General features: G+C 58.1%; 57 protein-coding genes, 5 tRNA genes, 2 rRNA genes and 1 pseudogene (2 of these 65 running past the window's edge). 62 read left to right on the top strand and 3 right to left on the bottom strand.

Annotated features, from left to right (window positions below; genetic code table 11):
* The 52 genes from MOP87_RS18740 to bfr form a co-directional block, all read left to right on the top strand.
* Positions 1 to 1,666, top strand: a 23S ribosomal RNA gene (locus MOP87_RS18740); it begins 1,227 nt to the left of the window's first position.
* A 134-nt stretch (positions 1,667 to 1,800) separates the two neighbouring features.
* Positions 1,801 to 1,916: ribosomal RNA gene (rrf, locus tag MOP87_RS18735) — 5S ribosomal RNA — on the top strand.
* 224 nt (positions 1,917 to 2,140) lie between these two features.
* Positions 2,141 to 3,100, top strand: a complete 960-nt coding sequence (gene birA, locus MOP87_RS18730; RefSeq protein WP_027915761.1) for a bifunctional biotin--[acetyl-CoA-carboxylase] ligase/biotin operon repressor BirA — start codon at positions 2,141 to 2,143, stop codon at positions 3,098 to 3,100.
* The gene (locus MOP87_RS18725) at positions 3,090 to 3,839 is read left to right on the top strand and encodes a pantothenate kinase (protein WP_027915760.1); all 750 of its coding nucleotides are present in this window, start codon (positions 3,090 to 3,092) and stop codon (positions 3,837 to 3,839) included. Before birA ends, MOP87_RS18725 begins: the two co-directional genes overlap by 11 nt.
* Positions 3,840 to 3,846: 7 nt before the next feature.
* A complete protein-coding gene (locus tag MOP87_RS18720) occupies positions 3,847 to 4,272 on the top strand; it encodes a hypothetical protein (protein ID WP_027915759.1) in 426 nt (141 codons plus the stop codon).
* Between the two features lie 152 nt (positions 4,273 to 4,424).
* Positions 4,425 to 4,508 (top strand) — tRNA-Tyr (locus tag MOP87_RS18715).
* 24 nt (positions 4,509 to 4,532) lie between these two features.
* Positions 4,533 to 4,606 (top strand) — tRNA-Gly (locus MOP87_RS18710).
* Positions 4,607 to 4,635: 29 nt separating this feature from the next.
* A tRNA-Thr gene (locus tag MOP87_RS18705) sits at positions 4,636 to 4,711 on the top strand.
* A gap of 78 nt (positions 4,712 to 4,789) precedes the next feature.
* The gene (tuf, locus tag MOP87_RS18700) at positions 4,790 to 5,983 is read left to right on the top strand and encodes an elongation factor Tu (RefSeq protein WP_038411791.1); all 1,194 of its coding nucleotides are present in this window, start codon (positions 4,790 to 4,792) and stop codon (positions 5,981 to 5,983) included.
* Positions 5,984 to 6,037: 54 nt separating this feature from the next.
* A tRNA-Trp gene (locus tag MOP87_RS18695) sits at positions 6,038 to 6,113 on the top strand.
* 44 nt (positions 6,114 to 6,157) lie between these two features.
* The gene (gene secE, locus MOP87_RS18690; protein WP_145281192.1) at positions 6,158 to 6,526 is read left to right on the top strand and encodes a preprotein translocase subunit SecE; all 369 of its coding nucleotides are present in this window, start codon (positions 6,158 to 6,160) and stop codon (positions 6,524 to 6,526) included.
* Between the two features lie 9 nt (positions 6,527 to 6,535).
* Positions 6,536 to 7,069: a transcription termination/antitermination protein NusG gene (gene nusG, locus MOP87_RS18685; protein ID WP_003255501.1), complete on the top strand. Its 534-nt coding sequence runs from the start codon at positions 6,536 to 6,538 to the stop codon at positions 7,067 to 7,069.
* Between the two features lie 119 nt (positions 7,070 to 7,188).
* Positions 7,189 to 7,620, top strand: a complete 432-nt coding sequence (rplK, locus tag MOP87_RS18680) for a 50S ribosomal protein L11 (RefSeq protein WP_027915748.1) — start codon at positions 7,189 to 7,191, stop codon at positions 7,618 to 7,620.
* Positions 7,620 to 8,315 carry a 50S ribosomal protein L1 gene (gene rplA, locus MOP87_RS18675; protein ID WP_027915749.1) on the top strand — a complete coding sequence of 232 codons (696 nt, stop codon included), beginning with the start codon at positions 7,620 to 7,622 and terminating at the stop codon, positions 8,313 to 8,315. The genes rplK and rplA overlap by 1 nt, the downstream gene beginning before the upstream one ends.
* 197 nt (positions 8,316 to 8,512) lie before the next feature.
* Entirely contained in the window at positions 8,513 to 9,013 is a 501-nt protein-coding gene (gene rplJ, locus MOP87_RS18670) for a 50S ribosomal protein L10 (protein ID WP_016715872.1), read from the top strand.
* 78 nt (positions 9,014 to 9,091) lie between these two features.
* Complete coding sequence (gene rplL / locus MOP87_RS18665) at positions 9,092 to 9,457, top strand: 50S ribosomal protein L7/L12 (RefSeq protein ID WP_003255496.1); 366 nt, start codon at positions 9,092 to 9,094, stop codon at positions 9,455 to 9,457.
* A gap of 219 nt (positions 9,458 to 9,676) precedes the next feature.
* Complete coding sequence (gene rpoB, locus MOP87_RS18660) at positions 9,677 to 13,750, top strand: DNA-directed RNA polymerase subunit beta (RefSeq protein ID WP_023535525.1); 4,074 nt, start codon at positions 9,677 to 9,679, stop codon at positions 13,748 to 13,750.
* Positions 13,751 to 13,814: 64 nt separating this feature from the next.
* The gene (rpoC, locus tag MOP87_RS18655; protein ID WP_023535526.1) at positions 13,815 to 18,014 is read left to right on the top strand and encodes a DNA-directed RNA polymerase subunit beta'; all 4,200 of its coding nucleotides are present in this window, start codon (positions 13,815 to 13,817) and stop codon (positions 18,012 to 18,014) included.
* A gap of 211 nt (positions 18,015 to 18,225) precedes the next feature.
* Positions 18,226 to 18,597 carry a 30S ribosomal protein S12 gene (gene rpsL, locus MOP87_RS18650; RefSeq protein WP_003255492.1) on the top strand — a complete coding sequence of 124 codons (372 nt, stop codon included), beginning with the start codon at positions 18,226 to 18,228 and terminating at the stop codon, positions 18,595 to 18,597.
* 106 nt (positions 18,598 to 18,703) lie between these two features.
* Positions 18,704 to 19,174: a 30S ribosomal protein S7 gene (gene rpsG, locus MOP87_RS18645; RefSeq protein WP_003246741.1), complete on the top strand. Its 471-nt coding sequence runs from the start codon at positions 18,704 to 18,706 to the stop codon at positions 19,172 to 19,174.
* A gap of 30 nt (positions 19,175 to 19,204) precedes the next feature.
* Complete coding sequence (gene fusA / locus MOP87_RS18640; RefSeq protein WP_023535524.1) at positions 19,205 to 21,349, top strand: elongation factor G; 2,145 nt, start codon at positions 19,205 to 19,207, stop codon at positions 21,347 to 21,349.
* A 31-nt stretch (positions 21,350 to 21,380) separates the two neighbouring features.
* Positions 21,381 to 22,574, top strand: coding sequence for an elongation factor Tu (tuf, locus tag MOP87_RS18635; RefSeq protein ID WP_038411791.1), 1,194 nt, complete (start codon positions 21,381 to 21,383; stop codon positions 22,572 to 22,574).
* A gap of 141 nt (positions 22,575 to 22,715) precedes the next feature.
* Positions 22,716 to 23,027: a 30S ribosomal protein S10 gene (gene rpsJ, locus MOP87_RS18630; protein WP_003186070.1), complete on the top strand. Its 312-nt coding sequence runs from the start codon at positions 22,716 to 22,718 to the stop codon at positions 23,025 to 23,027.
* An 80-nt stretch (positions 23,028 to 23,107) separates the two neighbouring features.
* A complete protein-coding gene (gene rplC / locus MOP87_RS18625) occupies positions 23,108 to 23,743 on the top strand; it encodes a 50S ribosomal protein L3 (RefSeq protein WP_003257089.1) in 636 nt (211 codons plus the stop codon).
* A gap of 12 nt (positions 23,744 to 23,755) precedes the next feature.
* The gene (gene rplD / locus MOP87_RS18620; RefSeq protein ID WP_003255485.1) at positions 23,756 to 24,358 is read left to right on the top strand and encodes a 50S ribosomal protein L4; all 603 of its coding nucleotides are present in this window, start codon (positions 23,756 to 23,758) and stop codon (positions 24,356 to 24,358) included.
* A complete protein-coding gene (rplW, locus tag MOP87_RS18615; protein ID WP_003255484.1) occupies positions 24,355 to 24,654 on the top strand; it encodes a 50S ribosomal protein L23 in 300 nt (99 codons plus the stop codon). The genes rplD and rplW overlap by 4 nt, the downstream gene beginning before the upstream one ends.
* Positions 24,655 to 24,668: 14 nt before the next feature.
* Entirely contained in the window at positions 24,669 to 25,493 is an 825-nt protein-coding gene (gene rplB, locus MOP87_RS18610) for a 50S ribosomal protein L2 (protein WP_027915105.1), read from the top strand.
* 16 nt (positions 25,494 to 25,509) lie between these two features.
* A complete protein-coding gene (gene rpsS, locus MOP87_RS18605; protein WP_003255482.1) occupies positions 25,510 to 25,785 on the top strand; it encodes a 30S ribosomal protein S19 in 276 nt (91 codons plus the stop codon).
* 11 nt (positions 25,786 to 25,796) lie between these two features.
* Positions 25,797 to 26,129, top strand: coding sequence for a 50S ribosomal protein L22 (gene rplV / locus MOP87_RS18600; protein WP_003103908.1), 333 nt, complete (start codon positions 25,797 to 25,799; stop codon positions 26,127 to 26,129).
* A gap of 13 nt (positions 26,130 to 26,142) precedes the next feature.
* A complete protein-coding gene (gene rpsC, locus MOP87_RS18595) occupies positions 26,143 to 26,829 on the top strand; it encodes a 30S ribosomal protein S3 (protein ID WP_023535026.1) in 687 nt (228 codons plus the stop codon).
* 12 nt (positions 26,830 to 26,841) lie between these two features.
* Positions 26,842 to 27,255, top strand: a complete 414-nt coding sequence (gene rplP / locus MOP87_RS18590) for a 50S ribosomal protein L16 (RefSeq protein ID WP_003255479.1) — start codon at positions 26,842 to 26,844, stop codon at positions 27,253 to 27,255.
* Entirely contained in the window at positions 27,255 to 27,446 is a 192-nt protein-coding gene (rpmC, locus tag MOP87_RS18585) for a 50S ribosomal protein L29 (protein ID WP_002555481.1), read from the top strand. Before rplP ends, rpmC begins: the two co-directional genes overlap by 1 nt.
* Before the next feature lie 2 nt (positions 27,447 to 27,448).
* A complete protein-coding gene (gene rpsQ / locus MOP87_RS18580; protein WP_023534981.1) occupies positions 27,449 to 27,715 on the top strand; it encodes a 30S ribosomal protein S17 in 267 nt (88 codons plus the stop codon).
* Between the two features lie 23 nt (positions 27,716 to 27,738).
* Positions 27,739 to 28,107, top strand: coding sequence for a 50S ribosomal protein L14 (gene rplN / locus MOP87_RS18575; protein ID WP_002555479.1), 369 nt, complete (start codon positions 27,739 to 27,741; stop codon positions 28,105 to 28,107).
* Positions 28,108 to 28,118: 11 nt separating this feature from the next.
* Complete coding sequence (rplX, locus tag MOP87_RS18570; protein ID WP_003255476.1) at positions 28,119 to 28,433, top strand: 50S ribosomal protein L24; 315 nt, start codon at positions 28,119 to 28,121, stop codon at positions 28,431 to 28,433.
* A gap of 20 nt (positions 28,434 to 28,453) precedes the next feature.
* The gene (gene rplE / locus MOP87_RS18565; protein ID WP_023535025.1) at positions 28,454 to 28,993 is read left to right on the top strand and encodes a 50S ribosomal protein L5; all 540 of its coding nucleotides are present in this window, start codon (positions 28,454 to 28,456) and stop codon (positions 28,991 to 28,993) included.
* Positions 28,994 to 29,006: 13 nt separating this feature from the next.
* Positions 29,007 to 29,312, top strand: a complete 306-nt coding sequence (rpsN, locus tag MOP87_RS18560; protein ID WP_023534988.1) for a 30S ribosomal protein S14 — start codon at positions 29,007 to 29,009, stop codon at positions 29,310 to 29,312.
* 209 nt (positions 29,313 to 29,521) lie between these two features.
* Positions 29,522 to 29,914: a 30S ribosomal protein S8 gene (gene rpsH / locus MOP87_RS18555; RefSeq protein ID WP_008089805.1), complete on the top strand. Its 393-nt coding sequence runs from the start codon at positions 29,522 to 29,524 to the stop codon at positions 29,912 to 29,914.
* 12 nt (positions 29,915 to 29,926) lie between these two features.
* Entirely contained in the window at positions 29,927 to 30,460 is a 534-nt protein-coding gene (rplF, locus tag MOP87_RS18550; protein ID WP_009681972.1) for a 50S ribosomal protein L6, read from the top strand.
* Between the two features lie 10 nt (positions 30,461 to 30,470).
* Positions 30,471 to 30,821 (top strand): 50S ribosomal protein L18, encoded by a 351-nt coding sequence (gene rplR, locus MOP87_RS18545; protein ID WP_008089801.1) that lies wholly within the window; start codon positions 30,471 to 30,473, stop codon positions 30,819 to 30,821.
* Positions 30,822 to 30,824: 3 nt separating this feature from the next.
* On the top strand, positions 30,825 to 31,325 hold the full coding sequence (gene rpsE / locus MOP87_RS18540; protein ID WP_003255465.1) for a 30S ribosomal protein S5: 501 nt from the start codon (positions 30,825 to 30,827) through the stop codon (positions 31,323 to 31,325).
* Between the two features lie 2 nt (positions 31,326 to 31,327).
* Positions 31,328 to 31,504: a 50S ribosomal protein L30 gene (rpmD, locus tag MOP87_RS18535; RefSeq protein ID WP_023535007.1), complete on the top strand. Its 177-nt coding sequence runs from the start codon at positions 31,328 to 31,330 to the stop codon at positions 31,502 to 31,504.
* A 3-nt stretch (positions 31,505 to 31,507) separates the two neighbouring features.
* Positions 31,508 to 31,942, top strand: coding sequence for a 50S ribosomal protein L15 (rplO, locus tag MOP87_RS18530; RefSeq protein WP_023535012.1), 435 nt, complete (start codon positions 31,508 to 31,510; stop codon positions 31,940 to 31,942).
* On the top strand, positions 31,943 to 33,274 hold the full coding sequence (gene secY / locus MOP87_RS18525) for a preprotein translocase subunit SecY (protein ID WP_003257108.1): 1,332 nt from the start codon (positions 31,943 to 31,945) through the stop codon (positions 33,272 to 33,274).
* A gap of 28 nt (positions 33,275 to 33,302) precedes the next feature.
* Entirely contained in the window at positions 33,303 to 33,419 is a 117-nt protein-coding gene (gene rpmJ, locus MOP87_RS18520; protein ID WP_002555468.1) for a 50S ribosomal protein L36, read from the top strand.
* A 131-nt stretch (positions 33,420 to 33,550) separates the two neighbouring features.
* Positions 33,551 to 33,907, top strand: a complete 357-nt coding sequence (gene rpsM, locus MOP87_RS18515) for a 30S ribosomal protein S13 (protein WP_009681976.1) — start codon at positions 33,551 to 33,553, stop codon at positions 33,905 to 33,907.
* Positions 33,908 to 33,925: 18 nt separating this feature from the next.
* A complete protein-coding gene (rpsK, locus tag MOP87_RS18510; protein ID WP_003255454.1) occupies positions 33,926 to 34,315 on the top strand; it encodes a 30S ribosomal protein S11 in 390 nt (129 codons plus the stop codon).
* A 15-nt stretch (positions 34,316 to 34,330) separates the two neighbouring features.
* On the top strand, positions 34,331 to 34,951 hold the full coding sequence (rpsD, locus tag MOP87_RS18505; protein ID WP_003257114.1) for a 30S ribosomal protein S4: 621 nt from the start codon (positions 34,331 to 34,333) through the stop codon (positions 34,949 to 34,951).
* 22 nt (positions 34,952 to 34,973) lie between these two features.
* A complete protein-coding gene (gene rpoA / locus MOP87_RS18500; protein WP_003255452.1) occupies positions 34,974 to 35,975 on the top strand; it encodes a DNA-directed RNA polymerase subunit alpha in 1,002 nt (333 codons plus the stop codon).
* Between the two features lie 42 nt (positions 35,976 to 36,017).
* A complete protein-coding gene (gene rplQ / locus MOP87_RS18495; RefSeq protein ID WP_003255451.1) occupies positions 36,018 to 36,404 on the top strand; it encodes a 50S ribosomal protein L17 in 387 nt (128 codons plus the stop codon).
* A gap of 171 nt (positions 36,405 to 36,575) precedes the next feature.
* On the top strand, positions 36,576 to 38,015 hold the full coding sequence (locus MOP87_RS18490; protein WP_197874202.1) for a catalase: 1,440 nt from the start codon (positions 36,576 to 36,578) through the stop codon (positions 38,013 to 38,015).
* 163 nt (positions 38,016 to 38,178) lie between these two features.
* Positions 38,179 to 38,643, top strand: coding sequence for a bacterioferritin (gene bfr / locus MOP87_RS18485; RefSeq protein WP_023534970.1), 465 nt, complete (start codon positions 38,179 to 38,181; stop codon positions 38,641 to 38,643).
* Between the two features lie 95 nt (positions 38,644 to 38,738).
* Here the strand turns inward: bfr and uvrA are convergent, their stop codons facing one another.
* Positions 38,739 to 41,573, bottom strand: coding sequence for an excinuclease ABC subunit UvrA (uvrA, locus tag MOP87_RS18480; protein ID WP_028687678.1), 2,835 nt, complete (start codon positions 41,571 to 41,573; stop codon positions 38,739 to 38,741).
* 129 nt (positions 41,574 to 41,702) lie between these two features.
* Here uvrA and MOP87_RS18475 point away from each other — a divergent pair, with 129 nt between their 5' ends.
* The 3 genes from MOP87_RS18475 to MOP87_RS18465 all read left to right on the top strand — a co-directional run bounded on the left by MOP87_RS18475 (position 41,703) and on the right by MOP87_RS18465 (position 44,321).
* Positions 41,703 to 43,097 carry an MFS transporter gene (locus MOP87_RS18475; RefSeq protein ID WP_023534992.1) on the top strand — a complete coding sequence of 465 codons (1,395 nt, stop codon included), beginning with the start codon at positions 41,703 to 41,705 and terminating at the stop codon, positions 43,095 to 43,097.
* A 9-nt stretch (positions 43,098 to 43,106) separates the two neighbouring features.
* Positions 43,107 to 43,658, top strand: a complete 552-nt coding sequence (locus MOP87_RS18470; protein ID WP_023534972.1) for a single-stranded DNA-binding protein — start codon at positions 43,107 to 43,109, stop codon at positions 43,656 to 43,658.
* 216 nt (positions 43,659 to 43,874) lie between these two features.
* Positions 43,875 to 44,321: a hypothetical protein gene (locus tag MOP87_RS18465; RefSeq protein ID WP_110607346.1), complete on the top strand. Its 447-nt coding sequence runs from the start codon at positions 43,875 to 43,877 to the stop codon at positions 44,319 to 44,321.
* 4 nt (positions 44,322 to 44,325) lie between these two features.
* Here the strand turns inward: MOP87_RS18465 and MOP87_RS18460 are convergent.
* Positions 44,326 to 44,679 (bottom strand): annotated as a pseudogene (locus tag MOP87_RS18460) (transposase); the annotation flags it as partial.
* 165 nt (positions 44,680 to 44,844) lie between these two features.
* Between MOP87_RS18460 and fdnG the strand changes: the two are divergent.
* From fdnG to MOP87_RS18425, 7 genes are all read left to right on the top strand, one after another.
* Positions 44,845 to 47,913, top strand: coding sequence for a formate dehydrogenase-N subunit alpha (gene fdnG, locus MOP87_RS18455; protein ID WP_140174981.1), 3,069 nt, complete (start codon positions 44,845 to 44,847; stop codon positions 47,911 to 47,913).
* Positions 47,913 to 48,863: a formate dehydrogenase subunit beta gene (gene fdxH, locus MOP87_RS18450; RefSeq protein WP_028687677.1), complete on the top strand. Its 951-nt coding sequence runs from the start codon at positions 47,913 to 47,915 to the stop codon at positions 48,861 to 48,863. Before fdnG ends, fdxH begins: the two co-directional genes overlap by 1 nt.
* Positions 48,860 to 49,516 carry a formate dehydrogenase subunit gamma gene (locus MOP87_RS18445; protein WP_023534961.1) on the top strand — a complete coding sequence of 219 codons (657 nt, stop codon included), beginning with the start codon at positions 48,860 to 48,862 and terminating at the stop codon, positions 49,514 to 49,516. The genes fdxH and MOP87_RS18445 overlap by 4 nt, the downstream gene beginning before the upstream one ends.
* A gap of 4 nt (positions 49,517 to 49,520) precedes the next feature.
* Positions 49,521 to 50,441, top strand: a complete 921-nt coding sequence (gene fdhE, locus MOP87_RS18440; protein WP_027915111.1) for a formate dehydrogenase accessory protein FdhE — start codon at positions 49,521 to 49,523, stop codon at positions 50,439 to 50,441.
* A 155-nt stretch (positions 50,442 to 50,596) separates the two neighbouring features.
* A complete protein-coding gene (gene selA / locus MOP87_RS18435) occupies positions 50,597 to 52,024 on the top strand; it encodes an L-seryl-tRNA(Sec) selenium transferase (protein WP_242809889.1) in 1,428 nt (475 codons plus the stop codon).
* A complete protein-coding gene (gene selB / locus MOP87_RS18430) occupies positions 52,021 to 53,928 on the top strand; it encodes a selenocysteine-specific translation elongation factor (RefSeq protein WP_242810558.1) in 1,908 nt (635 codons plus the stop codon). The genes selA and selB overlap by 4 nt, the downstream gene beginning before the upstream one ends.
* Before the next feature lie 21 nt (positions 53,929 to 53,949).
* Positions 53,950 to 54,045, top strand: a tRNA-Sec gene (locus MOP87_RS18425).
* 3 nt (positions 54,046 to 54,048) lie between these two features.
* On the opposite strand, the gene MOP87_RS18420 is transcribed toward MOP87_RS18425, so the two are convergent.
* Positions 54,049 to 54,074, bottom strand: the final stretch of a protein-coding gene (locus tag MOP87_RS18420) for an asparaginase (protein ID WP_145280807.1). Its footprint extends 961 nt past the window's final position; the window shows 26 of its 987 coding nt (coding positions 962–987); its start codon lies beyond the right edge, outside the window; it ends in the stop codon at positions 54,049 to 54,051.

Here is a 54,074-nt window from a genome sequence, read left to right as displayed (position 1 = left end):
GGTATCAGAAGTGCGAATGCTGACATGAGTAACGACAATGCGAGTGAAAAACTCGCACGCCGAAAGACCAAGGTTTCCTGCGCAACGTTAATCGACGCAGGGTTAGTCGGTCCCTAAGGCGAGGCTGAAAAGCGTAGTCGATGGAAAACAGGTTAATATTCCTGTACTTCCAGTTATTGCGATGGAGGGACGGAGAAGGTTAGGCCAGCCTGGCGTTGGTTGTCCAGGTTTAAGGTGGTAGGCTGAAATCTTAGGCAAATCCGGGATTTCAAGGCCGAGAGCTGATGACGAGTTGCCTTTAGGCGACGAAGTGGTTGATACCATGCTTCCAAGAAAAGCTCCTAAGCTTCAGATAACTGGGAACCGTACCCCAAACCGACACAGGTGGTTAGGTAGAGAATACCAAGGCGCTTGAGAGAACTCGGGTGAAGGAACTAGGCAAAATGGCACCGTAACTTCGGGAGAAGGTGCGCCGGCGAAGGTGAAGGGCTTGCCCCGTAAGCTTTTGCTGGTCGAAGATACCAGGCCGCTGCGACTGTTTATTAAAAACACAGCACTCTGCAAACACGAAAGTGGACGTATAGGGTGTGACGCCTGCCCGGTGCCGGAAGGTTAATTGATGGGGTTAGCGCAAGCGAAGCTCTTGATCGAAGCCCCGGTAAACGGCGGCCGTAACTATAACGGTCCTAAGGTAGCGAAATTCCTTGTCGGGTAAGTTCCGACCTGCACGAATGGCGTAACGATGGCGGCGCTGTCTCCACCCGAGACTCAGTGAAATTGAAATCGCTGTGAAGATGCAGTGTATCCGCGGCTAGACGGAAAGACCCCGTGAACCTTTACTATAGCTTTGCACTGGACTTTGAATTTGCTTGTGTAGGATAGGTGGGAGGCTTTGAAGTGGGGACGCCAGTTCTCATGGAGCCATCCTTGAAATACCACCCTGGCAACTTTGAGGTTCTAACTCAGGTCCGTTATCCGGATCGAGGACAGTGTATGGTGGGTAGTTTGACTGGGGCGGTCTCCTCCCAAAGAGTAACGGAGGAGTACGAAGGTGCGCTCAGACCGGTCGGAAATCGGTCGTAGAGTATAAAGGCAAAAGCGCGCTTGACTGCGAGACACACACGTCGAGCAGGTACGAAAGTAGGTCTTAGTGATCCGGTGGTTCTGTATGGAAGGGCCATCGCTCAACGGATAAAAGGTACTCCGGGGATAACAGGCTGATACCGCCCAAGAGTTCATATCGACGGCGGTGTTTGGCACCTCGATGTCGGCTCATCACATCCTGGGGCTGAAGCCGGTCCCAAGGGTATGGCTGTTCGCCATTTAAAGTGGTACGCGAGCTGGGTTTAGAACGTCGTGAGACAGTTCGGTCCCTATCTGCCGTGGACGTTTGAGATTTGAGAGGGGCTGCTCCTAGTACGAGAGGACCGGAGTGGACGAACCTCTGGTGTTCCGGTTGTCACGCCAGTGGCATTGCCGGGTAGCTATGTTCGGAAGAGATAACCGCTGAAAGCATCTAAGCGGGAAACTTGCCTCAAGATGAGATCTCACTGGGATCTTGAATCCCCTAAAGGGCCGTCGAAGACTACGACGTTGATAGGTTGGGTGTGTAAGCGCTGTGAGGCGTTGAGCTAACCAATACTAATTGCCCGTGAGGCTTGACCATATAACACCCAAGCAATTTGCTTCTGCAGATTGCGGTGGTGAAGATGACATGAACCGAAAGTTCGCAACGCATCACAAACATCACATATCCGGATTTGCTGGGCTGTCCAACAGGACATTCTGGCTACAGAATTTCTTGACGACCATAGAGCATTGGAACCACCTGATCCCATCCCGAACTCAGTAGTGAAACGATGCATCGCCGATGGTAGTGTGGGGTTTCCCCATGTGAGAGTAGGTCATCGTCAAGATTCATTTCGCAAAACCCCTATCTGCGTATGCAGGTAGGGGTTTTGTCTTTGCGTCTCAGACAAACCCGCCGGCATTGCTCCTGTGAAGGGCGCGAGGGCCGGCGGTCTGGTATCTGAGCGGGAGCCGTGCAGCGCACCCGGCTGCCCCCAATCGCAAGCCCTTGTCCTATGCAAGGCAATCCCCCATGGCTATCATGCCAGCCTCATTCGAAGTCGAGACGCGCATGCTGAAGTTGTTGAATCTCCTCAAGGATGGCCGATTCCATTCCGGAGAAGCTCTGGGGGCGGCTCTGGGCGTCAGTCGCAGTGCGGTGTGGAAGCAGCTGCAGCACTTGGAAAGCGAGCTGAACCTCAGTATCCACAAAGTACGTGGCCGTGGCTATCAGCTAGCTTCACCGTTGGTGCTGCTGGACGGTGCGGCGATCGCGGGCCATGCAGAGGCGGCGCCCTGGCCCACATTCATCCATGAGTCCATCGATTCGACCAATGCCGAAGGTATGCGCCTGGCGGCTAACGGGCAACTGGCGCCCTTCGTGGTATTGGCGGAGCAGCAGAGTGCCGGTCGCGGGCGACGCGGTCGGCAATGGATCAGCCCTTTCGCGCAAAACCTATACTTCAGTCTGGTGCTGCGCATTGACGGTGGCATGCGTCAGCTTGAGGGGCTGAGCCTTGTCGTGGGATTGGCGGTCATGCGCACATTGCAGACATTTGGGGTAAAGAATGTAGGCGTGAAGTGGCCTAACGACGTGCTGGTCGATGGTCAGAAGATAACGGGCATTTTGCTTGAGCTGATCGGTGATCCGGCAGACGTATGCCATGTGGTTCTGGGAATTGGCATAAACGTGAATATGCAGGCCAATACGCAGGTGGATCAACGATGGACCTCCATGCGTCGAGAATTAGGAGCGTCTGTAGACCGCAACCATTTAGTGGCGGTGCTGAGCCACCACTTGGAGCATGAGCTGGGGCGTCACCGCCGTTATGGGTTTGCGGCTTTTCAGGAAGAGTGGGAGCAAGCGCACCTCTGGCAGGGGCGCAATGTAACGCTCATTGCCGGAGCCACCCAGGTACAAGGAGTGGTCGCGGGCGTGGACGGGCAGGGCGGTTTGCGCATGCGCGTGGATGGCGTGGAGAAAGTCTTCAGCGGCGGCGAGCTTAGTTTGAGGTTGAGTGATGATTCTTGAGCTCGATTGCGGTAACAGCTTCATCAAATGGCGGGTAATTCATCTTCACGATGCAATGATTGTGGGTGGCGGGATCGTGGATTCCGACCAGACACTCATGGACCAGATCAGAGTGCTGGCAGGCGTTCAGATTACGGCTTGTCGTATCGTCAGCGTGCGCAGTGAGGAAGAAACCGATGCCTTGACGACCCTGATTGCCCAGGTATTTGCCGTCCAGGCTCAAGTCGCACAGTCAGCGCCGGAGATGGCGGGCGTGCGCAACGGCTATGCGGATTATCAGCGCCTCGGGATGGATCGTTGGCTGGCAACACTGGGCGCATTTCACCTGGCCAAGGGCGCTTGCCTCGTCATTGACCTGGGCACTGCGGCCAAAGCAGACTTCGTCGCCGCAAACGGCGAGCATCTAGGCGGCTATATCTGTCCAGGCATGCCGCTGATGCGTAGCCAACTGCGCACGCACACGCGCCGTATTCGCTATGACGATGCATCCGCCGAGCGTGCATTGGTCAGCTTGACCCCGGGTCGCTCGACGGTGGAGGCGGTCGAGCGAGGCTGCGTGCTGATGCTGCAAGGCTTCGTACGCACACAACTTGAGCAGGCGCGTGAAATATGGGGTGAGGATTTTACTGTTTTCCTGACGGGAGGGGACGCCCCGCTAGTCAAGGACTCGTTGCCTGACGCGCGCGTGGTGCCTGACTTGGTCTTTGTAGGCTTGGCCATGGCCTGCCCACTGAATTGAGGTGCCTATGCGCTGGTTGTTCTTGTTGCTGCTGATCCTCAACGGTGTGTACTACGTCTGGAATCAACAGGAGGCGCCGCTCAAGGTCAAGGATGTAACGCCGCTTTCGCTTTATAAAGGCAGTCAGCAGGACATTCGCCTATTGCGGGAAGCAGGCGTGGCGGCACCTGAGCGACGTCGCGAGGAGTGCCTCATAGTCGGAGGCGCAATGACGCCCGATACGCTTGAGTCGCTTCGTCAGCGGCTGACCAGCCTGGACATCGCCACGGCCCAGGTCCGAGGGCAGGTCGCAGGTGCCCAAGGGCGTTGGCTGAAAGTAGAGCCTGCAAGTGAGCGTTTGTTGGACCCAGCGACCCTCGACGCGCTTTCCAATGATTTCAAAGACTTAAAACATCAAATTATTTTCTGCCAGGGTATTGCAACTGGTGAATAGCTTGATAGAATGGCGCCCGCTTCGCAGGGAACACCACTCAGGTGGTTGAGTTGCAAGCAGTGTCACAGTAGCTAAGTTTCAGATTTGATTGAAAAAATTTGAAAAAGCGCTTGACACTAGGACGGCAGATGAATAAAATGCCGGCCACATCTGGAGGGATTCCCGAGCGGCCAAAGGGGACGGACTGTAAATCCGTTGCGAGAGCTTCGAAGGTTCGAATCCTTCTCCCTCCACCAGTTTTAGCGAGAGCCGCAAGCCTCGCGGGTATAGTTTAGTGGTAGAACCTCAGCCTTCCAAGCTGATGATGCGGGTTCGATTCCCGCTACCCGCTCCAAGTTTGCTGGTTATTGCACAATGTGTTTCGCTCTTGTAGCTCAGTTGGTAGAGCACACCCTTGGTAAGGGTGAGGTCAGCGGTTCAAGTCCGCTCAAGAGCTCCATATAAACAAGGCAGATATGAAAATATCTGCCTTTGTTTTATCAGCGCAAGACTATTTCTTCTGCGGAGGATTGTATCGATGGCTAAGGAAAAGTTTGATCGTTCCCTTCCCCACGTTAACGTCGGCACTATCGGCCACGTTGACCACGGTAAGACCACTCTGACCGCAGCTCTGACTCGCGTCTGCTCCGAAGTATTCGGTTCGGCAGTCGTTGAGTTCGACAAGATCGACTCGGCTCCGGAAGAAAAAGCGCGCGGTATCACCATCAACACCGCTCACGTTGAGTACAACTCGACCATTCGTCACTACGCTCACGTTGACTGCCCAGGTCACGCTGACTACGTGAAGAACATGATCACCGGTGCTGCCCAGATGGACGGCGCGATCCTGGTTTGCTCGGCCGCCGATGGTCCGATGCCACAAACCCGTGAGCACATCCTGCTGTCCCGTCAGGTTGGCGTTCCGTACATCGTGGTCTTCCTGAACAAGGCTGACCTGGTAGACGACGCTGAGCTGCTGGAACTGGTCGAGATGGAAGTTCGCGACCTGCTGTCCACCTACGACTTCCCAGGCGACGACACCCCGATCATCATCGGTTCGGCTCGTATGGCGCTGGAAGGCAAAGACGACAACGAAATGGGCACTACCGCTGTTAAGAAGCTGGTAGAAACTCTGGATTCCTACATCCCTGAGCCAGTTCGTGCCATCGACCAGCCTTTCCTGATGCCGATCGAAGACGTATTCTCGATCTCGGGTCGTGGTACCGTTGTGACCGGTCGTATCGAGCGTGGTATCGTCCGCGTTCAGGATCCGCTGGAAATCGTTGGTCTGCGTGACACCACCACCACCACCTGCACCGGTGTTGAGATGTTCCGCAAGCTGCTGGACGAAGGCCGTGCTGGCGAGAACTGCGGCGTTCTGCTGCGTGGTACCAAGCGTGACGACGTTGAGCGTGGCCAGGTTCTGGTCAAGCCAGGTTCGGTCAAGCCGCACACCAAGTTCACCGCAGAAGTCTACGTTCTGTCGAAAGAAGAAGGCGGTCGTCACACTCCGTTCTTCAAAGGCTACCGTCCTCAGTTCTACTTCCGTACCACTGACGTGACCGGTAACTGCGAACTGCCGGAAGGCGTTGAAATGGTAATGCCAGGTGACAACATTCAGATGACTGTTACCCTGATCAAGACCATCGCAATGGAAGACGGTCTGCGCTTCGCTATCCGTGAAGGCGGTCGTACCGTCGGCGCCGGCGTCGTAGCGAAAATTATTGAATAAGTAGTTGATTTACTTGATTGGGCCGGTATAATAGCCGGCCTGATACAGCGTTACAGGTCAGTAGCTCAATTGGCAGAGCGACGGTCTCCAAAACCGTAGGTTGGGGGTTCGATTCCCTCCTGACCTGCCATTTCACCTCGGTGTGATGGCTTTCTTCTTACAGGATCCTCCTCGATGACCCCCAAATCTGAAGCCCAAGAATCGCGTTTTGATCTGTTCAAGTGGCTGGCTGTAGTGGCTTTGGTGGTTGTTGGTGTAGTGGGTAATCAGTATTACTCCGCTGCTCCAATTCTGTACCGCGTACTCGCACTTCTTGCTCTGGCTGCTGTTGCAGGCTTCGTTGCCTTGCAGACCGCGAAGGGTAAGTCGTTCTTTACGCTGGCCAAGGAAGCGCGTACCGAGATTCGTAAAGTCGTATGGCCGACCCGCCAAGAAACCACCCAGACCACGCTGATTGTTGTGGCTGTCGTGCTGGTTATGGCTCTGCTGTTGTGGGGGCTCGATTCCCTGCTCGGCTGGGCGGTCTCCTTGATCGTAGGCTAAAGGTGCCCCGTGGCTAAGCGTTGGTATGTTGTGCATGCTTACTCGGGTTACGAGAAGCATGTGATGCGCTCCCTGATCGAGCGCGTCAAGCTGGCTGGCATGGAAGACGGTTTCGGCGAGATCCTGGTTCCGACCGAAGAAGTCGTTGAAATGCGTAACGGCCAGAAGCGCAAGAGTGAACGCAAGTTCTTCCCGGGCTACGTGTTGGTCCAGATGGAAATGAACGAAGGGACTTGGCACTTGGTCAAGGATACCCCGCGCGTGATGGGCTTTATCGGTGGTACGGCAGACAAGCCCGCACCCATCACTGATAAAGAAGCTGAGGCAATCCTGCGTCGCGTTGCCGACGGCAGTGACAAGCCGAAGCCTAAGACGCTGTTCGAGCCAGGTGAAGTGGTTCGAGTCATTGACGGTCCGTTCGCAGACTTCAATGGTAGTGTCGAAGAGGTTAACTACGAAAAGAGCCGCCTGCAGGTTGCAGTGCTTATTTTCGGTCGCTCTACGCCTGTGGAGCTCGAGTTCAGCCAGGTCGAAAAGGTCTAGGCGGACGAAGCATCCCATACCCCGCAGCCCTGTGTGCTGCGGGGTTTTGTCGTCACTGGGATAAAACGCAAGTCATCCGGGGAGCCAATAGGCGTTCGTACCCGATATTGGAGTAGCTCATGGCTAAGAAGATTCAGGCTTACATCAAGCTGCAAGTTAAGGCCGGCCAGGCCAACCCAAGCCCACCCGTTGGTCCAGCGCTGGGCCAACATGGTGTGAACATCATGGAATTCTGCAAGGCCTTCAACGCCCGTACCCAGGGTCAAGAAGCCGGCCTGCCGACTCCAGTGATCATCACTGTATACAGCGACCGTAGCTTCACCTTCGAGACCAAGAGCACCCCTGCCTCGGTTCTGCTGAAGAAAGCTGCTGGCCTGACCAGTGGTTCGGCTCGCCCGAACACCGTTAAAGTCGGTACCGTTACCCGCGCTCAGCTGGAAGAAATCGCCAAGGCTAAACAAGCCGACCTGACTTCCGCTGACCTGGACGCAGCTGTACGCACCATCGCTGGCTCTGCCCGCAGCATGGGCTTGAACGTGGAGGGTGTGTAATGGCTAAGCTGACCAAGCGCCAAAAGGCAATCGCCGAAAAAATCGAAGCAGGCAAGGCCTACAACTTCGAAGAAGCGGCAACTCTGCTGGCTTCCCTGCCAGCCGCCAAGTTCGTCGAGTCTTACGACATCGCGGTAAACCTCGGTGTAGACCCACGTAAATCCGACCAGGTCGTTCGTAGCGCTACCGTGCTGCCACACGGCACTGGCAAGACTGTACGTGTTGCTGTCTTCACCCAGGGTCCAGCTGCTGAAGCCGCTCTGGCTGCCGGCGCTGACCGCGTAGGTATGGACGATCTGGCTGCTGAAATGAAAGGCGGCGACCTGAACTATGACGTCGTCATCGCATCGCCTGATGCCATGCGTGTCGTAGGTCAGCTGGGTCAGGTTCTGGGCCCACGTGGCCTGATGCCTAACCCGAAGGTTGGTACCGTAACTCCAGACGTAGCCACTGCCGTGAAAAACGCCAAGGCTGGTCAGGTTCGCTACCGTACCGACAAGAACGGTATCATTCACACTTCCGTTGGCAAAATCGGCTTCGAAGCCGGCAAGCTGAAGGAAAACGTTGAAGCACTGATCGCTGACCTCAAGCGTATCAAGCCAGCTTCTTCGAAAGGTATCTACGTCAAGCGCGTTACCCTGAGCACCACTATGGGCCCAGGTCTGGTCATCGATCAGAGCTCGCTGGACGTGTAAGAACATGGTGGTGTGACCTGTCACGCCACCAGCAAAAATTGGGGTCCCTGCCTGGCGGGGGCTATCCAAGACCGTAGGCGGCGCAAGCCTTAAAACACCAGCCCACGCAGATGGTGCTCCCGATTCGTTACCGAATCAGACACCAAAACGACATCCGGCTTCGGCCAGATGAAACGGTAAAAACCAGGAGTAAACCCGTGGCAATTAAACTCGAAGACAAGAAGGCCATCGTCGCTGAAGTCAACGAGGCTGCCAAAGTCGCTCTGTCCGCTGTCGTGGCCGATGCCCGTGGTGTGACTGTAAGCGCAATGACCGGACTCCGTAAAGAGGCCCGCGAAGCTGGCGTATACGTGCGTGTCGTACGTAACACCCTGCTCAAGCGCGCTGTTGAAGGCACCGAATTTTCGATCCTCAACGATGCGTTCAAAGGCCCGACCCTGATTGCTTTCTCCAACGAACACCCGGGCGCTGCTGCTCGTCTGTTCAAAGAGTTCGCCAAGGGTCAGGACAAGTTCGAGATCAAGGCAGCTGCGTTTGACGGCAATTTCATTGCAGCGAACCAGATCGACGTGTTGGCTACCCTGCCGACCCGCGACGAAGCTATTGCAAAACTGATGAGCGTGATCCAAGGCGCTACCAGCAAGCTGGCTCGTACTCTGGCAGCCATTCGCGACCAGAAAGAAGCTACCGCTGCCTAAGGCAAGCGAAACTCTTTCAAAATCATTCGTTTAATTTGATGGCTGCGTAGGCTGTCACCCCAATACAGGATTTAAGTCATGTCCCTGACTAACGAGCAAATCATCGAAGCAATCGGCCAGAAAACCGTTCTGGAAGTTGTTGAGCTGATCAAAGCTATGGAAGAAACCTTCGGCGTTACCGCTGCTGTTGCCGCTGCTGGCCCAGCTGCTGCTGCTGCCGTTGTTGAAGAGCAGACCGAGTTCAACGTTGTTCTGGTTGAAGCTGGCGACAAGAAAGTGAACGTGATCAAGGCCGTTCGCGAACTGACCGGTCTGGGCCTGAAAGAAGCCAAAGAGAAAGTCGATGGCGCTCCTCAGGTTGTAGCTGAAGGCGTTTCGAAAGAAGCCGCTGAAGACGCTAAGAAGAAGCTGGAAGAAGCAGGCGCTAAAGTCGAGCTGAAGTAATCTCGACCTTGCGACGCCAGTCCGAGCGTTGAGCAAAGGGCTGATGGCTGGTGGCTTATGCCACCGGCCTTTTTCCGTTATTGGCGGTCGGTCAGGCCGGCCCCGATAACAAGCTGCAAGACACCCATGTGGGTGGCGCAAACCAAGGGTTTGCACGATTTTCTGGCTGCTCCCGCCGGGAGAAGCCAAACAAGCAGGTGACCAAGCTGGGGAACGCTGATGGCTTACTCATACACTGAGAAAAAACGTATCCGCAAGGACTTTAGCAAGTTGCCGGACGTGATGGATGTGCCTTACCTCCTGGCCATCCAGCTGGATTCGTATCGCGAATTCCTGCAAGCGGGAGCATCCAAGGATCAGTTCCGCGACGTCGGTCTGCATGCGGCCTTCAAATCGGTATTCCCGATCATCAGCTACTCCGGCAATGCTGCCTTGGAGTACGTAGGCTATCGCCTGGGCGAACCCGCCTTCGATGTGAAGGAATGTGTCCTGCGTGGCGTGACCTTCGCGGTCCCACTGCGGGTCAAGGTGCGCCTGATCATCTTCGACAAGGAATCGTCGAACAAAGCGATCAAGGACATCAAAGAGCAAGAAGTCTACATGGGTGAAATTCCCCTGATGACTGAGAACGGTACCTTCGTAATCAACGGTACCGAGCGTGTGATCGTTTCCCAGCTGCACCGCTCGCCGGGTGTGTTCTTCGACCACGACCGTGGCAAGACTCACAGCTCGGGCAAGCTGCTGTACTCCGCTCGCATCATTCCTTACCGCGGTTCCTGGTTGGACTTCGAGTTCGACCCGAAGGACTGCGTATTCGTGCGTATCGACCGTCGCCGCAAACTGCCGGCTTCCGTCCTGCTGCGCGCGCTGGGCTACAGCACTGAAGAAGTGCTGAACACCTTCTACACCACCAACGTGTTCCATGTTTCCGGCGAGAACCTCAGCCTGGAACTGGTGCCACAGCGTCTGCGTGGTGAAGTCGCGGTCATGGACATCCATGACGAAAACGGCAAGGTCATCGTCGAGCAAGGCCGCCGCATCACCGCGCGCCATATCAATCAGCTCGAAAAAGCCGGTGTCAAACAGCTCGACGTGCCGATGGAATACGTCCTGGGCCGTACGACTGCCAAGGCCATCGTGCACCCTGCAACCGGCGAGATCATTGCCGAGTGCAACACCGAGCTGACGACCGAACTGCTGGTCAAAGTCGCCAAGGCACAGGTAGTCCGTATCGAGACCCTGTACACCAACGACATCGATTGCGGTCCGTTCATCTCCGATACCTTGAAGATCGACACCACCAGCAACCAACTGGAAGCGCTGGTCGAAATCTACCGCATGATGCGTCCAGGTGAGCCGCCGACCAAGGATGCTGCCGAGACCCTGTTCAACAACCTGTTCTTCAGTGCCGAGCGTTACGACCTGTCCGCCGTCGGCCGTATGAAGTTCAACCGTCGTATCGGTCGCACCGAAATCGAAGGTTCGGGCGTGCTGAGCAAGGAAGATATCGTCGAGGTTCTGAAGACCCTGGTCGATATCCGTAACGGCAAAGGCATCGTCGACGACATCGACCACCTGGGTAACCGTCGCGTACGTTGCGTCGGCGAAATGGCCGAGAACCAGTTCCGTGTAGGCCTGGTGCGTGTAGAGCGTGCGGTCAAGGAACGTCTGTCGATGGCTGAAAGCGAAGGCCTGATGCCTCAGGACCTGATCAACGCCAAGCCGGTTGCGGCGGCGGTGAAAGAGTTCTTCGGTTCTAGCCAGCTTTCGCAGTTCATGGACCAGAACAACCCGCTCTCCGAGATCACCCACAAGCGCCGTGTTTCCGCACTCGGCCCTGGCGGTCTGACCCGTGAGCGTGCTGGCTTCGAGGTTCGTGACGTACACCCGACCCACTACGGCCGCGTGTGCCCGATCGAAACCCCTGAAGGTCCGAACATCGGTCTGATCAACTCCCTGGCTGCGTATGCTCGCACCAACCAGTACGGCTTCCTGGAAAGCCCGTACCGTGTGGTGAAGGAAGGCGTTGTCAGCGACGACATCGTATTCCTGTCCGCCATCGAAGAGGCCGATCACGTGATCGCCCAGGCTTCGGCCGCGATGAACGACAAGAAGCAGCTGATCGATGAGCTGGTCGCTGTGCGTCACCTGAACGAATTCACCGTCAAGGCGCCGGAAGACGTCACCCTGATGGACGTTTCGCCCAAGCAGGTAGTCTCGGTCGCCGCGTCGCTGATTCCATTCCTCGAGCACGACGACGCCAACCGTGCATTGATGGGCTCGAACATGCAGCGTCAGGCTGTACCGACCCTGCGTGCCGACAAGCCGCTGGTAGGTACCGGCATGGAGCGCAACGTTGCCCGTGACTCCGGTGTCTGCGTAGTTGCCCGCCGCGGTGGCGTGATCGACTCGGTCGACGCCAGCCGTATCGTGGTCCGTGTAGCGGATGACGAAGTGGAAACCGGCGAGGCAGGTGTAGATATCTACAACCTGACCAAGTACACCCGTTCGAACCAGAACACCTGCATCAACCAGCGTCCGCTGGTGAGCAAAGGTGACAAGGTGCAGCGCGGCGATATCATGGCCGATGGCCCGTCCACCGACATGGGTGAGCTGGCGCTGGGTCAGAACATGCGCATCGCGTTCATGGCGTGGAACGGCTTCAACTTCGAAGACTCCATCTGCCTTTCCGAGCGTGTGGTTCAGGAAGATCGCTTCACCACGATCCACATCCAGGAACTGACCTGTGTGGCCCGTGACACCAAGCTTGGCCCAGAAGAGATCACTGCAGACATCCCGAACGTGGGTGAGGCTGCACTGAACAAGCTGGACGAAGCCGGTATCGTTTATGTAGGTGCCGAAGTTGGCGCTGGTGACATCCTGGTCGGCAAGGTAACGCCAAAAGGCGAAACCCAGCTCACCCCTGAAGAAAAACTGCTGCGCGCGATCTTCGGCGAAAAAGCCAGCGACGTTAAAGACACTTCCCTGCGCGTGCCTACCGGCACCAAGGGTACTGTCATCGACGTTCAGGTCTTCACCCGTGATGGCGTCGAGCGTGACAGCCGTGCGCTGGCCATCGAGAAGATGCAGCTCGACGAGATCCGCAAGGACCTCAACGAGGAATTCCGCATCGTCGAAGGCGCGACCTTCGAGCGTCTGCGCTCTGCGCTGGATGGTCAGGTGGTCGACGGTGGTGCAGGCCTCAAAAAAGGCACTGTCATCACTGATGAAGTCCTCGCCGGTCTGGAGCACGGTCAGTGGTTCAAACTGCGCATGGCCGAGGATGCACTGAACGAGCAGCTGGAAAAAGCTCAGCAGTACATCGTCGACCGTCGCCGACTGCTGGACGACAAGTTCGAAGACAAGAAGCGCAAGCTGCAACAGGGCGATGACCTGGCACCAGGCGTTCTGAAAATCGTCAAGGTTTACCTGGCAATCCGCCGTCGCATCCAGCCGGGTGACAAGATGGCCGGTCGTCACGGTAACAAAGGTGTCGTCTCGGTGATCATGCCGGTCGAAGACATGCCGCATGACGCCAATGGCACACCGGTCGATGTCGTACTGAACCCGCTGGGTGTACCTTCGCGTATGAACGTGGGTCAGATTCTGGAAACCCACCTGGGCCTCGCGGCCAAGGGTCTGGGTGAAAAGATCGATCGCATGATCGAAGAACAGCGCAAGGCCGCAGAGCTGCGCGTGTTCCTGACCGAGGTCTACAACGAGATCGGTGGTCGTCAGGAAAGCCTCGACGAGTTCAGCGATGAAGAAATTCTCGCCCTGGCTCACAACCTGAAGAAAGGCGTGCCAATGGCAACGCCAGTATTCGACGGTGCGAAAGAGAGCGAGATCAAGGCCATGCTGAAGCTGGCTGATCTGCCTGAGAGCGGCCAGATGGTGCTGTTCGATGGCCGTACCGGCAACAAGTTCGAGCGTCCTGTGACCGTTGGTTACATGTACATGCTGAAGCTGAACCACTTGGTGGACGACAAGATGCACGCGCGTTCCACTGGTTCTTACAGCCTGGTTACCCAGCAGCCGCTGGGTGGTAAGGCGCAGTTCGGTGGTCAGCGTTTCGGGGAGATGGAAGTGTGGGCGCTGGAAGCATACGGCGCGGCATACACCCTGCAAGAAATGCTCACAGTGAAGTCGGACGACGTGAACGGCCGTACCAAGATGTACAAGAACATCGTGGATGGCGATCACCGTATGGAGCCGGGCATGCCCGAGTCCTTCAACGTGTTGATCAAAGAGATCCGTTCGCTCGGTATCGATATCGATCTGGAAACCGAATAACACGTGACGTGAAGGGGAGTGGGGCAGGCAGTGCCCGCTCCCTGCTCCGCCAGGAGGAAAGGCCTTGAAAGACCTACTGAATTTGCTGAAAAACCAGGGTCAAGTCGAAGAGTTCGACGCCATCCGCATCGGTCTGGCGTCACCAGAGATGATCCGTTCGTGGTCGTTCGGTGAAGTTAAGAAGCCGGAAACCATCAACTACCGTACGTTCAAACCAGAACGTGACGGCCTGTTCTGCGCCAAGATCTTTGGCCCAGTCAAGGACTACGAGTGCCTGTGCGGTAAGTACAAGCGCCTGAAGCATCGTGGCGTTATCTGCGAGAAGTGCGGCGTTGAAGTTGCCCTCGCCAAGGTCCGTCGTGAGCGCATGGCTCACATCGAGCTGGCTTCGCCTGTCGCACACATCTGGTTCCTGAAGTCGCTGCCGTCCCGTATCGGCTTGCTGATGGACATGACCCTGCGTGATATCGAGCGCGTGCTCTACTTCGAGAGCTACGTCGTTATCGATCCAGGCATGACTACGCTTGAAAAAGGCCAGCTGCTCAACGACGAGCAGTACTTCGAAGCGCTGGAAGAGTTCGGTGACGACTTCGACGCCCGCATGGGTGCCGAGGCTGTCCGCGAGCTGCTGCACGCTATCGACCTGGAGCACGAGATCGGTCGCCTGCGTGAAGAGATTCCGCAGACCAACTCGGAAACCAAGATCAAGAAGCTGTCCAAGCGCCTGAAGCTCATGGAAGCCTTCCAGGGCTCCGGCAACCTGCCTGAGTGGATGGTCCTGACCGTCCTGCCAGTGCTGCCGCCGGACCTGCGTCCGCTGGTACCGTTGGATGGCGGCCGCTTCGCGACCTCCGACCTGAACGACCTGTACCGTCGGGTGATCAACCGTAACAACCGTCTCAAGCGCCTGCTGGATCTATCGGCGCCGGACATCATCGTGCGCAACGAAAAGCGCATGCTGCAGGAAGCGGTCGACGCCCTGCTGGACAACGGCCGTCGCGGTCGCGCCATCACTGGCTCGAACAAGCGTCCGCTGAAGTCCCTGGCCGACATGATCAAAGGTAAGCAAGGTCGCTTCCGTCAGAACCTGCTCGGTAAGCGTGTGGACTACTCCGGTCGTTCGGTCATTACCGTAGGCCCGACCCTGCGTCTGCACCAGTGCGGTCTGCCGAAGAAAATGGCCCTGGAGCTGTTCAAGCCGTTCATTTTCGGCAAGCTGGAAATGCGTGGTCTGGCGACCACCATCAAGGCTGCCAAGAAGATGGTCGAGCGCGAGCTGCCAGAGGTGTGGGACGTTCTCGCCGAAGTGATTCGCGAGCACCCCGTATTGCTGAACCGTGCACCGACCCTGCACCGTCTGGGTATCCAGGCATTCGAGCCGGTCCTGATCGAAGGCAAGGCCATCCAGCTCCACCCGCTGGTCTGCGCTGCGTACAACGCCGACTTCGACGGTGACCAGATGGCCGTTCACGTGCCGCTGACGCTGGAAGCTCAGCTCGAAGCGCGTGCGCTGATGATGTCGACCAACAACATCCTGTCGCCAGCCAACGGTGAGCCAATCATCGTTCCGTCGCAGGACGTCGTACTGGGTCTGTACTACATGACCCGTGAGGCCATCAACGCCAAGGGCGAGGGTCGTGTCTTTGCCGACCTGCAGGAAGTCGACCGCGTATTCCGCGCTGGCGAAGCTGCCCTGCACGCGAAAATCAAGGTTCGTATCAACGAGACCGTGAAAGACCGTGATGGCAGCGTCACCAAGAACACCCGCATCGTCGACACCACCGTTGGCCGTGCGCTGCTGTTCCAGGTTGTACCTGCTGGCCTGCCTTACGATGTCGTCAACCAGCCAATGAAGAAAAAGGCGATCTCCAAGCTGATCAACCAGTGCTACCGCGTGGTTGGTCTGAAAGAGACCGTCATCTTCGCTGACCAGCTGATGTACACCGGTTTCGCCTACTCGACCATCTCCGGTGTTTCCATCGGTGTGAACGACTTCGTCATTCCGGATGAGAAGGCGCGCATCATCGGTACGGCTACCGATGAAGTGAAGGAAATCGAAAGTCAGTACGCCTCCGGCCTGGTCACCCAGGGCGAGAAGTACAACAAGGTCATCGACTTGTGGTCCAAGGCGAACGACGAAGTGTCCAAGGCGATGATGGCCAACCTCTCGAAAGAGAAGGTCATCGACCGCGAGGGCAATGAAGTCGACCAGGAATCGTTCAACTCGATGTACATGATGGCTGACTCGGGTGCGCGTGGTTCTGCTGCCCAGATCCGTCAGCTGGCGGGTATGCGTGGTCTGATGGCCAAGCCGGACGGCTCCATCATCGAGACGCCGATCACCGCGAACTTCCGTGAAGGTCTGAGCGTACTCCAGTACTTCATCTCGACTCACGGTGCTCGTAAGGGTCTGGCGGATACCGCGCTGAAGACCGCGAACTCCGGTTACCTGACCCGTCGTCTGGTAGACGTGGCGCAGGATCTGGTGGTGACCGAGATCGATTGCGGCACCGACCAAGGTCTGGTCATGACCCCGCACATCGAAGGCGGCGACGTTGTCGAGCCGCTGGGTGAGCGTGTTCTGGGTCGTGTCATCGCCCGTGACGTGTTCAAGCCGGGCACCGAGGACGTCATCGTTCCTGCCGGTACGCTGGTAGACGAGAAATGGGTCGAGTTCATCGAGCTGAACAGCATCGACGAAGTGGTCGTGCGCTCGCCGATCAGCTGCGAAACCCGCTTCGGTATTTGCGCCAAGTGCTACGGTCGTGACCTGGCGCGCGGTCACCAGGTGAACATCGGTGAAGCGGTCGGCGTCATCGCCGCCCAGTCCATCGGTGAGCCTGGTACCCAGCTGACCATGCGTACGTTCCACATCGGTGGTGCTGCAAGCCGGACCTCGGCTGCTGACAGCGTTCAGGTGAAGAATGGCGGTATGGTACGTCTGCATAACCTGAAGCAGGTTGAGCGCGCAGACGGTAACCTGGTTGCCGTATCGCGTTCGGGCGAGTTGGCCATTGCCGACGAATTTGGTCGTGAGCGTGAGCGTTACAAGCTGCCGTACGGCGCTGTGATTTCGGTCAAGGAAGGTGACAAGGTCGAAGCTGGCGCCATCGTCGCCAAGTGGGACCCGCACACCCACCCGATCGTGACCGAACTCAAAGGTACCGTGACCTTCGTGGGCATGGAAGAAAACATCACCATCAAGCGTCAGACCGATGAACTCACCGGCCTGACCAACATTGAAGTGTTGGACGTCAAGGATCGCCCTGCCGCAGGCAAGGAAATCCGTCCGGCCATCAAGATGGTGGATGCGTCTGGTAAGGACCTGTACCTGCCGGGTACCGATGTACCTGCCCAGTACTTCCTGCCGGCTAACGCCTTGGTTGGCGTGGCCGACGGTGCACAGATCGGTGTCGGTGACGTTATTGCGCGTATTCCGCAAGAAACGTCCAAGACCCGTGACATCACCGGTGGTCTGCCACGTGTTGCCGACTTGTTCGAAGCGCGTCGTCCGAAGGAAGCGTCGATTCTGGCTGAAGTCAGCGGTACCATCGCCTTCGGTAAAGAAACCAAGGGCAAGCGTCGCCTGGTGATCACTCCGACCGACGGTAGCGATCCTTACGAAGAGCTGATTCCGAAGTGGCGTCACCTGAACGTCTTCGAAGGTGAGCAGGTAAACCGCGGCGAAGTTATCTCCGACGGCCCAAGCGATCCGCACGACATCCTGCGTCTGCTGGGTGTCAGCGCACTCGCCAAGTACATCGTCAACGAGATTCAGGACGTTTATCGTCTGCAAGGCGTTAAGATCAACGACAAGCACATCGAGACCATCCTGCGCCAGATGCTGCGCAAGGTCGAGATTTCCGAGTCGGGCGATTCCAGCTTCATCAAGGGCGACCAGATGGAACTGACTCAGGTACTGGTAGAGAACGAGCGTCTCGCCGGCGAGGACAAGTTCATCTCCAAGTTCACCCGTGTGCTGCTGGGTATCACCAAGGCGTCGCTGTCGACCGAGTCGTTCATTTCCGCGGCTTCCTTCCAGGAAACCACCCGCGTACTGACCGAAGCGGCCGTGACTGGCAAGCGCGACTACCTGCGTGGTCTGAAAGAGAACGTGGTCGTGGGTCGCCTGATCCCGGCTGGTACGGGTCTGGCTTACCACAGCGAGCGCAAGCGTCGCCGTGATGCAGACAAGCCGCTGCGTGTGAGCGCCAGTGAGGTGGAAGCCGCACTGACCGAAGCACTGAACTCCAGCGGTAACTGAGTACAGGGCAGGGCCCCGGTTTACCCCGGACCGTCGTCGGCGACATGAAATGTTGCCGATGATCGGGCGGGGAGGGCCGGGGCCTTGTCTTGACTGGGTGCAAGATCCTCTTTAGACTTTTGTACCCTTAAATTTGGTGAGGCTCCGTCTCGCCAATTTTTGGCTTTCTTGCAAGACAATAGAGTCGCAAGACAATCAGTGGAGCTAGTAGATGGCAACTATCAACCAGCTGGTACGTCAGCCGCGTAAGCGTTCGGTCGAGAAGTCCGACGTTCCTGCGCTGCAGAACTGCCCGCAACGTCGTGGCGTGTGCACCCGTGTGTACACCACCACGCCGAAAAAACCTAACTCGGCACTGCGTAAAGTATGCCGTGTGCGCCTGACCAACGGTTTCGAGGTTTCCTCGTACATCGGCGGTGAAGGCCACAACCTGCAAGAGCACAGCGTCGTCCTGATCCGTGGCGGCCGTGTAAAAGACTTGCCAGGTGTTCGTTACCACACCGTTCGCGGCTCTCTGGATACCTCGGGCGTTAAAGGCCGTAACCAGGGTCGTTCGAAGTACGGTACCAAGCGTCCGAAGTAATCGGCCGTTTGCAGACATCCATTTTTTTGAGTCGATAAGAGTAAGGTCGGGCGGGGGTCGTAGACCCAGGTCCCGGGCTAACCTGAAGACCGTTTGAGGGCTTATCATGCCAAGACGTCGTGTAGCAGCAAAACGTGAGATCCTTGACGATCCTAAGTACGGATCGCAGATTCTCGCCAAGTTCATGAACCACGTGATGGAAAGCGGCAAGAAGGCCGTAGCCGAGCGCATCGTTTATGGTGCCCTGGATACCGTCAAAGCACGCAAGAACAGCGACCCCCTGGAAATCTTCGAGAAAGCTCTCGACGCCATCGCTCCGCTGGTCGAAGTTAAGTCCCGTCGTGTCGGCGGTGCCACTTACCAGGTTCCGGTTGAAGTTCGTCCATCCCGTCGTAACGCTCTGGCAATGCGCTGGCTCGTAGACTACGCCCGTAAGCGCGGCGAGAAGTCGATGGCCCTGCGCCTGGCCGGTGAACTGCTGGATGCTGCCGAAGGCAAGGGTGCTGCAGTGAAGAAGCGTGAAGACGTTCACCGTATGGCTGAAGCCAACAAAGCGTTCTCGCACTACCGCTTCTAATTCAAGCATCAATCACTTTGCGAGGGCTTTATGGCTCGTACTACAGCAATTAACCGCTACCGTAACATTGGTATCTGTGCCCACGTTGACGCGGGCAAGACCACCACTACCGAGCGGATCCTGTTCTACACAGGTCTGAGCCACAAGATGGGCGAGGTGCACGACGGCGCCGCGACCACCGACTGGATGGTGCAGGAGCAGGAGCGCGGTATCACCATTACCTCCGCTGCCGTGACCACCTTCTGGAAAGGTTCCGTTGGTCAGTACGACAACTACCGCGTAAACGTCATCGATACCCCCGGCCACGTTGACTTCACCATTGAAGTAGAACGTTCGCTGCGCGTACTCGACGGTGCGGTCGTTGTGTTCTGCGGCACCTCCGGTGTCGAGCCTCAGTCCGAAACCGTATGGCGTCAGGCCAACAAGTACGGTGTTCCACGTGTTGTTTACGTGAACAAGATGGACCGTGCCGGTGCCAACTTCCTGCGCGTCGTAGGTCAGATCAAGAACCGTCTGGGTCACACCCCGGTTCCGGTTCAGCTGGCCATCGGTTCGGAAGATAACTTCCAGGGTCAGGTCGACCTGATCAAGATGAAGGCTATCTACTGGAACGACGACGACAAGGGCACCACCTACCGCGAGGAAGAAATTCCTGCGGACATGCTTGAGCTGGCTGAAGAGTGGCGCAACAACATGGTTGAAGCTGCCGCTGAAGCCAACGAAGAGCTGATGAACAAGTACCTGGAAGGCGGTGAGCTCACCGTTGACGAGATCAAGGCAGGCCTGCGCGCGCGCACCCTGGCCAGCGAAATCGTTCCAGCTGTTTGCGGTTCGTCGTTCAAGAACAAGGGTGTTCCCCTGGTTCTCGACGCCGTCATCGACTACCTGCCTGCTCCTACCGAGATTCCTGCCATCCAGGGTATCAACCCGGACGACAAGGATCTGGATAAGGAAGACCCGGCTGTTCGTAAAGACGAGCGTCACGCCGACGACAACGAGCCGTTCTCGGCCCTGGCGTTCAAGATCGCGACCGACCCGTTCGTAGGTACTCTGACCTTCGTTCGCGTCTACTCGGGTGTTCTGAGCTCCGGCGACTCCGTGATCAACTCGGTCAAAGGCAAGAAAGAGCGCGTTGGTCGTATGGTGCAGATGCACGCCAACCAGCGTGAAGAGATCAAGGAAGTGCGCGCTGGCGACATCGCCGCTCTGATCGGCATGAAAGACGTGACCACCGGTGAAACCCTGTGCAACGCCGATCATCCAATCATCCTTGAGCGTATGGACTTCCCGGAGCCGGTAATCTCCCTGTCCGTCGAGCCGAAAACCAAGGCCGACCAGGAGAAGATGGGTATCGCACTGGGCAAGCTGGCCCAGGAAGACCCGTCGTTCCGCGTCAAGACCGACGAAGAAACCGGCCAGACCATCATCTCCGGTATGGGTGAGCTGCACCTGGACATCCTCGTTGACCGCATGAAGCGCGAATTCAACGTCGAAGCCAACATCGGTAAGCCTCAGGTTTCGTACCGCGAGAAGATCACCAAGTCCAACGTCGAGATCGAAGGCAAATTCGTTCGTCAGTCGGGTGGTCGTGGTCAGTTCGGTCACTGCTGGATCCGTTTCTCGGAACCGGAAGTGGACGAGAAAGGCAACATCACCGAAGGTCTGGTGTTTACCAACGAAGTCGTTGGTGGTGTGATTCCGAAGGAATTCATCGCCCCGATCCAGAAGGGTATCGAAGAGCAGATGAAGAACGGCGTCGTTGCCGGCTATCCTCTGATCGGCCTGAAGGCCACGGTATTCGACGGTTCGTACCACGACGTCGACTCCAACGAAATGGCGTTCAAGATTGCTGCATCGATGGCAACCAAGCAGCTGGCCCAGAAGGGCGGCGGCGTGGTTCTCGAGCCGATCATGAAGGTCGAAGTTGTAACCCCGGAAGACTACCTGGGTGACGTGATGGGTGACCTGAACCGTCGTCGTGGTCTGGTACAGGGTATGGATGAGTCGGTCTCTGGCCGCGTCGTCCGCGCTGAAGTTCCGCTCGGGGAAATGTTCGGTTACGCGACCGACGTTCGTTCCATGTCTCAGGGTCGCGCAAGCTACTCCATGGAATTCTCCAAGTACGCTGAAGCTCCGTCGAACATCGTCGAAGCTCTCATTAAAAAACAAGGCTGATTCAGCCCCTTTAGGCTAGGAGTTCACTGTCGTGGCTAAAGAAAAATTTGATCGTTCCCTTCCCCACGTTAACGTCGGCACTATCGGCCACGTTGACCACGGTAAGACCACTCTGACCGCAGCTCTGACTCGCGTCTGCTCCGAAGTATTCGGTTCGGCAGTCGTTGAGTTCGACAAGATCGACTCGGCTCCGGAAGAAAAAGCGCGCGGTATCACCATCAACACCGCTCACGTTGAGTACAACTCGACCATTCGTCACTACGCTCACGTTGACTGCCCAGGTCACGCTGACTACGTGAAGAACATGATCACCGGTGCTGCCCAGATGGACGGCGCGATCCTGGTTTGCTCGGCCGCCGATGGTCCGATGCCACAAACCCGTGAGCACATCCTGCTGTCCCGTCAGGTTGGCGTTCCGTACATCGTGGTCTTCCTGAACAAGGCTGACCTGGTAGACGACGCTGAGCTGCTGGAACTGGTCGAGATGGAAGTTCGCGACCTGCTGTCCACCTACGACTTCCCAGGCGACGACACCCCGATCATCATCGGTTCGGCTCGTATGGCGCTGGAAGGCAAAGACGACAACGAAATGGGCACTACCGCTGTTAAGAAGCTGGTAGAAACTCTGGATTCCTACATCCCTGAGCCAGTTCGTGCCATCGACCAGCCTTTCCTGATGCCGATCGAAGACGTATTCTCGATCTCGGGTCGTGGTACCGTTGTGACCGGTCGTATCGAGCGTGGTATCGTCCGCGTTCAGGATCCGCTGGAAATCGTTGGCCTGCGTGACACCACCACCACCACCTGCACCGGTGTTGAGATGTTCCGCAAGCTGCTGGACGAAGGCCGTGCTGGCGAGAACTGCGGCGTTCTGCTGCGTGGTACCAAGCGTGACGACGTTGAGCGTGGCCAGGTTCTGGTCAAGCCAGGTTCGGTCAAGCCGCACACCAAGTTCACCGCAGAAGTCTACGTTCTGTCGAAAGAAGAAGGCGGTCGTCACACTCCGTTCTTCAAAGGCTACCGTCCTCAGTTCTACTTCCGTACCACTGACGTGACCGGTAACTGCGAACTGCCGGAAGGCGTTGAAATGGTAATGCCAGGTGACAACATTCAGATGACTGTTACCCTGATCAAGACCATCGCAATGGAAGACGGTCTGCGCTTCGCTATCCGTGAAGGCGGTCGTACCGTCGGCGCCGGCGTCGTAGCCAAAATCATCGAGTAATCACTCGACCGATTGAAAAAGCCCCCGCTCAGCGGGGGCTTTTTTTATTGGGTTGACACCAAATGGGGGCATCTATAGAATCACGCCTCCTTTTAGCGGGCGTAGTGCGTCCGTTGGGAACAGCCTGGAGTCTGAAATCCAATGCAAAATCAGCAAATCCGTATCAGGTTGAAGGCTTTCGACCATCGCCTGATCGACCAATCCACCCAGGAAATCGTGGAAACCGCGAAACGTACTGGTGCACAAGTGCGTGGTCCAATTCCACTGCCTACCCGCAAAGAGCGTTTCACCGTTCTGGTCTCCCCGCACGTCAACAAAGACGCGCGTGATCAGTACGAGATTCGCACTCATAAGCGTGTTCTGGACATCGTCCAGCCAACGGATAAAACCGTTGACGCGCTGATGAAGCTTGATCTGGCGGCAGGTGTGGAAGTACAGATCAGCCTCGGCTAAGACTTCGGTCTGGTCGTGTAACGCTCTGAAATGGGCGGCCATAGCGGGTGAAAGCCCCGTACACTCATGAGGTTTACAACATGACTATTGGTGTAATCGGTCGCAAGTGCGGTATGACCCGCATTTTCACCGAAGAAGGTGTCTCCATTCCGGTCACGGTCATTGAGATCGAGCCGAATCGCGTCACCCAGTTCAAAACTGAAGAAACCGATGGCTACCGTGCAGTGCAAGTCACTGTCGGCGAGCGTCGTGCTTCGCGCGTGACTGCCGCTCAGGCAGGCCACTTTGCCAAGGCCAACGTTGCTGCTGGTCGCGGTGTTTGGGAGTTCCGTCTTGAAGAAGGCGATTTCCAGGCTGGCGATCTGATCAAAGCTGAACTCTTCACTGCAGGCCAGCTGGTAGACGTTACTGGTCAGTCCAAGGGTAAAGGCTTCGCCGGTACCATCAAGCGCTGGAACTTCCGTGGCCAGGACAACACCCACGGTAACTCCGTGTCGCACCGTGTCCCAGGTTCCATCGGCCAGTGCCAGACTCCTGGTCGTGTGTTCAAGGGCAAGAAGATGTCCGGTCACATGGGCGCCGAGCGCGTGACTGTTCAGTCCCTGGAAGTTGTTCGCGTAGACGCTGAGCGCAACCTGTTGCTGGTCAAGGGTGCCGTTCCAGGCGCTACTGGCGGCGACGTGGTTGTACGTCCAGCTGTCAAGGCTCGCGGTTAAGGGGAAACTGACATGCAACTTAATGTAAATGACGCTCAGGCGATCGAAGTTTCCGAACTGACTTTCGGTGGCGAATTCAACGAGACGCTGGTACACCAAGCAGTCGTGGCCTACATGGCCGGCGGCCGTCAGGGCACCAAGCAGCAAAAGACCCGTTCCGACGTGGCTGGTGGCGGTAAGCGCCCATGGCGTCAGAAGGGTACTGGCCGTGCTCGTGCTGGTACCACTCGTGGTCCGATCTGGCGTGGCGGTGGTGTAACCTTCGCAGCTCGCCCTCAAGATCACTCGCAGAAGCTCAACAAGAAGATGTATCGCGCAGCTCTGCGCTCCATCCTCGCTGAGCTGGTGCGTAGCGACCGTCTGGTCGTGGTTCAGGACTTCGCTGTTGAAGCACCGAAAACCAAAGATCTGCTGAACAAGCTGAACGGCATGGGTCTGAGCGATGTGTTGATCGTTTCCGACGCTGTTGATCAGAACCTGTACCTGGCTGCTCGTAACCTGCCGCACGTCGACGTTCGTGACGTACAAGGTTCCGACCCGGTCAGTCTGATCGCATACGAGAAAGTGTTGATCACTGTCTCGGCCGTGAAGAAATTCGAGGAGCTGCTGGGATGAACCAGGAACGCGTATTCAAAGTCCTCCTTGGCCCGCACGTTTCCGAGAAGGCTACCGTTCTGGCTGAGAAGAAAGGCCAGTTCGTATTCAAGGTTGCTACTGACGCAACCAAGCTGGAAATCAAGAAAGCTGTCGAAGGCCTGTTCAACGTAAAAGTTGAAAACGTGTCGACCGTTAACGTTCTGGGTAAAACCAAGCGTACCGCACGTGGTCTGGGCAAGCGTAATGACTGGAAGAAGGCGATCGTCTCCCTTCAGCCAGGCCAAGATCTCGATTTCAGCAGCAGTGCTGAGTAAGGAAGGGGTGCATCATGGCAATCGTTAAATGCAAACCGACTTCCCCTGGCCGCCGTTTCGTGGTCAAGGTGGTCAACAAGGAGCTGCATAAAGGCGCTCCTCACGCACCGCTGCTCGAGAAAAAATCGAAGTCTGGTGGTCGTAACAACAATGGCCGCATCACTACGCGTCACGTAGGTGGTGGTCATAAGCAGCATTACCGTCTGGTCGACTTCCGTCGCAACGACAAAGATGGCATCCCAGCCACTGTCGAGCGTATCGAATACGATCCAAACCGTACTGCTCACATCGCCCTACTGTGCTACGCAGACGGTGAGCGTCGCTACATCATCGCCCCTAAAGGCGTGAGCGCTGGCGACCAGCTGATCGCAGGTGCCCTGGCCCCAATCAAGGCCGGTAACTCCCTGCAGCTGCGCAACATTCCAGTAGGTAGCACCATTCACGGCATCGAACTGAAGCCGGGTAAAGGTGCACAGATCGCTCGTTCCGCTGGTGCTTCGGCTCAGCTGATCGCTCGTGAAGGTGTCTACGTGACCCTGCGTCTGCGCTCTGGTGAAATGCGTAAAGTCCTGGCTGAGTGCCGTGCGACCCTGGGCGAAGTCTCGAACTCCGAGCACAGCCTGCGTTCGCTGGGTAAAGCTGGTGCCAAACGCTGGCGCGGCGTTCGCCCAACCGTTCGTGGTGTTGCCATGAACCCGGTTGACCACCCACATGGTGGTGGTGAAGGTCGTACCTCCGGTGGTCGTCATCCGGTATCGCCATGGGGCTTCCCAACCAAGGGTGCTAAAACCCGTGGTAATAAGCGTACCGACAACATGATCGTCCGTCGTCGCAAGTAACTAGAGGGATACGACAGTGCCACGTTCTCTGAAAAAAGGTCCTTTTATCGATCTTCACCTCTTGAAGAAGGTCGAAGTGGCGGTGGAGAAGAACGATCGCAAACCAGTTAAAACCTGGTCGCGTCGCTCGATGATCCTGCCACAAATGGTCGGTCTGACCATCGCGGTTCACAACGGTCGCCAGCATGTTCCAGTTCTCGTGAACGAAGACATGGTCGGCCACAAACTGGGCGAGTTCGCCGGTACCCGCACCTATCGCGGGCACGTGGCTGACAAGAAAGCCAAGCGTTAAGGGGTAAGGAAATGGAAGTAGCCGCTAAGTTGTCGGGCGCTCGAATCTCCGCCCAGAAAGCCCGCTTGGTCGCCGACCAGATCCGCGGGAAGAAGGTGGGCGAAGCGCTCAACCTGTTGGCCTTCAGCAGCAAAAAAGCCGCTGAAATCATGAAGAAAGTCCTCGAGTCGGCCGTAGCCAACGCCGAACACAACGAAGGCGCAGACGTTGATGACCTGAAGGTCTCCACCGTCTTCGTCAACGAAGGGCGTTCGCTGAAGCGCATCATGCCACGTGCCAAAGGCCGTGCTGATCGCATCGTCAAGCGGTCTTGCCATATCACTGTCAAGGTTGCGGACAAGTAACGGAGTCGATCAGATGGGTCAGAAAGTACATCCCACTGGCATTCGCCTGGGAATCGTCAAGGAGCACACCTCCGTCTGGTACGCAGACGGTGCTACTTACGCAGATTACCTGTTGAAGGATCTGAAAACGCGTGAGTACCTCCACGACAAACTAAAAAGCGCGTCCGTAAGCCGTATCGATATTCATCGTCCGGCTCAAACTGCACGCATCACCATCCACACCGCTCGTCCAGGTATCGTTATCGGGAAGAAAGGTGAGGATGTCGAGAAGCTGCGCCAGGACCTGACCAAGCAGATGGGTGTGCCTGTGCACATCAACATCGAAGAGATCCGCAAGCCGGAACTCGACGCCATGCTGGTTGCGCAAAGCGTAGCTCAGCAGCTGGAACGCCGCGTTATGTTCCGTCGCGCCATGAAGCGCGCCGTACAGAACGCCATGCGTATTGGTGCCAAGGGCATCAAGATCCAGGTGAGCGGTCGTCTCGGCGGCGCTGAGATTGCTCGTACCGAGTGGTATCGCGAAGGTCGTGTGCCTCTGCACACCCTGCGTGCCGATATCGACTACAACACCTACGAAGCTCACACCACTTACGGTGTGATCGGTGTGAAGGTTTGGATTTTCAAAGGCGAAGTTATTGGTGGTCGCCAAGAAGAACTGAAACCACAAGCACCAGCGCCTCGTAAAAAAGCTGCTAAGTAAGGGGTACGCCAAATGTTGCAACCTAAGCGTACAAAATTCCGCAAGCAGATGACTGGCCACAACCGTGGTCTGGCACTGCGCGGTAGCAAAGTCAGCTTCGGCGAATTCGCCCTGAAAGCTGTTGCTCGCGGTCGCCTCACCGCCCGCCAGATCGAGTCCGCACGTCGTGCGCTGACCCGTCACGTAAAACGTGGCGGCAAGATCTGGATCCGTGTATTCCCGGACAAGCCGATCTCCAAGAAACCTCTCGAGGTTCGTATGGGTAAAGGTAAGGGTTCCGTTGAGTACTGGGTTGCCCAGATCCAGCCAGGCAAAGTCCTGTACGAGATCGAGGGTGTTTCTGAAGAGCTGGCGCGCGAAGCTTTCGCTCTGGCCGCTGCGAAGCTGCCTCTCGCCACCTCCTTTGTTAAGCGGACGGTGATGTGATGAAAGCGAATGAACTTCGTGAAAAATCCGCACAGCAACTGAACGAGCAACTGCTCGGCTTGCTGCGCGACCAGTTCAATCTGCGTATGCAGAAAGCAACTGGCCAGTTGGGGCAGTCGCACCTGCTCTCGCAAGTCAAGCGTGACATCGCTCGCGTGAAGACTGTGCTCAACCAGCAGGCAGGTAAGTGATCATGGCTGAAGCTGAAAAAACCGTCCGTACGCTGACTGGCCGTGTCGTCAGCGACAAAATGGACAAGACCATCACCGTTCTGATCGAGCGTCGCGTTAAGCACCCGATCTACGGTAAATACGTTAAGCGTTCGACTAAGCTGCACGCGCACGACGAAACCAATCAGTGCAAGATCGGCGACAAGGTTTCCATTACCGAAACCCGTCCGCTGGCCAAGACCAAGTCCTGGGCACTGGTTGAAGTCCTCGAACGCGCTGTTGAAGTCTAAGGGCTAGGGGTCGGAGAAATTTTATGATTCAGACTCAATCCATGCTCGATGTGGCCGATAACAGCGGCGCTCGTCGCGTCATGTGCATCAAGGTGCTCGGCGGTTCTCACCGCCGTTACGCCGGCATCGGTGACATCATCAAAGTTACCGTCAAGGAAGCAATTCCGCGCGGTAAGGTCAAAAAAGGCCAAGTGATGACTGCTGTTGTCGTGCGCACCCGTCACGGTGTTCGTCGCGCTGACGGTTCCATCATTCGTTTCGACGGCAACGCTGCTGTTCTGCTGAACAACAAGCAAGAGCCGATCGGCACTCGCATCTTCGGGCCAGTGACCCGTGAACTTCGTACTGAGAAGTTCATGAAGATCGTCTCGCTCGCCCCTGAAGTGCTGTAAGGAGATCCGACATGCAAAAGATTCGTCGTGACGACGAGATCATCGTGATCGCCGGCAAAGACAAAGGTAAGCGCGGTAAGGTGCTGAAGGTTCTCGCTGACGACCGTCTGGTCATCGGTGGTGTGAACCTGGTCAAGCGTCATACCAAGCCTAACCCGATGGCGGGCGTTCAGGGCGGTATCGTCGAAAAAGAAGCGCCTCTGCACGCTTCCAACGTTGCCATCTTCAACGGTGAAACCAACAAGGCTGACCGCGTTGGTTTCAAAGTAGAAGACGGTAAGAAAATTCGTGTCTTCAAGTCGACCCAAAAAGCGGTTGATGCTTGAACACTGCTAGGTAGAAGACCATGGCACGACTGAAAGAGATTTACCGGAACGAGATCGCTCCTAAGCTTAAGGATGAACTTAAGCTGTCGAACGTGATGGAAGTTCCGCGCGTTACCAAAATCACCCTGAACATGGGTCTGGGCGAAGCGATCGGTGACAAGAAGGTCATCGAGCACGCTGTTGCCGACCTGGAAAAGATCACCGGTCAAAAGCCGGTCGTGACTTTCGCTCGCAAATCCATCGCTGGCTTCAAAGTCCGCGAAGGCTGGCCGATCGGCGTCAAGGTGACCCTGCGTAGCGACAAGATGTACGAATTCCTGGACCGCCTGCTGGCGATCTCCCTGCCTCGGGTTCGCGACTTCCGCGGCCTGAATGCCAAGTCCTTCGACGGTCGTGGCAACTACAGCATGGGCGTGAAAGAGCAGATCATCTTCCCGGAAATCGACTACGACAAGATCGATGCTCTGCGCGGTTTGGACATCACCCTGACCACCACTGCTCGTTCGGACGACGAAGGCCGCGCTCTGCTGCGTGCTTTCAAGTTCCCGTTCCGCAACTGATTGGAGTAGGAAAATGGCCAAGAAGAGCATGAAAAACCGTGAGCTGAAGCGTCAGCAAACGGTAGCCAAGTACGCTAAAAAGCGCGCTGAGCTGAAAGCGACCATCGTCAATCTGAACGCCTCTCCTGAAGAGCGTTTCGCTGCCGTTGTCGCTCTGCAGAAGCAGCCTCGCGATGCTAGCGCTGCACGCCTGCGCAACCGTTGCCGCCTGACCGGTCGTCCTCACGGTGTATACCGTAAGTTCGGCCTGGGCCGTAACATGCTGCGTCAAGCGGCAATGCGTGGCGACGTACCAGGTTTGGTCAAGGCCTCCTGGTAATCGCTGCAGGTTGAGTCGTCGGCGTAGGAGGTTAATCTTCCGACCGCCGGTGACGCTTCCCACGAACAAGCCCCTACATGGGGCTTGTTTCGTTTCTGGCTTGTGTCTAGAATGACCGGCTCACCTGAGCCTGGGCTTCGTGCCCTGCCTGTTCAGGTGGTTGTGATAGCCGCAAGGCTAATAATTCTTGTATCAGGAGCATCTAGCCCATGAGTATGCAGGACCCGTTAGCGGACATGCTAACTCGCATCCGTAATGCCCAGATGGCTGAAAAGTCCGTCGTAAGCATGCCTTCCTCCACCCTGAAGGTCGCGGTTGCCAAAGTTCTGAAAGATGAAGGTTACATCGCTGGTTACCAGGTAACTGGTGAAGCCAAGCCTTCCCTGTCGATCGAACTCAAGTACTTCGAAGGCCGTCCGGTCATCGAGGAACTGAAGCGCTCCAGCCGTCCAGGCCTGCGCCAGTACAAGTCCGTCACAGATCTGCCGAAAGTACGTGGCGGCCTGGGCGTGTCTATCGTCTCCACCAACAAAGGTGTGATGACTGACCGCGCTGCGCGCGCTGCCGGTGTCGGCGGCGAAGTTCTGTGCACAGTGTTCTAAGGGGAGATAGGCATGTCTCGCGTCGCTAAGAACCCCGTTAAGCTGCCAGCAGGCGTCGAAGTAAAATTCGCCGGCCAGCAGCTTTCGGTGAAGGGTGCCAAGGGCACTCTCGAACTGAACGTTCACTCGTCTGTTGAAGTTACCGAAGAGTCCGGCGAACTGCGCTTCGTCGCTCGCAACGGTGATCAGCAAGCTCGCGCCATGGCCGGTACTACCCGCGCTCTGGTGAACAACATGGTCCAAGGCGTAAGCCAAGGCTTCGAGCGCAAGCTCCAGCTGGTCGGTGTTGGTTACAAGGCACAGGCAAAAGGCACCGTCCTGAACCTGGCTCTGGGCTTCTCGCATCCAGTGGACTACGAACTGCCAGCCGGTATCACCGCAGAAACCCCAAGCCAAACCGACATCCTGATCAAGGGTATCGATAAGCAGCTGGTGGGTCAGGTGGCCGCTGAAATCCGCGATTTCCGTCCGCCAGAGCCTTACAAAGGCAAGGGTGTGCGTTACGCGGACGAAGTAGTCCGTCGTAAAGAAGCCAAGAAGAAGTAGGGCCTAGCAAATGACCGACAAAAAAGTTACTCGACTGCGTCGCGCTCGCAAAGCACGTCTCAAGATGCACGAACTCGAAGTCGTGCGCCTGTGCGTGTTCCGCTCCTCGCAGCATATCTACGCCCAGGTCATTTCGGCCGACGGCAGCAAGGTTCTGGCAAGCGCCTCGACCTTGGACAAAGACCTGCGTGATGGCGCCACTGGCAACATCGACGCGGCCACTAAGGTTGGCAAGCTGGTAGCTGAGCGCGCGAAAGCCGCCGGTGTATCTCAAGTTGCCTTTGACCGTTCCGGCTTCAAGTACCATGGCCGCGTCAAAGCGCTGGCTGATGCTGCTCGTGAAGGCGGGCTGGAGTTCTAAGTTATGGCAAATAACGATCAAAAGCGCGACGAAGGCTACATCGAGAAGCTGGTTCAAGTTAACCGCGTTGCCAAAACCGTAAAAGGCGGCCGTATCTTCACCTTCACCGCGCTGACCGTGGTGGGTGATGGCAAGGGTCGTGTTGGCTTCGGCCGTGGCAAGTCGCGCGAAGTACCTGCCGCGATCCAGAAAGCCATGGAAGCTGCTCGTCGCAACATGATTCAGGTAGACCTGAAGGGCACCACTCTGCAGTACGCCACCAAGGCCGCCCACGGCGCCTCGAAGGTTTACATGCAGCCTGCCTCGGAAGGTACCGGTATCATCGCCGGTGGCGCAATGCGTGCTGTCCTGGAAGTTGCTGGTGTTCAGAACGTTCTGGCCAAGTGCTACGGTTCGACCAACCCAGTGAACGTGGTTTACGCCACCTTCAAGGGTCTGAAAGCCATGCAATCTCCTGAATCCATTGCTGCCAAGCGCGGCAAGAGCGTCGAGGAGATCTTCTGATCATGGCAACCGTTAAAGTAACGCTGATCAAAAGCACCGCCGGCCGTCTGCCTAACCACATTCTGTGCGTTAAAGGCCTGGGTCTGCGTCGCATCGGTCACACTGTAGAAGTCCAAGATACTCCCGAGAACCGCGGGATGATCAACAAGGCTTACTACATGCTGAAGGTCGAGGGTTAATCAATGAAACTCAATGATCTGAGTCCAGCGCCGGGTTCCCGTCGCGAGAAGCATCGTCCGGGCCGTGGTATCGGTAGCGGTTTGGGTAAGACTGGTGGCCGTGGTCACAAAGGTCAGACCTCCCGTTCCGGTGGCACCATCGCTCCGGGCTTCGAAGGCGGTCAACAGCCGCTGCACCGTCGTCTGCCGAAGTTCGGCTTCGTTTCCCTGAAAGCCATGGACCGCGCAGAAGTGCGTCTGTCCGAGTTGGCCAAAGTGGACGGCGACGTGATCTCCGTGCAATCCCTGAAGGATGCCAACGTGATCGGCCAGAACGTACAGCGTGTGAAAATCATGCTGTCTGGCGAAGTCACTCGCGCAGTCACCATCAAGGGTATCGCAGCCACCAAGGGTGCGCGTGCGGCTATCGAAGCAGCTGGCGGCAAGTTCGAGGAATAAATGGCTAAGCAAGGTGCTCTCTCTTCGCTCGGTAAGGGCGGGATGTCGGAACTCTGGGCTCGTCTGCGCTTTCTGTTCATGGCGATCATCGTCTATCGGATAGGTGCGCATATCCCGGTTCCCGGCATCAATCCGGACCGTCTGGCGGATCTGTTTCGGCAGAATGAGGGGACCATTCTTAGCTTGTTCAACATGTTTTCCGGTGGCGCGCTTGAGCGCATGAGCATCTTTGCATTGGGGATCATGCCGTACATTTCGGCATCGATCATCATGCAGCTGATGACCGCGGTCAGTCCGCAACTGGAGCAGTTGAAGAAGGAAGGTGAAGCTGGCCGTCGCAAGATCAGCCAGTACACCCGCTACGGCACCGTTATCCTGGCGCTGGTCCAAGCCATTGGCATGTCCATTGGCCTGGCCAACCAGGGCGTGGCGTTTTCTGTAGGCCTCGGCTTCCATGTCGTTGCCGTCTCCACCTTTGTGGCAGGCGCAATGTTCATGATGTGGCTGGGCGAGCAGATCACCGAGCGCGGTGTGGGCAACGGTATCTCGATGTTGATTTTCGCAGGTATCGTTGCCGGTCTTCCGAGAGCAATCGGGCAGTCTTTCGAGTCTGCACGCACGGGTGATATCAACATTTTCGCCCTGGTCGCTATCGGTTTGCTGGCAGTAGCGATCATCGGTTTCGTGGTGTTCATCGAGCGTGGTCAGCGGCGTATTGCCGTTCATTACGCCAAGCGCCAGCAGGGCCGCAAGGTCTTCGCTGCGCAGACCAGCCACTTGCCGCTGAAGGTGAACATGGCGGGGGTTATCCCGGCCATCTTCGCGAGCAGCATCTTGCTGTTCCCGGCTTCGCTGGGTGCCTGGTTCGGTCAGTCCGAAGGTATGGGCTGGCTGCAGGACATCTCGCAGTCGATCGCTCCTGGTCAGCCGTTGAACATTCTGCTGTTTAGTGCAGGGATCATTTTCTTCTGCTTCTTCTACACAGCATTGATGTTCAATCCGAAAGACGTAGCGGAAAACCTGAAGAAGTCCGGTGCCTTTATTCCGGGTATCCGTCCTGGTGAGCAGTCGGCGCGCTACATTGATGGCGTTCTGACTCGTCTGACCATGTTCGGTGCTCTTTACATGATGGCCGTCTGCCTTCTGCCCCAGTTCCTGGTGGTGGCAGCAAATGTGCCGTTCTACCTTGGCGGGACCTCGTTGCTGATTGTGGTAGTGGTTGTGATGGACTTCATGTCCCAAGTACAATCGCACCTCGTTTCGCACCAGTACGAATCCCTGATGAAGAAAGCCAACCTGAAAGGCTACGGTGGCAGCGGTTTGCTGCGCTGATAAGCCCCTAAGGTTCGAGGAGTCGGTAATGAAAGTTCGTGCATCGGTGAAAAAGCTGTGCCGCAACTGCAAGATCATCCGTCGCGAAGGCGTCGTACGAGTGATCTGCAGCGCGGAACCGCGTCACAAACAGCGCCAAGGCTGAGTGTGATTCGCGCTTCAAACCCAGCAGCTAGTGTGCTGCTGGGTTGATTATTTGTTTCTACAGCGATATTATCTCGCGCCCTATTTCTTGGCTTCCGGGGCGTAGGTAGCTGTCAATTGGAGTCCCACTGAATGGCCCGTATTGCAGGCGTTAACATTCCAGATAACAAGCATACTGTTATCTCGCTGACCTACATCTATGGTGTCGGTCGCACTACTGCACAGAAAATCTGTGTAGATGCTGGTGTAAATCCAGCCGCTAAGATCAAGGATCTGAGCGACGAGCAAATCGAAACCCTGCGTGGCGAAGTCGCGAAGTTCACCACCGAAGGTGACCTGCGCCGTGACGTAAACATGAAGATCAAGCGCTTGATGGACCTGGGTTGCTACCGCGGCCTGCGTCATCGTAAAGGTCTGCCGGTTCGCGGTCAGCGCACCAAGACCAACGCACGCACCCGTAAGGGCCCGCGTAAGCCGATCCGCAAGTAATCGCCCAGGAATATAGACATGGCAAAACCTGCTGCTCGTCCTCGTAAAAAAGTCAAAAAGACAGTGGTTGATGGCATCGCCCACATCCACGCTTCTTTTAACAACACCATCGTGACCATCACCGACCGTCAGGGCAATGCTTTGTCCTGGGCGACCTCCGGTGGTTCGGGTTTCCGTGGTTCGCGCAAATCCACCCCGTTCGCAGCTCAGATCGCTGCTGAGCGTGCTGGTCAAGCTGCGCTGGAATACGGTCTGAAGAACCTCGACGTAAACGTCAAGGGTCCAGGTCCAGGTCGTGAGTCCGCCGTTCGTGCATTGAACAGCTGCGGCTACAAGATCGCCAGCATCACCGACGTGACGCCAATCCCGCATAACGGGTGCCGTCCGCCGAAGAAGCGTCGCGTGTAATCAGGAGACAGATAAATGGCACGTTACATTGGTCCAAAATGCAAACTGTCTCGTCGTGAAGGCACCGATCTGTTCCTGAAGAGCGGCGTTCGCGCTCTGGAATCGAAGTGCAACATCGAAGCAGCCCCAGGTATCCACGGCCAGCGCCGTGGCCGTCAGTCCGACTACGGTACCCAGCTGCGCGAGAAACAAAAAGTCCGTCGTATCTACGGTGTTCTGGAGCGTCAGTTCCGCGGTTACTACCAGGCCGCTGCCTCGAAAAAAGGCGCAACCGGTGAGAACCTGCTGCAACTGCTCGAGTGCCGTCTGGATAACGTCGTTTACCGTATGGGCTTCGGCTCGACTCGTTCCGAGTCCCGTCAGCTGGTTTCGCACAAAGCGATCAGCGTCAACGGTAAGACTGTAAACATTCCATCCTACCAAGTTCGTCCGGGTGACGTGGTCGCGGTTCGTGAGAAGTCGCTGAACCAGCTGCGCATTGTTCAAGCCCTTGAACTGTGTGCCCAGCGTGGCCGCGTTGAGTGGGTTGACGTGGATGCTGCCAAAAAGTCGGGCGTTTTCAAGAACGTTCCTGCTCGCAGCGACCTGTCTGCCGACATCAACGAAAACCTGATTGTCGAGCTCTACTCCAAGTAAGGGCTAGAAAATAGGTGCATCCATGCAGATTTCGGTAAATGAGTTCCTGACTCCCCGCCACATTGATGTGCAGGTAGTCAGTCCGACCCGCGCCAAGATCACGCTCGAGCCTCTCGAGCGTGGCTTCGGCCATACCCTGGGCAACGCGCTGCGCCGCATCCTGTTGTCCTCCATGCCTGGCTGTGCAGTAGTCGAGGCCGAGATCGATGGCGTACTCCACGAGTACTCCGCGATCGAAGGTGTACAGGAAGATGTCATTGAAATCCTGTTGAACCTGAAAGGCCTGGCTATCAAACTGCACGGTCGTGACGAAGTTACGCTGACCTTGTCGAAAAAGGGTTCGGGGGTGGTTACCGCTGCCGATATTCAGCTGGATCACGATGTCGAGATCGTCAACCCCGATCACGTAATCGCGAACCTGGCGTCGAATGGCGCCCTGAACATGAAGCTCACTGTAGCTCGTGGTCGCGGTTACGAGCCGGCCGACTCCCGTCAGACCGACGAAGACGAAAGCCGTAGCATTGGCCGTCTGCAGTTGGACGCTTCGTTCAGCCCTGTGCGTCGTATCGCCTATGTGGTCGAGAACGCACGTGTTGAACAGCGTACCAACTTGGACAAGCTGGTCATTGATCTGGAAACCAACGGCACCCTGGATCCTGAAGAGGCTATCCGCCGCGCTGCGACCATCCTGCAACAGCAGTTGGCCGCGTTCGTCGACCTCAAAGGTGACAGTGAGCCTGTCGTAGTCGAGCAGGAAGACGAGATCGATCCGATCCTGCTACGTCCGGTTGACGACCTGGAACTGACTGTACGTTCGGCCAACTGCCTGAAGGCGGAGAACATCTACTACATCGGCGACCTGATTCAGCGTACCGAAGTAGAGCTGTTGAAGACTCCTAACCTTGGCAAGAAGTCCCTGACTGAAATCAAGGACGTCCTGGCCTCTCGTGGTCTGTCTCTCGGCATGCGCCTCGACAACTGGCCGCCTGCAAGTCTTAAGAAGGACGACAAGGCGACCGCCTGATCGTCGTAATCACCGAACGTAGTGTTTGGTAAGGAATGAATCATGCGTCATCGTAAAAGTGGACGTCACCTGAGCCGCACCAGCTCTCACCGCAAGGCTATGTTCCAGAACATGGCAGTGTCGTTGATCGAGCACGAGCTGATCAAAACCACCCTGCCGAAAGCCAAGGAACTGCGTCGCGTTGCCGAGCCGCTGATCACCCTGGCCAAGGAAGACAGCGTTGCCAACCGTCGTCTGGCCTTCGACCGTACCCGTTCGAAGTCCGCTGTTGGTAAACTGTTCAACGATCTGGGCAAGCGCTACGCCACCCGTCAGGGCGGTTACCTGCGCATCCTGAAGTGCGGTTTCCGCGCTGGCGACAACGCGCCAATGGCGTACGTCGAGCTGGTTGATCGTCCAGTCGGTGGTGCTGTAGAAGCTGCCGAGTAAGACGTTTTGTCTGCTACAAAGAACCGGGCCTAGTGCCCGGTTTTTTGTATTTCAGGTTATTAAAACTATCTATCACAGTCAGTAATTCAATAAATTTCCAGGTAGGGCTAATTCTGCTGATAATCCTCTCAAGCCGATAAACAGGCATTTGAGACTGATCGAGGAGAGCCCATGAGCAAAACGCTTACTACCGCCAGCGGTGCCCCTGTAGCGGATAACCAGAACTCCCGTACCGCAGGTCAACGCGGTCCATTGCTGCTCGATGACTTCCACCTGATCGAGAAGCTGGCGCATTTCAACCGCGAAAACATTCCTGAGCGACGTGTGCATGCCAAAGGCTCTGGTGCCTACGGTACGTTCACGGTGACGCGCGACATTACTCACCTCACCAGTGCGAAACTGTTTGAGCAAATTGGCAAGCAGACCGAAACGTTTTTGCGATTTTCCACGGTAGGTGGGGAGCGTGGCTCGGCCGACACAGAGCGTGACCCACGAGGGTTTGCGGTCAAGTTCTATACGGAAGAAGGCAACTGGGACATCGTCGGCAATAACACGCCGGTGTTCTTCATCCGTGATCCACTGAAGTTTCCAGACTTCATTCACACGCAAAAACGCCATCCTCAGACCAATCTGAAGAATGCCCAAATGATGTGGGACTTCTGGTCTCATTCGCCGGAAGCGCTGCACCAGGTCACGATCTTGTTTTCGGACCGCGGTATCCCCGACGGTTATCGGCATATGCACGGCTTCGGCAGTCATACCTACAGCTTGATCAGCGCCGACGGTCAGCGTACGTGGGTCAAATGGCACTTCAAGACCCAGCAGGGCATCAAGAACCTGGCGCCTGCTGAAGCTGCGCGTCTGGCCGGCACCGATCCGGATTACGCCCAGCGCGACCTGTACCAGGCCATCGAGCGTGGCGACCACCCGCGCTGGACGGTGTGCATTCAGGTCATGGCTGAAGCAGAGGCCGCGAACCGTTCCGAAAATCCGTTCGACGTGACCAAGACCTGGTCGCAGAAAGATTACCCGCTGATCGAAGTGGGTGTACTGGAGCTCAACCGCAACCCACTGAACTACTTCGCCGAAGTCGAGCAGGCTGCATTCGGTCCGAGCAACATGGTGCCTGGGGTGGGGCTGTCACCTGATCGCATGCTGCAAGGCCGCGTGTTCGCCTATGCCGATGCGCACCGCTATCGGGTAGGCACCAACCATCAGCAATTGCCGGTGAATGCCCCCCGGTGTGCTGTCAACAGCTACCAGCGTGATGGCTCGATGGCGCTGGGTACCTACGGTGGGGCACCCAATTATGAGCCCAACAGCTACGCGGATGCTCCCAAGCAATCGCCGCGTCATGGTGAGCCTGGGCTTGCGCTGAATGGTTTGGCCGACCGGTATGATCATCGCGAGGACACCGATTACTTCAGCCACGCGGGCGCCCTGTTCCGGCTGATGAGCCAGGCGCAGCAGGAGCTACTGGTCAACAACATTGCGGGGGCCATGTCCGGAGTTACCGACGATGTCATCCAGCGTCAATTGCAATACTTCTTCAAAGCCGATCCCGCTTACGGGGCAGGTGTCGCAAAGGCGCTTGGGATGAATATCGCCTAAGTCGAAGTGATAAGAATAACCGCCCTCATTTGGGCGGTTTTTCAATGAATATCACTACCGTTTGCCCGATTTTTTCCAGTGAGTCGCGCGGTTTTCAGTGACCAAGCGCACAAGGTGGTTCACACTATGCGGCATACACGCTTTCACATGGAGAACCCCGGCGATGCAAGGCCACCCAGACGTCATCAATTACCTCGTCATGCTGCTGAAGGGCGAACTGGCTGCACGTGACCAGTACTTCATTCATTCGCGCATGTACGAAGACTGGGGCCTGACCAAGCTCTACGAGCGCATCAACCATGAGATGGAAGAAGAGGCGCAGCACGCTGACGCTTTGATGCGCCGCATTCTCATGCTCGAGGGCACCCCGGACATGCGTGCGGACGATCTCGAAGTGGGAACCACTGTCCCTGAAATGATCGAAGCGGATTTGAAGCTCGAATACAAAGTGCGAGCGGCGCTTTGCAAGGGGATCGAGTTGTGCGAACTGCACAAGGATTATGTGAGCCGTGACATTCTGCGCGCGCAATTGGCCGATACCGAGGAAGATCACACCTATTGGCTCGAGAAGCAGCAAGGCTTGATCAAGGCGATCGGTCTGCAGAATTACCTGCAATCACAGATGTAATGCTTCGATTGCATTGTGCTTGGGCCTTGTAGTGGCTCTAGCATGAAAGCGATGAGCCGATAAGAAAGGGGCGCCTAGGCGCCCCTTCACGTTCATCACGCTCGGTCTCGCTCTAGCAGAGGCTTGAGGTAGTGCCCGGTGTAGGATTGTTTCATCTTGCTCAGTTCCTCGGGCGTACCGCATGCGATGATCTGCCCACCCTTTGAGCCGCCCTCTGGCCCGAGGTCCACCAGCCAATCGGCTGTCTTGATGACGTCCAGGTTGTGCTCGATGACCACCACGGTGTTGCCATGGTCACGAAGCCGGTGCAGAACGTCCAGCAGCTGCTGGATATCGGCGAAGTGCAGGCCCGTAGTAGGCTCGTCCAGGATATACAAGGTCTTACCGGTATCGCGCTTGGACAGCTCCCGTGACAGCTTCACGCGCTGGGCTTCGCCCCCCGAAAGCGTCGTCGCCGATTGACCTAGCTTGATGTAGGAAAGCCCTACGTCCATCAGGGTTTGGAGCTTGCGCGCCAATGCAGGCACCGCATCGAAGAACTCACGCGCATCCTCGATGGTCATTTCCAGCACCTCGTGGATGTTCTTGCCCTTGTACTTGATCTCCAGGGTTTCGCGGTTGTAGCGCTTGCTCTTGCACACATCGCAAGGCACGTAGATGTCCGGGAGGAAATGCATTTCCACCTTGATCAGGCCGTCGCCCTGGCACGCTTCGCAGCGCCCGCCTTTCACGTTGAACGAGAACCGGCCTGGGCCATACCCGCGCGAGCGTGATTCAGGCACCCCAGAGAACAGCTCGCGGATCGGCGTGAAGATCCCTGTGTAGGTGGCAGGGTTGGACCGGGGGGTGCGGCCAATGGGGCTCTGGTCGATATCCACCACCTTGTCCAGGTGCTGCAACCCGTCCATGCTGGCATGGGGCGCCGCTTCCAGGCTGCTCGCGCCGTTCAGGGCGGTGGCTGCGAGCGGGAACAGGGTGTTGTTGATGAGCGTGGACTTGCCGGAGCCTGAGACGCCGGTCACGCAGGTCAGCAGCCCGATGGGGATTTCCAGATCGACGTTCTGAAGGTTGTTGCCACGTGCGCCCTTGAGCTTGAGCTGCAGCTTTTTGTCGCGCGGTGTGCGCTTGGCAGGGACCACGATCTTTCTACGGCCGGACAGGTACTGGCCGGTTACGGAGTCCGGGTGGTCCATGACTTCCTGAGGTGTACCCTCAGCGACGATCTTGCCGCCATGCACGCCGGCCCCTGGCCCAATGTCCACCACGTAGTCGGCCAGGCGGATCGCATCCTCGTCATGCTCGACGACGATTACCGTGTTGCCCAGATCACGCAGGTGATTGAGGGTGGCGAGCAAGCGATCGTTGTCGCGCTGATGAAGGCCAATGGACGGCTCGTCCAGGATATACATCACCCCCACCAAGCCTGCCCCGATCTGGCTGGCGAGGCGGATGCGCTGAGCCTCACCACCGGACAGGGTTTCTGCGCTACGGTCAAGGGTGAGGTAATCCAGGCCCACGTTCACCAGGAACTGCAACCGTTCGCAGATTTCCTTGAGAATCTTGGCCGCGATTTCGCCACGGCGACCGGTCAGGGTCAGCGTGCTGAAGTAGCCACTGGCGTCACCGATCGGCATATTGGCGACCGCCGGCAGCGTCTTCTCACCGACCCACACATGACGCGCCTCGCGCCGCAGCCGCGTGCCACGGCAGTCCGGGCACGGCTGGGTGCCCAGGTACTTGGCCAGTTCCTCGCGTACGGTATTGGACTCGGTTTCGCGGTAGCGGCGTTCCAGGTTGGGGATGATCCCTTCGAACGGGTGCGAGCGCTTGACGATGTCACCCCGGTCGTTGAGGTACTTGAAGTCCACGCTGTGCTTGCCGCTGCCTTGCAGGATCACCTTCTGATGCTCCGGCGCAAGCTCGCCGAATGCTTCGTCCAGGCTGAAGTCATAATGCGCAGCCAGCGACCCCAGCATCTGGAAGTAGTAGACGTTACGGCGATCCCACCCGCGAATGGCGCCTTCGGCCAAGGTCAGTTCCGCATTGACCAGGCGCTTGGTATCGAAATACTGCTTAACGCCCAGGCCATCACAGGTCGGGCAGGCACCGGCCGGGTTGTTGAACGAGAACAGCTTGGGTTCCAGTTCGCTGATCGCATGACCGCAAATGGGGCAGGCAAAGCGCGCCGAAAAAATGGTCTCTTCGCCTTTCTCGTCGTCCATGGGAGCGATCAGCGCGATACCATCCGCCAGCTTCAACGCGGTCTCGAACGACTCGGCCAATCGCTGCTGAAGATCGGCACGCACTTTGAAACGATCGACCACCACATCGATACTGTGCTTTTTCTGCTTGTCCAGCTTGGGCAACTCGTCCAGTTCGTAGAGTTTGCCGTTGACGCGGGCGCGGACGAAGCCTTGGGCGCGCAGCTCGTCGAACACCGCCAGGTGCTCACCCTTGCGCTCACGGATGACCGGGGCCAGGAGCATCAACTTGCTGCCTTCCGGGCGCTCCAGTACCAGGTCGACCATCTGGCTGACCGTTTGCGCTTCCAGTGGTATGTCATGGTCTGGGCAGCGGGGTGTCCCGACCCTGGCGTACAGCAGGCGCAAGTAGTCGTAGATCTCGGTGATGGTGCCGACGGTGGAGCGGGGGTTGTGTGAGGTGGATTTCTGTTCGATGGAAATGGCCGGTGACAGCCCTTCGATGGTATCGACGTCAGGCTTTTCCATCATCGAGAGGAACTGGCGGGCATACGCCGACAGCGATTCCACATAACGACGCTGGCCCTCGGCGTACAGCGTATCGAAGGCCAGGGATGACTTGCCCGAGCCCGACAGGCCGGTAATGACGATGAGCTTGTCCCGGGGCAGGGTCAGGTCGATGTTCTTCAGGTTGTGGGTACGTGCCCCACGAATCAGGATCTTGTCCACTGCGGCCTCGCTCGGCGGGCATAAACGAAGAATTATACGGCGCCCTGCCAGTACGCGGCAAAGCGTCGCGTAGATGCCGTCAAGCTGTCGGACTGATAGAATCGCCGCCGGTTCACACGAGATTAATCCATGCACGACACCCACAACGAGCGCATGAGCGGCAATGAAACCCGCGCCGCCGGCGGTCTGGCTCTGGTCTTCGCTTTTCGTATGCTGGGCATGTTCATGGTCTTGCCGGTCCTGGCCACCTATGGCATGGACCTGGCCGGCGCCACGCCCGCGCTGATTGGCCTGGCCATTGGCGCCTATGGCCTCACCCAGGCCGTGTTGCAGATTCCCTTCGGGATGATTTCAGACCGCATCGGCCGTCGACCCGTCATCTACCTGGGCTTGATCGTGTTTGCCCTGGGCAGCGTCCTGGCAGCCCAGGCCGATTCCATCTGGGGCATCATCGCAGGGCGCATCCTGCAAGGGGCCGGCGCCATTTCGGCGGCGGTGATGGCGCTGCTGTCGGACCTCACCCGGGAACAGCACCGCACCAAGGCCATGGCCATGATCGGGATGAGCATTGGTCTTTCCTTTGCAGTGGCAATGGTCGTCGGGCCTTTGCTGACAAGTGCCTTTGGCTTGTCAGGATTGTTCCTTGCAACGGCCGGCTTGGCCTTGGTTGGCATCGCGTTGATTGCCTTCGTGGTACCTGCCACGCACAACATTCTGCAGCATCGCGAATCGGGCGTTGCGCGTCAGGCCATCGGCCCGACCCTGCGTCACCCGGACCTTCTACGGCTGGATGTGAGCATCTTCATCCTGCATGCCATTCTCATGGCCAGCTTCGTCGCGCTGCCTCTGGCCTTCGTCGAGCGCGGCGGACTGCCCAAGGAACAACACTGGTGGGTCTACCTGACCGCGCTGTTCGTCTCATTTTTTGCAATGGTACCGTTCATCATCTACGGCGAAAAAAAGCGCAAGATGAAACGTGTGCTGGCAGGGGCCGTCAGCGTATTGCTGTTGGTCGAGCTATTCTTCTGGCAGTGGGCTGACGGTTTGCGCGGACTGGTGATCGGCACCGTGGTATTCTTCACCGCATTCAACCTGCTGGAGGCTTCGTTGCCTTCGCTGGTCAGCAAGGTGTCGCCAGCAGGTGGCAAGGGAACGGCGATGGGGGTGTACTCCACCAGCCAGTTTCTCGGTGCTGCGCTAGGGGGCATCCTGGGTGGCTGGCTGTTCCAGCATGGTGGGCTGAACACCGTGTTCCTTGGCTGCGCGATACTGTGTGCCATCTGGTTGGCCGTTGCCTTGAGCATGAACGAGCCACCGTATGTGACCAGCTTGCGCATGCCTTTGTCGCCGGAGGCCGCCAAGGATGCTGGCCTGGCTGCACGGTTGATGGCCGTGCCCGGCGTGACCGACGCCGTTGTGGTCTCGGAAGAATCAGCCGTCTATATCAAACTGGATACGAAAATTTTGGACCGTACGACCCTGGAGCGCCTGATCAATCCGGCCTCAGCGGCGTGCGAAGCCTAGGAGAACGTTATGGCCCGTGGGGTTAACAAAGTCATTCTGGTCGGTACCTGTGGCCAGGATCCCGAAGTCCGCTACCTGCCCAACGGTAATGCCGTGACCAACCTGAGCCTGGCAACCAGCGAGCAATGGACCGACAAGCAGTCGGGCCAGAAGGTCGAGCGTACCGAATGGCACCGTGTGTCGCTGTTCGGCAAGGTTGCTGAGATTGCCGGCGAGTACCTGCGCAAAGGTTCGCAGTGCTACATCGAAGGCAAGCTGCAGACCCGTGAGTGGGAAAAAGACGGCATCAAGCGCTACACCACTGAAATCATCGTTGACATCAACGGCACCATGCAGCTGCTGGGCGGCCGTCCGCAGAACCAGCAAGGCGGCGGCGACCCGTACAACCAGGGTGGCGGTAACAACTACAACCAAGGTGGCGGTCAGCAGCAACAGTACAACCAGCAACCTGCGCGCCAGCAGGCCCCGCGCCCGCAACAGCAACAGCGCCCGGCGCCGCAGCAGCCAGCGCCGCAACCGGCGGCTGACTTCGACAGCTTTGATGATGATATTCCGTTCTGATTTGAACGGTAGGGCATCGCGCTACAGTAAAAACCCGGGGCAATTGCTCCGGGTTTTTTATACTTGGGGCATGGTCAACTATTAAGTTTGTTGGCGAGTAAGAACAGTGCTCAATGAACTTTCTCCTTCTGCCGTAGGGTCTTTCCCAAGTTTGCATGACACCGACTATGCAGTGCCAATATTGCTTAGTATCTCAGCTTTGACAAGGAGAGGCTCATGCAATCAGGAACTGAACAGCGGGAGATAAAACTGACAGCGTCGACTGGGGACTATCACGTTTCGGGGTTCAGCGAAGACTACGCGGCATATCTCAAGAGTCGCGATAGAGGTGCTGAATATTCTGGCTGGTTCGTGATGGCGGTAGGTATCATCATCGCCTTGGTGGGCTTCGGTACGCTCGTTCTAGGCCCTGAAACGATTACGTACAACAGAGTGGCAGGCCCTACCTTGCTGCAGTACATACAGATGTACCCTGGGCCAATATTCAGTGTGGGTGGCGTCCTGTTTGCAATTGGTACCCGACTTCACGCCAGCAGCGAGGTCAGCCAGGAAGCGTTTCTACTGTCACGTTACAAGTTCATTGCTCCGGACGGCACATACGTCAATGACGACGTTAAACTTAGTTACTTGGGAGATGACAATTTTTCTATAACTACCCAATGATCTTTCAACTGACCACGCGGCCACTGCGGGGGCTACTGTCCGTCTCAATATCTGAGCGCCAGGTAGGGTACGGAGAAAGGCAACGTAAACACCGCATGGAGCAAGTCAGTGAGACCATCACGGCATGACTTCTGCGAGCTTGTCGAGACCCGTTCCAAGGGGGCGATCTTTTTTCAGCCAGCCGAACATGCGCTCGATGGACATGGTGTTGTCGGTATTTGCGCCGGTCGAACAACCTGGGCAAACCCGGCTTAGGCTTGCGCTTCATCGAGCGCTTCGGAATGACGGGCTGTATGCGGCACCGGTCGAAGTACTGACGCAACGCTTGTGCGTCATAGCCTTTGTCGGCGAGCAGCCACGTGCTGAGATGTATGATCTATCTTCAGCCTACCTGACCCACGTCATCGCACCTTTTCGATTCCTTGCTAGTCTTACCTGTTGGCGGTCATCAAACCGCCGTCACCGTGACTACCAAGAGGCGCCGGCCATGTTCCGTGCGTCCAAATCTGATCAGGAGTGCACGATGGATCTCAACCGTCGGCAATTCTTCAAGGTCGCCGCCGTCGGCCTTGGAGGCTCGAGCCTTGCGGCGCTGGGCATGGCCCCAACGCCTGCGTTCGCCGAGCAAGTGCGCCACTTCAAGCTGGCGCATACCAAAGAAACCCGTAACACCTGCCCCTACTGCTCGGTCGGCTGCGGCTTGATCCTGTACAGCCAGGGTGATGCAGGCAAGAACGTCAAGCAGAACATCATCCACATCGAAGGTGACGCCGACCATCCGGTGAACCGCGGCACCCTTTGCCCCAAAGGCGCAGGTTTGCTCGACTTCATCCACAGTCCAAGCCGTCTCAAGTACCCCGAGGTGCGCAAGCCGGGTAGCAACGAGTGGGTACGCGTCAGCTGGGACGAAGCGCTCGATCGCGTGGCCGCCTTGATGAAGGAAGATCGCGACGCGAACTTCATCGAGAAAAATGCCCAGGGGCAGACGGTCAACCGCTGGCTCACCACCGGTTTTCTTGCCGCTTCCGCCGCCTCCAGCGAGGCCGGCTACCTGACTCACAAGGTTGTTCGCGCAACAGGCATGCTGGGGTTCGATAACCAAGCACGTGTCTGACATGGCCCGACGGTGGCAAGTCTTGCCCCGACGTACGGCCGTGGCGCCATGACCAACCACTGGTCCGATATCGCCAACGCGAATCTGGTCCTTGTGATGGGTGGCAACGCAGCAGAAGCGCATCCGTGCGGCTTCAAATGGGTGACCGAGGCCAAGGCGCACAACAAGGCGCGGCTGATCGTGGTCGACCCAAGGTTTACCCGTACCGCTTCGGTGGCCGATTACTACGCGCCCATCCGCACCGGTACCGACATCGCGTTCATGGGCGGGTTGATCAATTACCTGCTGAGCAATGACAAGATCCAGCACGAATATGTGCGCAATTACACCGACGTATCCTTCATCGTCAAGGACACCTATGGCTTCGAGGATGGCCTGTTCAGCGGCTATGACGAGAGCAAGCGCATTTATGCCGACAAGTCGGGCTGGGGTTACGAGCTGGGCGAGGACGGTTTTGCCAAGGTAGACCCGACACTTCAGCACCCACGCTGTGTGTTCCAGCTGATGAAGCAGCACTACAGCCGCTACACCCCAGAATTGGCGAGCATGACCTGTGGCATGCCGCAGGACGCCATGATGAAGGTTTGGGAAGAGATCGCCACCTGCTCGGCGCCGGGCAAGACCATGACGATCCTGTATGCGCTGGGGTGGACGCAACATTCGATCGGCGCGCAGATCATCCGCAGCGCGGCGATGGTGCAGCTGTTGTTGGGCAACGTGGGCATGCCAGGTGGGGGCGTGAATGCCTTGCGGGGTCACTCCAACATTCAGGGCCTGACCGACCTGGGGTTGCTGTCCAACTCGCTGCCGGGTTACCTGACACTTGCCGGCGACGCCGAGCAGGACTACGCCGCGTTCATCGACAAGCGTGCGTCCAAGCCGCTGCGCCCGGGGCAGCTGTCCTACTGGCAGAACTACGGCAAGTTCCACGTCAGCCTCATGAAAGCCTGGTACGGCCCCAACGCCACTGCCGACAACAACTGGGGCTACGATTGGCTGCCCAAGCTCGACGTGCCTGCCTACGACGTGCTGCGCATGTTCGAGATGATGAGCCAAGGCAAGGTCAACGGCTACATGTGCCAAGGTTTCAACCCGATTGCCGCCCTCCCTGATAAGAACCGCGTGACCGCGGCACTGGCCAAGCTCAAGTGGTTGGTAGTCATGGACCCGCTGGCCACTGAGACGTCCGAGTTCTGGCGCAACGTGGGGCCGTTCAACGATGTGGACACGGCCGGTATCCAGACCGAGGTGATCCGCCTGCCCACCACCTGCTTCGCTGAAGAGGACGGCTCGCTGGTCAACAGCAGCCGCTGGCTGCAATGGCACTGGAAGGGCGCCGACGGCCCGGGTGAAACCCGCACTGACGTGCAGATCATGAGCGAGCTGTTCCTGCGCTTGCGTCAGCGTTACCAGAAGGAAGGGGGAACCTACCCCGATCCTCTGCTGAACATCCACTGGCCCTACAAGATCGCCGAAGAGCCGTCACCTGAGGAGCTGGCGAAGGAGATGAACGGCTGGGCCGTGACGGACTTCACCGACCCGACCGGTGCGACCGTCAAGTCCGGTCAGCAACTGTCGGGCTTCGGCCAGCTCAAGGATGACGGCAGCACGGCTTCGGGCTGCTGGATCTTCGCCGGTTGCTGGACCGAGCAGGGCAACCAGATGGCGCGCCGCGACAACAGCGACCCCTACGGCATGCACCAGGTCCAGAACTGGGCGTGGGCGTGGCCGGCCAACCGACGCATTCTCTATAACCGTGCTTCCAGCGACCCGCAGGGCAAGCCTTGGGATCCGGAGAAGAAGCGTCTGGTCTGGTGGAACGGCAAGGCGTGGGGCGGGACCGACGTGCCTGATTTCAAGGTCGATTCGCCGCCGGAAGCGGGCATGAACCCATTCATCATGAACCCCGAGGGTGTGGCGCGTTTCTTCGCCATCGACAAGATGGCCGAAGGGCCGTTCCCCGAGCATTACGAGCCTTTCGAAACACCGATTGGCATCAACCCCCTGCACCCGAACAACAAGAAGGTCGTCAGCAACCCGGCAGGCCGCATCTTCGATTCGGTGTGGGAAACCTTGGGCACACATGATGAATTCCCCTACGCGGCCACCACCTATCGCCTGACCGAGCATTTCCACTTCTGGAGCAAGCATTGCCGGCTCAACGCCATTGCCCAGCCTGAGCAGTTCGTCGAGATTGGTGAAGTCCTGGCCAATGAAAAAGGCATCAAGGCAGGCGACAGGGTGCGTGTATCGAGCAAGCGCGGGCATATCGATGCGGTTGCGGTAGTGACCAAGCGGATACGTCCGCTGCAGGTCAACAACCAGACGGTGCATCAGATCGGCATCCCGCTGCACTGGGGCTTTACCGGGTCCACGCGGCACGGGTACCTGACCAACACCCTGGTTCCGTTCCTGGGTGATGGTAATACCCAGACACCGGAGTCCAAGTCGTTCCTCGTCAAAGTGGAGAAACTCTGATGGCCAGCCAAGACATCATCGCCCGGTCGGCCACCACCACAGTGCCGCCTTCGGTACGCGAGCAGGAGCAGGTGGCCAAGCTGATCGACACCACCAAGTGCATCGGCTGCAAGGCCTGCCAGGTGGCGTGTTCGGAATGGAACGAGTTGCGTGACGAGGTTGGGCACAACCACGGGACCTACGACAACCCTCAGGACCTGAGCGCCGAAACCTGGACATTGATGCGCTTCACCGAGCACGAGCGCGACGACGGCAACCTGGAGTGGCTCATCCGCAAGGATGGCTGCATGCACTGCGCAGATCCCGGTTGCCTGAAGGCGTGCCCAAGCCCAGGTGCGATCATCAAGCACGCCAACGGCATCGTCGACTTCAACCAGGACCATTGCATAGGCTGCGGCTACTGCATCACCGGCTGCCCGTTCAATATCCCGCGCATTTCCCAGAAGGATCACAAGGCCTACAAGTGCACGCTGTGTTCCGACCGTGTCAGCGTAGGGCTGGAGCCAGCTTGCGTTAAAACCTGCCCGACCGGCGCCATCGTTTTCGGCAGCAAGGACGAGATGAAGGTGCATGCCGATGAACGCATCGTCGACCTCAAGTCCCGAGGCTACGAGAACGCTGGGCTGTATGACCCCGACGGGGTAGGGGGCACCCATGTGATGTATGTATTGCACCATGCCGACACACCTAAGCTGTATGCCGGGCTCCCGGACCAGCCGGTGATCAGCCCGCTGGTGGGGCTGTGGAAGGGCTTCACCAAGCCGCTGGCCTTGCTGGCCATGGGGGCGGCGGTGCTGGCCGGCTTCTTCCACTACGTACGGGTCGGGCCGCAACGTGTCGAGGAGGACGAGCAGCCTGTAGCGTCCGACACCAGCGTGCACCAAGTCGACCCGGCAGTGCATGTGTTCGATCCGAACAAGCCTGATGGGCAAGGGGAGCAGCGGCCATGAACGACAACAAGCCTATCCTGCGTTACAACGCCAACGAGCGCAGCAACCACTGGATAGTGGCGATCCTGTTCTTTCTGGCGGGCCTGTCGGGGCTGGCGCTGTTTCATCCCGCCTTGTTCTGGCTAAGCAATCTGTTCGGCGGCGGTCCATGGACACGCATCCTGCACCCGTTCCTAGGTGTGGCGATGTTCGTTTTCTTCCTGGGCCTGGTGGTGCGTTTCTGGCGTGCCAACTTCATTACAGCCAACGACCGCCTGTGGTTGCGCAGAATCGATCGGGTCATGCGCAATCAGGAGGACGGTGTGCCTGCCATCGGCAAGTACAATGCCGGCCAGAAACTGCTGTTCTGGACGCTGCTAGTGTGCATGCTGATCCTGATGGTCAGTGGCGTGGTGATCTGGCGTGCTTACTTCAGTCACTACTTCGACATCGGCGCCATACGCCTGGCCACCTTGCTACACGCCTTCGCGGCGTTCGTGCTGGTGCTCAGCATCATCGTGCACATCTACGCCGGCATCTGGATCAAGGGGTCGGTAGGCGCCATGCTGCATGGCTGGGTCAGCCGGGCCTGGGCGCGCAAGCACCATGAACTGTGGTATCGCGACGTGACCGGTGACAAAACGCCGACCGAGCACCGACGAAAAGAAGGATGAACGCTTGAGTACCGTACTTGAACCTGGGCAGATCGAAGCGTCGGCCGTCATGCCGCCGTTTCTGCACCTGCCACCAGGCAACCTCTTCGACGTGCGAGCGGCTCGCCTGGAGCGCTTGGCCCAGGGCCACGCCATGGGCGACTACCTGCTGTTGATCGCGCGGCTTTGCCGCATCCAACAGCAGCTTGTGGATAACCCGCCGAGTGCGCTGCCTGTTGCCGAGGACCGTCAGCGTCTGTGCATAAGTCACGGGCTGCCGCCCCTGGCTGCTGACAGCCTTGTGCGCGAAGGCGCATGGCTGGCGTGGTTGCAGGCGCTGCTCGATCATTTCGATGAGTCGGGCCAAGGGCCCCTGCAAGATGCACTGCACAGGCTGCGCATCAGTGACGATACCCAGCGCAAAGGTTGGGCAATTGCCCTGCTCAGCGGCCAGTACGATGCCGTGCCCCCTGCACTGGTGCCGTTCGTGGGCGCAGCCTTGCAGGCGGCCTGGTCAAGCTGGTTGCTGGCGCTGCCAAGCACCGAACTCAAGCCCGCTGCCAGCCTTGCCCAATGCCCGGCATGCGGCTCGCCGGCCATGGCGGGCGTGGTACGCAACCGTGGCAAGCACAACGGCTTGCGTTACCTTGCCTGTTCGTTGTGCGCCTGTGAGTGGCACGTGGTGCGGGTCAAGTGCGTGTACTGCGACTCCAGCAAAGACCTGCGCTACAGCGCGCTCGACGATGACCGTCACGGACCCGGCAAGGCACCGCTGCGTGCCGAGTGTTGCCCAGGGTGCAACAGCTACCTCAAGCAGCACTACCTGGAAAACGACGCAGCAGCCGAAGCGTTGGCCGACGACTTGGCCAGCCTGGCCCTGGACATGCGCCTGGACGAGGAGGGGTACCATCGTCTGGCACCCAACCTGATGGTCTCGCCCGGCTAGCGGTTGATTGTCTACACTGTGAGACCGAGTTGCCTTGCCCAGGCAAGCGTCCTTGACACGGGTTTCGAAGGTTCCCGGACCTGCGGATGCCTGCGTTACCGTCGCTTGCCTGCCACAAGGCCAGCAGACAATGGACCCGTCCAAGGTAGTACCGCATGCCCTCCAGCTTAGCCAGCGTCACGCCTCGCCTGCCTTCCATCGATACACTCCTGCGCCACACCGCCTGTCTTGCGTTCATCGAGCGTTACGGCCGTGAAGCTGTTCTGTCGACCTTGCGCCACTTGCTGAATGATCTGCGCGACCTTGTCCGCAATGGCCAGCTGAATGCTGCCGAGGTGGCGCCGGAGGTACTGCTGGGCCGCGCCGGCGAGCGCCTCGACGTCCAGCAACGCAGCCAGGTTCGCCGCGTGTTCAACCTCACCGGCACGGTGTTGCACACCAATCTGGGCCGCGCCTTGCTGCCCGAAGAAGCCATCGAGGCCATGGAGTGCGCAGCGCGCTACCCGCTGAACCTCGAGTTCGACTTGAGCACGGGCAAGCGCGGTGATCGCGATGACCTGATCGAAGGGTTGATTCGCGAACTGACAGGCGCCGAGGCCGTCACCGTGGTGAACAACAATGCAGCCGCTGTGTTGCTGGCGCTCAACAGCTTGGGCGCCCGCAAGGAAGGCATCATCTCCCGTGGCGAGCTGATCGAGATCGGGGGCGCCTTCCGGATACCCGACATCATGGCCCGGGCCGGCGTCAGGCTGCACGAGATCGGCACCACCAACCGCACCCACGCCCGCGACTACGAGGCGGCCATCAGCCCGCGCACTGGGTTGCTGATGCGCGTGCACTGCAGCAATTACAGCATCCAGGGCTTTACCACCCAGGTACCCACCCTGGAGCTGGCCCGCATTGCCCGTCAGCACAACCTGCCGCTACTCGAGGACCTGGGCAGTGGCAGCCTGCTGGACCTCACGCGCTGGGGGCTACCCGCCGAACCGACGGTGCGCCAGGCACTGAGCGATGGCGCCGACATTGTCACCTTCAGTGGTGACAAACTGCTGGGCGGTCCGCAGGCAGGGATCATCGTCGGGCGTAAGGACTTGATCGCCAGGATCAAGAAGAACCCGCTCAAGCGCGCCCTGCGCGTGGACAAGATCACCTTGGCCGCCCTGGAGGCCGTGTTGGCGCTGTACCGCAACCCTGATCGCCTGGCCGAGCGCCTGCCCAGCCTGCGCCTGCTCACGCGTGCCCAGGCGGAGATTCACACCCAGGCCCTGCGCGTGGCGCCCGCGATGCAAGCCTGCCTGGGCGAGCAGTGGCGCGTCAGCGTAGAGCCGACGCTGGGCATGATCGGCAGCGGCAGCCAGCCTGTCGCCCGCTTGCCCAGCGCCGCCTTGTGCCTGCGTCCACAGGTGTCCAAGCGGCTGCGCGGGCGCAGCTTGCATGCTTTGGAGCGAGCGCTGCGTGAATTACCGGTGCCTGTGCTTGGGCGCATCGACGACGATGCGTTGTGGCTGGACTTGCGCCAGCTGGACGATGAACCCCAATGGCTGGCGCAGCTGCCAAGCCTGCAGTTGGGGGCCTTGCAGTGATCGTCGGTACCGCCGGGCACATCGATCACGGCAAGACGGCGCTGCTGCAGGCGCTCACCGGCCAAGCCGGGGACCAGCGTCAGGAGGAACAGGCCCGCGGCATGACCATCGACCTGGGTTATCGCTACGCGTCGCTGGCCGAGGAGGCGCCACTGACTGGCTTCATCGACGTGCCGGGCCACGAGCGGTTTGTCCACAACATGCTGGCCGGTGCCCACGGCATCGACCTGGTATTGCTGGTGGTGGCGGCAGACGATGGCGTCATGCCGCAGACCCGCGAGCACCTGGCGATCATCGAACTGTTGGGCATTCCCCAGGCGCTGGTGGCCATCAGCAAGTGCGACCGGGTCGAGCCCGCACGCGTGGAAGCGGTGAAGCAGCAAGTCAGCCAACTGCTGGCGCCTGGCCCGTATGCCGATGCGCTGCACTTTCCCGTATCCAGTACCGTTGGTACCGGCATCGACGCCTTGCGCCAGGCCCTGCTGGCGGCAGCGCCCCATGCCCGCCGTCGCAGTGTGGCCGGAGGCTTTCGTCTTGCCGTGGACCGGGCGTTCGCCGTTACGGGCGCGGGGGTAGTGGTGACCGGCACGGCGCTGGCGGGGCGTGTAACTGCGGGCGACACGTTGCTGCTTGGCAAGGCCGGCAAACCGGTGAGGGTGCGTGGGTTGCATGCCCAGAATCAGCCCGCGCTGGTGGCCGAGGCAGGGCAACGTGTGGCGCTCAACATCGTCGCCGAGCGCCTGGCGGTGGACCAGATACGCCGGGGCGATTGGCTGGTGCCGCAGTGGTTGCACGCGCCCAGCACACGCATCGATATCACCTTGAGCCTGCTGCCCGGCCAAGCCCGTGCCTTCGAGCATTTCAGTGCAGTGCACGTGCACCTGGGTACCCAGGACGTGACAGCCAGGGTGGCTTTGCTCGAGGGGCAGAGTTTGGCGGCGGGGCAGCGCATGTTCGCACAGTTGCTGCTCAACGCCCCGTTGCAAGCGGTGCATGGCGACCGTCTGGTGCTGCGCGATCAGCGCGCTCAGTACACGCTGGGCGGCGGCACGGTCCTGGACCCGTTCGCCCCCAGTCGTCAACGCCGCAGCGTCGAAAGGCTGCAACAGTTGCAGGTGCTGCGCGACTGTACAGGTCTTGAGCAGGCCTTGCCGGGTTTGCTGGCCAGCGCACCGGGTGGGCTAGATCCACAGCGCCTGGAGCGGCAGTTCAATCGCCTGCGTGACAGCTGGCAGTTACCCGACGACGTACTCGTGATCGCCACCCGCCAAGGCCAGTTGTTGTTCGCTGCAAGCCAGTGGCAGGCGCTCAAGCAACGTGTGCTGGCCCAGTTGGCGGCCTTTCACGAGCAGGAGCCCGATCAATTGGGCCCGGACCGTGACAGGCTGCGCCGTTTCGCGGCGTTGCCACTGGACAGGCCGGGGTTCGTCAGTTTGCTCGAGCAGTTGCTGGCCGAAGGCGCCGTAGCCGGCAGCGGCCCCTGGCTGCATTTGCCTGATCATCAGGTTCAGCTCAGTGCCGCGGATGAGGCGCTCTGGGCGCGCCTGCAGCCAAGGTTGCAGGCTGGCGCTTACGATCCGCCTTGGGTAAGGACATTGGCGAGCGAGGAAAAATGCGCCGAGGCCGATGTACGTCTGCTGCTGCGCAAGCTGGCGCGACTGGGGTTGGTGCATCAGGTGGTGCGGGACCTGTTCTACCCAGAGTCGACCCTACGCCGCATGGCAGAGCTGCTACAGCATCACATAGGTGACACGCCGGTAGTGCAGGTTGCTGCATTTCGCGATATGTTGGGCATCGGTCGCAAGCGCAGTGTGCAGATTCTGGAATATTTCGACCGCATCGGTCTGACCCGCAGGGTCGGCGATCAGCGGTACATTCGCAGTGACAGTGCCCTGGCCCGCTAGCAGGCCAGGCACCGATTTCAAGGAAGGCAATCGCGCCCGGTGGCGCGGCCGGGCTTCAAACCCGGTTGGGGACGGCATCCGTTCCCGGGCAGGTTCGACTCCCGCTGCCTTCCGCCACTTCTAGCGTTCGCCGCACAAGTCCAGGG

Source organism: Pseudomonas sp. I3-I5 (assembly GCF_022699445.1).
Taxonomy (GTDB): domain Bacteria; phylum Pseudomonadota; class Gammaproteobacteria; order Pseudomonadales; family Pseudomonadaceae; genus Aquipseudomonas; species Aquipseudomonas fulva.
The sequence above is the reverse complement of the archived record's forward strand: the minus strand, read 5'-3'. Positions and strand labels throughout refer to the sequence as shown.

Bases quoted from the DNA above. Each gene is read 5' to 3' on its own strand.
- rpsE (WP_003255465.1), top strand. From the start codon at position 30,825: ATGGCAAATAACGATCAAAAGCGCGACGAAGGCTACATCGAGAAGCTG.
- rpsD (WP_003257114.1), top strand. From the start codon at position 34,331: ATGGCACGTTACATTGGTCCAAAATGCAAACTGTCTCGTCGTGAAGGC.
- MOP87_RS18465 (WP_110607346.1), top strand. From the start codon at position 43,875: ATGCAATCAGGAACTGAACAGCGGGAGATAAAACTGACAGCGTCGACT.
- rpsG (WP_003246741.1), top strand. From the start codon at position 18,704: ATGCCAAGACGTCGTGTAGCAGCAAAACGTGAGATCCTTGACGATCCT.
- MOP87_RS18490 (WP_197874202.1), top strand. From the start codon at position 36,576: ATGAGCAAAACGCTTACTACCGCCAGCGGTGCCCCTGTAGCGGATAAC.
- MOP87_RS18470 (WP_023534972.1), top strand. From the start codon at position 43,107: ATGGCCCGTGGGGTTAACAAAGTCATTCTGGTCGGTACCTGTGGCCAG.
- rpoA (WP_003255452.1), top strand. From the start codon at position 34,974: ATGCAGATTTCGGTAAATGAGTTCCTGACTCCCCGCCACATTGATGTG.
- rpsK (WP_003255454.1), top strand. From the start codon at position 33,926: ATGGCAAAACCTGCTGCTCGTCCTCGTAAAAAAGTCAAAAAGACAGTG.
- rpsM (WP_009681976.1), top strand. From the start codon at position 33,551: ATGGCCCGTATTGCAGGCGTTAACATTCCAGATAACAAGCATACTGTT.
- rpmC (WP_002555481.1), top strand. From the start codon at position 27,255: ATGAAAGCGAATGAACTTCGTGAAAAATCCGCACAGCAACTGAACGAG.
- secE (WP_145281192.1), top strand. From the start codon at position 6,158: ATGACCCCCAAATCTGAAGCCCAAGAATCGCGTTTTGATCTGTTCAAG.
- fdxH (WP_028687677.1), top strand. From the start codon at position 47,913: ATGGCCAGCCAAGACATCATCGCCCGGTCGGCCACCACCACAGTGCCG.
- MOP87_RS18445 (WP_023534961.1), top strand. From the start codon at position 48,860: ATGAACGACAACAAGCCTATCCTGCGTTACAACGCCAACGAGCGCAGC.
- rplX (WP_003255476.1), top strand. From the start codon at position 28,119: ATGCAAAAGATTCGTCGTGACGACGAGATCATCGTGATCGCCGGCAAA.
- rplA (WP_027915749.1), top strand. From the start codon at position 7,620: ATGGCTAAGCTGACCAAGCGCCAAAAGGCAATCGCCGAAAAAATCGAA.
- rplN (WP_002555479.1), top strand. From the start codon at position 27,739: ATGATTCAGACTCAATCCATGCTCGATGTGGCCGATAACAGCGGCGCT.
- rplD (WP_003255485.1), top strand. From the start codon at position 23,756: ATGCAACTTAATGTAAATGACGCTCAGGCGATCGAAGTTTCCGAACTG.
- birA (WP_027915761.1), top strand. From the start codon at position 2,141: ATGCTGAAGTTGTTGAATCTCCTCAAGGATGGCCGATTCCATTCCGGA.
- secY (WP_003257108.1), top strand. From the start codon at position 31,943: ATGGCTAAGCAAGGTGCTCTCTCTTCGCTCGGTAAGGGCGGGATGTCG.
- rplW (WP_003255484.1), top strand. From the start codon at position 24,355: ATGAACCAGGAACGCGTATTCAAAGTCCTCCTTGGCCCGCACGTTTCC.
- rpsL (WP_003255492.1), top strand. From the start codon at position 18,226: ATGGCAACTATCAACCAGCTGGTACGTCAGCCGCGTAAGCGTTCGGTC.
- rplR (WP_008089801.1), top strand. From the start codon at position 30,471: ATGACCGACAAAAAAGTTACTCGACTGCGTCGCGCTCGCAAAGCACGT.
- rpsN (WP_023534988.1), top strand. From the start codon at position 29,007: ATGGCCAAGAAGAGCATGAAAAACCGTGAGCTGAAGCGTCAGCAAACG.
- fusA (WP_023535524.1), top strand. From the start codon at position 19,205: ATGGCTCGTACTACAGCAATTAACCGCTACCGTAACATTGGTATCTGT.
- rplC (WP_003257089.1), top strand. From the start codon at position 23,108: ATGACTATTGGTGTAATCGGTCGCAAGTGCGGTATGACCCGCATTTTC.
- rpmJ (WP_002555468.1), top strand. From the start codon at position 33,303: ATGAAAGTTCGTGCATCGGTGAAAAAGCTGTGCCGCAACTGCAAGATC.
- MOP87_RS18475 (WP_023534992.1), top strand. From the start codon at position 41,703: ATGCACGACACCCACAACGAGCGCATGAGCGGCAATGAAACCCGCGCC.
- rplO (WP_023535012.1), top strand. From the start codon at position 31,508: ATGAAACTCAATGATCTGAGTCCAGCGCCGGGTTCCCGTCGCGAGAAG.
- MOP87_RS18720 (WP_027915759.1), top strand. From the start codon at position 3,847: ATGCGCTGGTTGTTCTTGTTGCTGCTGATCCTCAACGGTGTGTACTAC.
- rplB (WP_027915105.1), top strand. From the start codon at position 24,669: ATGGCAATCGTTAAATGCAAACCGACTTCCCCTGGCCGCCGTTTCGTG.
- rpmD (WP_023535007.1), top strand. From the start codon at position 31,328: ATGGCAACCGTTAAAGTAACGCTGATCAAAAGCACCGCCGGCCGTCTG.
- bfr (WP_023534970.1), top strand. From the start codon at position 38,179: ATGCAAGGCCACCCAGACGTCATCAATTACCTCGTCATGCTGCTGAAG.
- rpsH (WP_008089805.1), top strand. From the start codon at position 29,522: ATGAGTATGCAGGACCCGTTAGCGGACATGCTAACTCGCATCCGTAAT.
- tuf (WP_038411791.1), top strand. From the start codon at position 4,790: ATGGCTAAGGAAAAGTTTGATCGTTCCCTTCCCCACGTTAACGTCGGC.
- rplL (WP_003255496.1), top strand. From the start codon at position 9,092: ATGTCCCTGACTAACGAGCAAATCATCGAAGCAATCGGCCAGAAAACC.
- MOP87_RS18725 (WP_027915760.1), top strand. From the start codon at position 3,090: ATGATTCTTGAGCTCGATTGCGGTAACAGCTTCATCAAATGGCGGGTA.
- rplQ (WP_003255451.1), top strand. From the start codon at position 36,018: ATGCGTCATCGTAAAAGTGGACGTCACCTGAGCCGCACCAGCTCTCAC.
- rpsJ (WP_003186070.1), top strand. From the start codon at position 22,716: ATGCAAAATCAGCAAATCCGTATCAGGTTGAAGGCTTTCGACCATCGC.
- rplF (WP_009681972.1), top strand. From the start codon at position 29,927: ATGTCTCGCGTCGCTAAGAACCCCGTTAAGCTGCCAGCAGGCGTCGAA.
- rpoB (WP_023535525.1), top strand. From the start codon at position 9,677: ATGGCTTACTCATACACTGAGAAAAAACGTATCCGCAAGGACTTTAGC.
- rpsQ (WP_023534981.1), top strand. From the start codon at position 27,449: ATGGCTGAAGCTGAAAAAACCGTCCGTACGCTGACTGGCCGTGTCGTC.
- rplE (WP_023535025.1), top strand. From the start codon at position 28,454: ATGGCACGACTGAAAGAGATTTACCGGAACGAGATCGCTCCTAAGCTT.
- rplP (WP_003255479.1), top strand. From the start codon at position 26,842: ATGTTGCAACCTAAGCGTACAAAATTCCGCAAGCAGATGACTGGCCAC.
- rpsC (WP_023535026.1), top strand. From the start codon at position 26,143: ATGGGTCAGAAAGTACATCCCACTGGCATTCGCCTGGGAATCGTCAAG.
- selA (WP_242809889.1), top strand. From the start codon at position 50,597: ATGCCCTCCAGCTTAGCCAGCGTCACGCCTCGCCTGCCTTCCATCGAT.
- rplV (WP_003103908.1), top strand. From the start codon at position 25,797: ATGGAAGTAGCCGCTAAGTTGTCGGGCGCTCGAATCTCCGCCCAGAAA.
- rplK (WP_027915748.1), top strand. From the start codon at position 7,189: ATGGCTAAGAAGATTCAGGCTTACATCAAGCTGCAAGTTAAGGCCGGC.